The 55,861-nt window shown below is 69.8% G+C and carries 54 protein-coding genes (2 of these 54 running past the window's edge); 41 read left to right on the forward strand and 13 right to left on the reverse strand.

Annotated elements, in window-relative coordinates; all coding sequences use genetic code 11:
- From J8J14_RS03125 to J8J14_RS03165, 9 genes are all read left to right on the forward strand, one after another.
- Positions 1–706, forward strand: partial view of a hypothetical protein gene (locus tag J8J14_RS03125; RefSeq protein WP_209377975.1) — the final stretch only. 956 nt of this gene lie to the left of the window's left edge; only the last 706 of its 1,662 coding nucleotides appear in the window; its start codon lies off the left edge, out of view; its stop codon occupies positions 704–706.
- Positions 707–736: 30 nt separating this feature from the next.
- A complete protein-coding gene (locus J8J14_RS03130) occupies positions 737–2,374 on the forward strand; it encodes a Na+/H+ antiporter (protein ID WP_209377976.1) in 1,638 nt (545 codons plus the stop codon).
- 124 nt (positions 2,375–2,498) lie between these two features.
- On the forward strand, positions 2,499–3,326 hold the full coding sequence (locus J8J14_RS03135) for an FAS1-like dehydratase domain-containing protein (protein WP_245215310.1): 828 nt from the start codon (positions 2,499–2,501) through the stop codon (positions 3,324–3,326).
- A gap of 25 nt (positions 3,327–3,351) precedes the next feature.
- Complete coding sequence (locus J8J14_RS03140; RefSeq protein ID WP_209377978.1) at positions 3,352–4,287, forward strand: DMT family transporter; 936 nt, start codon at positions 3,352–3,354, stop codon at positions 4,285–4,287.
- The gene (locus tag J8J14_RS03145) at positions 4,287–5,171 is read left to right on the forward strand and encodes a DMT family transporter (protein WP_209377979.1); all 885 of its coding nucleotides are present in this window, start codon (positions 4,287–4,289) and stop codon (positions 5,169–5,171) included. Before J8J14_RS03140 ends, J8J14_RS03145 begins: the two co-directional genes overlap by 1 nt.
- A complete protein-coding gene (locus J8J14_RS03150; RefSeq protein WP_209377980.1) occupies positions 5,168–6,061 on the forward strand; it encodes an MBL fold metallo-hydrolase in 894 nt (297 codons plus the stop codon). Before J8J14_RS03145 ends, J8J14_RS03150 begins: the two co-directional genes overlap by 4 nt.
- Before the next feature lie 129 nt (positions 6,062–6,190).
- Positions 6,191–6,595, forward strand: a complete 405-nt coding sequence (locus J8J14_RS03155) for a hypothetical protein (protein WP_209377981.1) — start codon at positions 6,191–6,193, stop codon at positions 6,593–6,595.
- A 132-nt stretch (positions 6,596–6,727) separates the two neighbouring features.
- Positions 6,728–7,939: a DUF305 domain-containing protein gene (locus J8J14_RS03160; protein ID WP_209377982.1), complete on the forward strand. Its 1,212-nt coding sequence runs from the start codon at positions 6,728–6,730 to the stop codon at positions 7,937–7,939.
- Between the two features lie 362 nt (positions 7,940–8,301).
- Positions 8,302–9,186, forward strand: coding sequence for an oxygenase MpaB family protein (locus J8J14_RS03165; RefSeq protein ID WP_209377983.1), 885 nt, complete (start codon positions 8,302–8,304; stop codon positions 9,184–9,186).
- Here J8J14_RS03165 and J8J14_RS03170 read toward each other — a convergent pair.
- A complete protein-coding gene (locus J8J14_RS03170; RefSeq protein WP_245215311.1) occupies positions 9,175–9,894 on the reverse strand; it encodes an NUDIX hydrolase in 720 nt (239 codons plus the stop codon). The two genes, J8J14_RS03165 and J8J14_RS03170, sit on opposite strands and share 12 nt — an antisense overlap.
- A gap of 262 nt (positions 9,895–10,156) precedes the next feature.
- Between J8J14_RS03170 and J8J14_RS03175 the strand changes: the two genes are divergently transcribed.
- From J8J14_RS03175 to J8J14_RS03210, 8 genes are read left to right on the forward strand one after another with little or no spacing between them, the layout of a single operon-like run.
- Positions 10,157–10,630, forward strand: coding sequence for an SUF system Fe-S cluster assembly regulator (locus tag J8J14_RS03175; protein WP_209377984.1), 474 nt, complete (start codon positions 10,157–10,159; stop codon positions 10,628–10,630).
- An 11-nt stretch (positions 10,631–10,641) separates the two neighbouring features.
- The gene (gene sufB, locus J8J14_RS03180; RefSeq protein WP_209377985.1) at positions 10,642–12,141 is read left to right on the forward strand and encodes a Fe-S cluster assembly protein SufB; all 1,500 of its coding nucleotides are present in this window, start codon (positions 10,642–10,644) and stop codon (positions 12,139–12,141) included.
- Position 12,142: 1 nt separating this feature from the next.
- Positions 12,143–12,892: a Fe-S cluster assembly ATPase SufC gene (sufC, locus tag J8J14_RS03185; RefSeq protein ID WP_209377986.1), complete on the forward strand. Its 750-nt coding sequence runs from the start codon at positions 12,143–12,145 to the stop codon at positions 12,890–12,892.
- 10 nt (positions 12,893–12,902) lie between these two features.
- Positions 12,903–14,192 (forward strand): Fe-S cluster assembly protein SufD, encoded by a 1,290-nt coding sequence (sufD, locus tag J8J14_RS03190; protein WP_209377987.1) that lies wholly within the window; start codon positions 12,903–12,905, stop codon positions 14,190–14,192.
- The gene (locus J8J14_RS03195) at positions 14,192–15,445 is read left to right on the forward strand and encodes an aminotransferase class V-fold PLP-dependent enzyme (protein ID WP_209377988.1); all 1,254 of its coding nucleotides are present in this window, start codon (positions 14,192–14,194) and stop codon (positions 15,443–15,445) included. Before sufD ends, J8J14_RS03195 begins: the two co-directional genes overlap by 1 nt.
- The gene (gene sufU, locus J8J14_RS03200; RefSeq protein WP_209377989.1) at positions 15,445–15,906 is read left to right on the forward strand and encodes a Fe-S cluster assembly sulfur transfer protein SufU; all 462 of its coding nucleotides are present in this window, start codon (positions 15,445–15,447) and stop codon (positions 15,904–15,906) included. The genes J8J14_RS03195 and sufU overlap by 1 nt, the downstream gene beginning before the upstream one ends.
- Positions 15,878–16,279 carry an SUF system Fe-S cluster assembly protein gene (locus J8J14_RS03205; RefSeq protein WP_209377990.1) on the forward strand — a complete coding sequence of 134 codons (402 nt, stop codon included), beginning with the start codon at positions 15,878–15,880 and terminating at the stop codon, positions 16,277–16,279. The genes sufU and J8J14_RS03205 overlap by 29 nt, the downstream gene beginning before the upstream one ends.
- A gap of 11 nt (positions 16,280–16,290) precedes the next feature.
- Complete coding sequence (locus J8J14_RS03210) at positions 16,291–16,659, forward strand: HesB/IscA family protein (protein WP_209377991.1); 369 nt, start codon at positions 16,291–16,293, stop codon at positions 16,657–16,659.
- A gap of 42 nt (positions 16,660–16,701) precedes the next feature.
- Here the strand turns inward: J8J14_RS03210 and J8J14_RS03215 are convergent, their stop codons facing one another.
- From J8J14_RS03215 to J8J14_RS03230, 4 genes are all read right to left on the reverse strand, one after another.
- Positions 16,702–17,694, reverse strand: coding sequence for an MBL fold metallo-hydrolase (locus tag J8J14_RS03215; protein ID WP_209377992.1), 993 nt, complete (start codon positions 17,692–17,694; stop codon positions 16,702–16,704).
- Between the two features lie 51 nt (positions 17,695–17,745).
- Entirely contained in the window at positions 17,746–19,023 is a 1,278-nt protein-coding gene (locus J8J14_RS03220) for a class I SAM-dependent RNA methyltransferase (protein WP_209377993.1), read from the reverse strand.
- 67 nt (positions 19,024–19,090) lie between these two features.
- Positions 19,091–20,317, reverse strand: coding sequence for an acyl-CoA dehydrogenase (locus J8J14_RS03225; protein ID WP_456307502.1), 1,227 nt, complete (start codon positions 20,315–20,317; stop codon positions 19,091–19,093).
- A gap of 183 nt (positions 20,318–20,500) precedes the next feature.
- Positions 20,501–22,060: a DEAD/DEAH box helicase gene (locus J8J14_RS03230; protein WP_456307503.1), complete on the reverse strand. Its 1,560-nt coding sequence runs from the start codon at positions 22,058–22,060 to the stop codon at positions 20,501–20,503.
- Positions 22,061–22,859: 799 nt separating this feature from the next.
- Here J8J14_RS03230 and J8J14_RS03235 point away from each other — a divergent pair.
- The 3 genes from J8J14_RS03235 to J8J14_RS03245 all read left to right on the forward strand — a co-directional run bounded on the left by J8J14_RS03235 (position 22,860) and on the right by J8J14_RS03245 (position 25,197).
- A complete protein-coding gene (locus J8J14_RS03235) occupies positions 22,860–23,585 on the forward strand; it encodes an alpha/beta fold hydrolase (protein ID WP_209377995.1) in 726 nt (241 codons plus the stop codon).
- A 19-nt stretch (positions 23,586–23,604) separates the two neighbouring features.
- Entirely contained in the window at positions 23,605–23,940 is a 336-nt protein-coding gene (locus tag J8J14_RS03240) for a hypothetical protein (protein WP_209377996.1), read from the forward strand.
- Between the two features lie 63 nt (positions 23,941–24,003).
- Positions 24,004–25,197, forward strand: a complete 1,194-nt coding sequence (locus tag J8J14_RS03245) for a DNA topoisomerase IB (protein WP_209378002.1) — start codon at positions 24,004–24,006, stop codon at positions 25,195–25,197.
- A 19-nt stretch (positions 25,198–25,216) separates the two neighbouring features.
- Here the strand turns inward: J8J14_RS03245 and J8J14_RS03250 are convergent, their stop codons facing one another.
- Complete coding sequence (locus J8J14_RS03250; protein ID WP_209378004.1) at positions 25,217–26,218, reverse strand: aldo/keto reductase; 1,002 nt, start codon at positions 26,216–26,218, stop codon at positions 25,217–25,219.
- A 97-nt stretch (positions 26,219–26,315) separates the two neighbouring features.
- Here J8J14_RS03250 and J8J14_RS03255 point away from each other — a divergent pair, with 97 nt between their 5' ends.
- Positions 26,316–27,206: a LysR family transcriptional regulator gene (locus tag J8J14_RS03255; protein ID WP_209378006.1), complete on the forward strand. Its 891-nt coding sequence runs from the start codon at positions 26,316–26,318 to the stop codon at positions 27,204–27,206.
- 48 nt (positions 27,207–27,254) lie between these two features.
- Here J8J14_RS03255 and parE read toward each other — a convergent pair whose 3' ends face one another.
- The 3 genes from parE to J8J14_RS03270 all read right to left on the reverse strand — a co-directional run bounded on the left by parE (position 27,255) and on the right by J8J14_RS03270 (position 31,745).
- On the reverse strand, positions 27,255–29,228 hold the full coding sequence (gene parE / locus J8J14_RS03260; protein ID WP_209378007.1) for a DNA topoisomerase IV subunit B: 1,974 nt from the start codon (positions 29,226–29,228) through the stop codon (positions 27,255–27,257).
- Positions 29,229–29,349: 121 nt separating this feature from the next.
- Positions 29,350–29,859, reverse strand: a complete 510-nt coding sequence (gene dps / locus J8J14_RS03265) for a DNA starvation/stationary phase protection protein Dps (RefSeq protein WP_209378009.1) — start codon at positions 29,857–29,859, stop codon at positions 29,350–29,352.
- Positions 29,860–30,029: 170 nt separating this feature from the next.
- Entirely contained in the window at positions 30,030–31,745 is a 1,716-nt protein-coding gene (locus J8J14_RS03270) for an MFS transporter (RefSeq protein ID WP_245215313.1), read from the reverse strand.
- 57 nt (positions 31,746–31,802) lie between these two features.
- Between J8J14_RS03270 and J8J14_RS03275 the strand changes: the two genes are divergently transcribed.
- Together J8J14_RS03275 and J8J14_RS03280 are read left to right on the forward strand one after the other, a co-directional pair.
- Complete coding sequence (locus tag J8J14_RS03275) at positions 31,803–32,132, forward strand: DUF962 domain-containing protein (RefSeq protein ID WP_209378011.1); 330 nt, start codon at positions 31,803–31,805, stop codon at positions 32,130–32,132.
- Positions 32,133–32,208: 76 nt separating this feature from the next.
- Positions 32,209–32,406 (forward strand): hypothetical protein, encoded by a 198-nt coding sequence (locus J8J14_RS03280; protein ID WP_209378013.1) that lies wholly within the window; start codon positions 32,209–32,211, stop codon positions 32,404–32,406.
- Between the two features lie 48 nt (positions 32,407–32,454).
- Here J8J14_RS03280 and J8J14_RS03285 read toward each other — a convergent pair whose 3' ends face one another.
- A complete protein-coding gene (locus tag J8J14_RS03285; protein ID WP_209378015.1) occupies positions 32,455–33,741 on the reverse strand; it encodes an NCS2 family permease in 1,287 nt (428 codons plus the stop codon).
- Positions 33,742–33,885: 144 nt separating this feature from the next.
- Between J8J14_RS03285 and araD the strand changes: the two genes are divergently transcribed.
- The 3 genes from araD to J8J14_RS03300 all read left to right on the forward strand — a co-directional run bounded on the left by araD (position 33,886) and on the right by J8J14_RS03300 (position 37,096).
- Complete coding sequence (gene araD, locus J8J14_RS03290) at positions 33,886–35,676, forward strand: L-arabinonate dehydratase (protein ID WP_209378016.1); 1,791 nt, start codon at positions 33,886–33,888, stop codon at positions 35,674–35,676.
- A gap of 21 nt (positions 35,677–35,697) precedes the next feature.
- Positions 35,698–36,414 (forward strand): ribonuclease activity regulator RraA, encoded by a 717-nt coding sequence (locus J8J14_RS03295; protein WP_209378017.1) that lies wholly within the window; start codon positions 35,698–35,700, stop codon positions 36,412–36,414.
- Between the two features lie 70 nt (positions 36,415–36,484).
- On the forward strand, positions 36,485–37,096 hold the full coding sequence (locus J8J14_RS03300; RefSeq protein WP_209378018.1) for a cysteine hydrolase family protein: 612 nt from the start codon (positions 36,485–36,487) through the stop codon (positions 37,094–37,096).
- Between the two features lie 14 nt (positions 37,097–37,110).
- On the opposite strand, the gene J8J14_RS03305 is transcribed toward J8J14_RS03300, so the two are convergent.
- A complete protein-coding gene (locus tag J8J14_RS03305; RefSeq protein WP_209378019.1) occupies positions 37,111–38,343 on the reverse strand; it encodes an MFS transporter in 1,233 nt (410 codons plus the stop codon).
- Between the two features lie 84 nt (positions 38,344–38,427).
- Entirely contained in the window at positions 38,428–39,222 is a 795-nt protein-coding gene (locus J8J14_RS03310) for a helix-turn-helix domain-containing protein (RefSeq protein WP_209378020.1), read from the reverse strand.
- 237 nt (positions 39,223–39,459) lie between these two features.
- Here J8J14_RS03310 and J8J14_RS03315 point away from each other — a divergent pair, with 237 nt between their 5' ends.
- The 14 genes from J8J14_RS03315 to J8J14_RS03380 all read left to right on the forward strand — a co-directional run bounded on the left by J8J14_RS03315 (position 39,460) and on the right by J8J14_RS03380 (position 54,321).
- Positions 39,460–40,746: a CaiB/BaiF CoA transferase family protein gene (locus J8J14_RS03315; protein WP_209378086.1), complete on the forward strand. Its 1,287-nt coding sequence runs from the start codon at positions 39,460–39,462 to the stop codon at positions 40,744–40,746.
- Entirely contained in the window at positions 40,743–41,720 is a 978-nt protein-coding gene (locus J8J14_RS03320; RefSeq protein WP_209378021.1) for a Bug family tripartite tricarboxylate transporter substrate binding protein, read from the forward strand. Before J8J14_RS03315 ends, J8J14_RS03320 begins: the two co-directional genes overlap by 4 nt.
- Before the next feature lie 4 nt (positions 41,721–41,724).
- Positions 41,725–42,870: an acyl-CoA dehydrogenase family protein gene (locus tag J8J14_RS03325; RefSeq protein WP_209378023.1), complete on the forward strand. Its 1,146-nt coding sequence runs from the start codon at positions 41,725–41,727 to the stop codon at positions 42,868–42,870.
- Entirely contained in the window at positions 42,870–43,868 is a 999-nt protein-coding gene (locus tag J8J14_RS03330; RefSeq protein ID WP_209378025.1) for an acyl-CoA dehydrogenase family protein, read from the forward strand. The genes J8J14_RS03325 and J8J14_RS03330 overlap by 1 nt, the downstream gene beginning before the upstream one ends.
- Entirely contained in the window at positions 43,865–44,659 is a 795-nt protein-coding gene (locus J8J14_RS03335) for a crotonase/enoyl-CoA hydratase family protein (protein WP_209378026.1), read from the forward strand. Before J8J14_RS03330 ends, J8J14_RS03335 begins: the two co-directional genes overlap by 4 nt.
- Before the next feature lie 2 nt (positions 44,660–44,661).
- Entirely contained in the window at positions 44,662–45,429 is a 768-nt protein-coding gene (locus tag J8J14_RS03340; protein WP_209378027.1) for a tyrosine-protein phosphatase, read from the forward strand.
- Positions 45,430–45,475: 46 nt separating this feature from the next.
- Positions 45,476–46,447 carry a Bug family tripartite tricarboxylate transporter substrate binding protein gene (locus J8J14_RS03345; RefSeq protein ID WP_209378028.1) on the forward strand — a complete coding sequence of 324 codons (972 nt, stop codon included), beginning with the start codon at positions 45,476–45,478 and terminating at the stop codon, positions 46,445–46,447.
- 8 nt (positions 46,448–46,455) lie between these two features.
- Positions 46,456–47,523 (forward strand): SDR family oxidoreductase, encoded by a 1,068-nt coding sequence (locus tag J8J14_RS03350; RefSeq protein ID WP_209378029.1) that lies wholly within the window; start codon positions 46,456–46,458, stop codon positions 47,521–47,523.
- A gap of 92 nt (positions 47,524–47,615) precedes the next feature.
- Entirely contained in the window at positions 47,616–48,764 is a 1,149-nt protein-coding gene (locus J8J14_RS03355; RefSeq protein WP_209378030.1) for an ABC transporter substrate-binding protein, read from the forward strand.
- 2 nt (positions 48,765–48,766) lie between these two features.
- On the forward strand, positions 48,767–49,552 hold the full coding sequence (locus J8J14_RS03360; RefSeq protein WP_209378031.1) for an ABC transporter ATP-binding protein: 786 nt from the start codon (positions 48,767–48,769) through the stop codon (positions 49,550–49,552).
- The gene (locus J8J14_RS03365; RefSeq protein WP_209378032.1) at positions 49,549–50,280 is read left to right on the forward strand and encodes an ABC transporter ATP-binding protein; all 732 of its coding nucleotides are present in this window, start codon (positions 49,549–49,551) and stop codon (positions 50,278–50,280) included. Before J8J14_RS03360 ends, J8J14_RS03365 begins: the two co-directional genes overlap by 4 nt.
- On the forward strand, positions 50,277–51,149 hold the full coding sequence (locus J8J14_RS03370; protein ID WP_209378033.1) for a branched-chain amino acid ABC transporter permease: 873 nt from the start codon (positions 50,277–50,279) through the stop codon (positions 51,147–51,149). The genes J8J14_RS03365 and J8J14_RS03370 overlap by 4 nt, the downstream gene beginning before the upstream one ends.
- Positions 51,146–52,129 (forward strand): branched-chain amino acid ABC transporter permease, encoded by a 984-nt coding sequence (locus J8J14_RS03375; RefSeq protein WP_209378034.1) that lies wholly within the window; start codon positions 51,146–51,148, stop codon positions 52,127–52,129. Before J8J14_RS03370 ends, J8J14_RS03375 begins: the two co-directional genes overlap by 4 nt.
- Positions 52,126–54,321 carry an acetate--CoA ligase family protein gene (locus tag J8J14_RS03380; RefSeq protein ID WP_209378035.1) on the forward strand — a complete coding sequence of 732 codons (2,196 nt, stop codon included), beginning with the start codon at positions 52,126–52,128 and terminating at the stop codon, positions 54,319–54,321. The genes J8J14_RS03375 and J8J14_RS03380 overlap by 4 nt, the downstream gene beginning before the upstream one ends.
- On the opposite strand, the gene J8J14_RS03385 is transcribed toward J8J14_RS03380, so the two are convergent.
- On the reverse strand, positions 54,296–55,288 hold the full coding sequence (locus tag J8J14_RS03385) for an NADPH:quinone oxidoreductase family protein (RefSeq protein ID WP_209378036.1): 993 nt from the start codon (positions 55,286–55,288) through the stop codon (positions 54,296–54,298). The two genes, J8J14_RS03380 and J8J14_RS03385, sit on opposite strands and share 26 nt — an antisense overlap.
- A 91-nt stretch (positions 55,289–55,379) precedes the next feature.
- Between J8J14_RS03385 and J8J14_RS03390 the strand changes: the two genes are divergently transcribed.
- Positions 55,380–55,861, forward strand: the beginning of a protein-coding gene (locus J8J14_RS03390; RefSeq protein ID WP_209378037.1) for an acyl-CoA dehydrogenase family protein. It continues 760 nt past the right edge of the window; only the first 482 of its 1,242 coding nucleotides appear in the window; its start codon is at positions 55,380–55,382; its stop codon lies off the right edge, out of view.

A 55,861-nucleotide genomic window follows, 5' to 3' on the forward strand; every position in this document is an offset into this window, starting at 1 on the left:
CGGGCCGCTGGTCCTCGCGCTCTGGGCGGCGATGGGCGGGGCCTTCCTATCGGCCTGGGTGCAGCACAAGGGCTGGACCTATCATGTGGCACCGGTGCTGATGCTGGGCGGGCTGGCCGCGGGGGTGATGGCCGCGCGCTGGCTGGACGGCGCGCTGCCTGCCGGGCGGGCGCGGGCGGCGGCGCCGGCGCTTTCGGCGGCCATGGCGGCGCTGCTCTTCCTCGGCATGATCCGGGGCGGCGAGGCACCGCTGCGCGAGATCAATTTCGAGGATGGCAAGGGTGGGCGGCTGACAGCCTGGCTGCGCGAGCATGCCTGGAACGAGCGGCTGCTGATCCTCACCCCGGATATCTGGCCCATCTATCCGGCGCTGAACTACGCCCAGAGCCAGTCCACGCTGCGCTTCATGAATCTCTGGCTGCTCCAGGGCGTGAACCGCACATGCCCGGAGAATGGCGAGCGGTACCGCCAGCCCTGGGAGATGTCGCGGGCGGAGTTCTTCGTCTATCGCACGGTCGCGGAGGATTTCGCCGCGGCGCCGCCCTCCGCGGTGCTCGTCACCCGGCATGTCGGCATCCCCTGGTGCGGCAAGGAATTCGACTTCATCGAGTATTTCAGCCGCCACCCTCTCTTCGCCGAGGCATTCCGCAACTACCGTCAGATGGGTGAGATCGAGGGCTACAAGCTGTATATCCGCGCGGACTGAGGCGGCGGGCAGAGAGGGCGGGGCGGCGCATTGCAGACGGTTACGCTGGTCCTGATCCTGCTGCTCGTGGTGGTGGTGAGCGGCTGGGTGTCGCGGGCGCTTCCCTGGCCGGTGCCACGGCCGCTGGTGCAGATCGCGCTCGGCGCCATGGTGGGGCTGGCCGCGGATGTCCGGGTGGCCCTGGAGCCGGAGGTCTTCTTCCTTCTCTTCCTGCCGCCGCTGCTCTTCCTTGACGGGTGGCGCATTCCCAAGGAGGAGATGCTGCGGGACGCGCCGACGATCCTGGAGCTGGCCCTGGGGCTGGTCGTGTTCACCGTGCTCGGGATGGGCTATTTCATCCACTGGCTCATGCCGGCCATCCCCCTGCCGGTGGCCTTCGCCCTCGCTGCCATTCTCTCGCCCACCGATCCTATCGCGGTCTCCTCCATTGCCGCGCGCGTGCCGATCCCAAAGCGGCTGATGCATATCCTGGAGGGGGAGTCCCTCCTCAACGATGCCTCGGGCCTGGTCTGCTTCCGCTTCGCCGTGGCGGCGATGCTGACGGGCAGCTTCTCGCTGGGCGATGCGGCGCTGAGCTTCCTCTGGATTGCGCTGGGCGGCATCGCCATCGGGGTTCTCGTCTCCCTGGTGGTCACCCGGGGCAAGATCTGGCTCGCGCGCCGGATCGGGGAGGAGAGCGGGACGCAGATCCTGGTCAGCCTGCTGATCCCCTTCGGCTCCTATCTGCTGGCCGAGCATCTGCATTGCTCGGGCATCCTGGCCGCCGTCGCGGCCGGGATCACGATGAGCTTCGCCGAGGCGAGCGGCCCGTTGCTGGCGAACACCCGGCTTCAGCGGAGCACGGTCTGGGACACGATCCAGTTCGCGGCGAACGGCATCATCTTCGTCCTGCTGGGCGAGCAGCTGCCAGGGATCCTGGCCTGGGCATCGGAAACCGTGCGGATCACCGGGCATGACGATCCCTGGTGGCTGCTCGCCTATGTCGTGGCGATTAACCTGGCCCTGGCGGCGCTGCGCCTGCTCTGGGTCTGGGTTTCGCTGAACTTCACCCTGTTCCGGGCCAATCTGCGCGGCGAGGCCATGCGGCGACCGCATTGGCGGCTCGTGGTGGCCACCTCGGTGGCCGGTGTGCGCGGCGCCATCACCCTGGCCGGCATCCTTACCCTGCCCCTCGCCCTGGAGGACGGGACGCCCTTTCCGGCACGGGACCTCGCGATCCTGCTCGCCATGGGGGTGATCATCCTCTCCCTCGTCGTGGCGAATATCGGGCTGCCGCTGCTGCTGCGGGGCCTGGAGATGCCGGCGGAGGACTCTCACGTGGAGGAAGAGGATCGCGCCCGCATCGCCGCGGCGGAGGCGGCGATCGCGGCGGTGGAGCGGGCGCAGCACGCGCTCGCCGAGGGCCGGGGCGATGCCGATCTCTATGTTTCAGCGGCCGCGCGGATCATGGATTTCTACCGCTCCCGCATCGACCACCGGTCCGGCGACGGGGATGCCGTGGCGAATGCCCGGCGGACAGAGGCGGCGGAGAGGCTGATGCTGCTGGCGGCGCTGAAGGCGGAGCGCGGTGCGATCCTGGCCATGCGCCGCTCGCGCCGGATCCGCAGCGAAACCGCACATAGGCTGATGCGTGAGATCGACCTGCTCGAACTCCGCCATGATGGCTGAGGCGGAACCCGGCGCGGGTGTGGCGGATTGTGAGGGTGGCGCCCTGTCGTCCTCCCGCATTGCGGGTAAGCTGGCGGCAGGGGCGGCCCTTGGCGGGTAAGCCGCCGGGTCGATGGGGGAATGGATGGCGTTCGAGGAGTATGTCGGCCGCGAGGAGACGCGCGAGGACCGCGCCGATCCAAGGCTGGCCGAAGGCCTTGCGGCCACGCTGGGGCGCCCTCTCCAGGGCGAGGCCTGGCCCGCCCTGTGGCACTGGATGCTGTTCCAGGACTGGCGGATGCCGGACGGGCTGGGGCCGGACGGGCACCCGCGCCGGGGCGGCTTCCTGCCGCCTGTTTATGACCTGCCCCGCCGCATGTGGGCCGGCGGGCGCGTGGCCTTCCATGCGCCGGTCCGCACCGGGGATGCGGTGCGGCGGGTCAGCACCATCCGCTCCGTGAAGGAGAAGGCCGGCGGCTCCGGGCGGCTGGTCTTCGTGACCGTGGCCCATGTGCTGCATGGCCCGGGCGGCGTGCTGGTCGAGGAGGAGCAGGACATCGTCTACCGCGGTGCCGAGGGGGCGGCCGTGAAGGATGCGCCGCCTGCCCCGGCCTGGGAGGGGGCGCTGGAGGCCTCGCTGGTGCCGGACCCGGTGATGCTGTTCCGCTACTCCGCCCTGACCGGGAACGGGCACCGCATCCATTACGACCACCCCTATGTGACCGGGGAGGAGGGGTATCCCGGGCTGGTGGTGCACGGGCCGCTGCAGGCGACGCTGCTGGCGCGGCATGCGCTGGACCTCGCCGGGCCCGGCGCGGCGCTGGCGCGCTTCGCCTATCGCGGCAAGCGGCCCTGCTTTGACGGGCGGCGCCTCACCCTCTTGGGGCAACGGGACGCGGCGGGCGTGATCCGGCTGGAGACGCGGGACGAGACAGGCGCGACCTGCCAGGAAGCTGAGGCCATTCTTGTCTGACCACCAAACCAGGGGGTCGGCGGCGGTGTCGCCGGCCCCTGCTTCCGCTGCCTCAGCATCCACCACGGAACGGCCGGACGAGGCGCTCCGCGGCATCGGCCTGATCGCCCTGGGCTTCTGCATCGTCACCGTTTCGGACGCGGCGGTGAAATGGGTGCTGCCGGAGATCGGCGTCGCGATGGCGATGATCCTGCGCGGCACGATCGGCGCCTTCGTGGTGCTGGCCCTGGCGGGTGGGCTGCGCGCGCCGCCGCGGATCCGGCCGGTGAACGGGCGGCTGGTGGTGGCCCGCAGCCTGCTGCACTGCGCCGTGACCGTGACCTTCTACTTCGCCTGGTTCCGCGGCATGCCGCTGGCGGACAGCTACGCGGTGGCGGCGGTCTCGCCCCTGGCCATGACGATACTGGCCATTCCCCTCTTGGGCGAAACAGTGGGCTGGCGGCGCTGGCTCTCCACGCTGGTCGGGTTCCTCGGCGTAATGGTGATGGTGCGGCCGGGCGGGGATCTCTGGCGCTGGGAGGCGGCGGTGCTCCTGGGCGGCGTCATCGTCATGGCCGTGACGCGGATCTGGATGCGCCTGCTGGCCCGCACGGACCGGCCGGCGACGGTTACCTTCTGGCTCATGGTGGCGCATGTGCCCTTCGGCTTTGCCATGCTGCCCTTCTTCCCGCCGGTGGGCTGGCCCTCCTGGGGCGGGGTGGTCGCGATCATCCTGCTGGGGATGGGGAACGGGGCGGCGCATTTCCTCTTCGCGCGCGCCTTCGCGCTGGCGCCGGTGGGGCTGCTGGCGCCCTTCGAGTATTCCACCCTTGTCATGGGCACGGTGGTGGGGGTGCTCGTCTGGGGTGATGTGCCGGCCTGGACGACCCTGGCCGGCGCCGCGATCGTGGTGGCGGCGGGGCTGTACAACCTGCACCGGGCGCGGGTGCGGGCCCGTGAGTCCGCCGGGGAAGCGGGCTGATGCCGCTGCGCCACGATCTCCGGCGGGGGGCGCTGCTGATGCTGGGCGCCACGGCCTCCTTCGCGCTGATGGGCGTCTTCGTGAAGACGCTGAGCGCGCGCTACAACTTCCTGGAGCTGATGTTCTTTCGGAACCTGCTCTCCCTCCCCATCGTGCTTGCCGCCGGCATGCGGTCCGGGGCGCTGCTGCGCACGCGGCGCTTCGGCGGCCATGTGGTGCGCGCCACGTCGGGGCTGATGGGAATGGGCTGCGCCTTCTTCGCGCTGACCCTGCTGCCGCTCGCCGAGCAGACGGCGCTGAACTACACGCAGCCGCTCTTCGTCATCCTGCTGGCCATTCCCTGGCTGGGCGAGCGCCCGGGGCGGGCGCGCTGGGCGGCGGTGGTGACCGGCTTCCTCGGGGTGCTGGTGATCGCGGCGGGGCAGGGGGCGGGCGGCGCCGGCCTGTCCCAGTCCCTGCTGCTGGGCTGCGCGGTGGGGGTGATGGGCGGGTTCTTCGGCGCACTGTCCACCATGCTCGTGCGCCAGCTCTCCGCCACAGAGGCGAGCACCACCATCGTGCTCTGGCAGGCACTGCTGATGACGGCGATGATCGGGCTGTTCCTACCCTTTGTCTGGGTGACGCCGAGCTGGGGCGATCTGGGACTGCTGGTGGTGATGGGGCTGATCGGCGGCGTGGGCCAGGTGCTGAACACCGAGGCCTTCGCCAGCGCCCAGGTCTCCTCCCTCGGGCCCTATTCCTATACGGGGCTTCTCTGGGCGGCGCTGCTGGGCTGGCTGGTCTGGGGCGAGGCGCCGGGTGTGGCCATGCTGGCGGGCAGCTTGCTGATCGTCGGCGCGGGAATCATCGTGTTGCGAAGCGAGTTCCGGGGGAGGAAGGCATGAGCCCAGAGTTCCGGCGGGATGACGCGCTGGCGCCGGACGTGGTGGAATGGGTGGCGCCGGGCATCCGGCGCATCCTCTGCGCCAATCCCGGGCCTTTCACCTGGCGCGGCACCAACACCTATCTGATCGGGCGCGGCGACGTGGCGGTGCTGGATCCCGGACCGGCGGACGAGGCGCATCGCGCGGCCATCCTGGCGGCGGTGGCGGGGGAGCGGGTGAGGCACATCCTCGTCTCCCATACGCACCGGGACCATTCGCCCGGCGCGGCGCCGCTGGCCGCGGCGACCGGCGCGGAGATGCTGGGCTTCGGGCCGCATCTGACCCCTGCCGCGGAGGGCGAGGGCGGAGACCATGACTTCCTGCCGGACCGGCGCCTGTCCGATGGCGAGGCGGTGGAGGGAGATGGCTGGCGGCTCATCGCGCTGCACACGCCCGGCCATTGCGCCAATCATCTCTGCTTCGCGCTGGAAGCCGACCCGGCGCTGGCGCCGGCGGGCGTGCTGTTCAGCGCGGATCATGTGATGGCCTGGTCCACCAGCGTCGTCTCCCCGCCGGATGGCGACATGGCCGACTATATGCGGTCCCTGGAGCGTGTGGCGGCACGGGGGGATCGGCTGCTTCTGCCGGGGCATGGGCCGGCGCATGACGATCCCGCCCCCTTCATCGCGGCGCTGCTGGCGCATCGGCGGGAAAGGGAGGCGCGGGTGCTGGAGGCGCTTCGGGCGGCGGATCGGCCCGTTCATGCCGCCGAGCTGGTCCCGCCGGTGTACGGACCGGTGCTGGAGCAGCGGCTCGTGCCGGCCGCGGCGCGGAGCCTTCTGGCGCATCTTCTGAAGCTGACGGCGGACGGGAAGGCCACGCCCGAGGGGGATGGCTTTCGGGCGCTATAGCGGGCGGCAGGGAGCCTGACTGTTGCGTGGGGCCCGCGGATCGCTTTGCTGCCCGGGCCCATCAATCCTCTTGACCTTCCCATAGTGGAAGGCCCCAGCAATGGCGCCGGGCTGTTGAGGAAATCCGCCGTGGCGAGGAGCTTTGGCGTGGTCGGCAGGATGGTCGCGGGCTTGCTCGCGCTGGTCCTGCTCGCGCTACCCAATCCGATCGCCCGGCATGGCTGGGCGGCCACCGCGCCGCATCATGCCCATGCCGAGCTTTGCCCCGGGGCTGCGGCGACGCATGGCGGCCATCAGCATGCGATGCCGCAGACGCAGCATGAGCATGCCGAGTGCGGCGGCGCCGTTGCGGGCAGCAGCCTGGGCTGCTGCGTCCCTGGGGCGTGTCCTCTCGGCGTGCCGGCGCTTCCTTCGGTTGATCCTGGGCCGGAGCCCTCGGCGGGAGAGAGGATCCACGCCTCTGCCGAGCCGATGCGCCGCCAACTCGGGATCGAGGTTCTTCCATCCCTTCCGCCACCCCGATCCATGGCCTGACCGGGCCTCGGCCCGGTCCACGCCCGCGGGATCATCGCCCCGGCGCCACCATCGTTTTCAGGAATCAATGCCCCTTCCAGGGGCGCGGCAGCACCTTGGGCCATGGCACGGATGCTGGCCAGGCGTTGCGGCATGAGTGACGGGATCGGAAGAATGTCCTCCATCATCACCACTCCGGCGGTTCGCGGAAGCATGGCGGGAGCATGGCGGCTCCGGCTGGCCATCACCGCGGGTGTCGCGGCAGCCGCTGTTCTCACCGCCACTCCCTCCTGGGCCCTCGTCGGCGAGGGGGAGGGCGAAGGCGCCGCACCCGTGGTTTCCCGCTCCTACAGCGTCGTGCGGCCGGAGAAGCTGGCAGCAGCGGTGAAGGCCGACCAGGACTATGTGGCTGGCATGCGGGCGCATCACGCGGGCGCCCTGACCATGTCGCAGGAGTACCTGGCGGCCCCGGATGCCAGCAGCCCGGCGCTGAAGGAACTGGCGCGCGCCATCATGCACAACCAGCGCTACGAGATCGCCGTGCTGGACGAGGTGGGTCGCCGTGTCGGCCAGGAGGCCACGGTGGTGAATCTCGGCTTCGCCCGCTTTGCGCTGCAGCCCGCCGCTTCCGAGGGGCTGGCGCAGCAGCTCCGGTATTCCAGGTATCCCGTGCCAGGCTTCCTGACCCCGATCCAGCGGGCCGACGCACCCGTGACCGAGCGGGATGTCCAGTTCGCCAAGGCGATGACAATCCACCACCAGGGCGCGCTCGACATGGCCGCCGCCTATCAGGCGGACCCGAATGCGCGGAACAGCTTTCTCGGCCTCATGAACGTGGACATCGTCACGGACCAGGCCCAGGAGATTGCGCTGATGCGGCGCGTGATCGCGGCCTATCCGGGCAACCCGGACGCGGTGCATGTTCCCGCTTCCATGATCCACGGCATGGAGGGCATGTCCCATGGTGGGCATGGAGCGCATGGTGCGGCGCCCTTCGCCACGCCGCCGGCTGGCCATGCCGGGCATGAGCCGGCCCATCATGGGCATGGGGCGGGGCAGATGGGGCAGGCGCCTCATCACCCCACGGGCGGGGCGAGCCCGTCCGCCGACGGCCCGCGCCGCAGGCAGGGCGCCAGGCATGGCGATCATGGTGCCGGCCATTCCGGGCACCGCCGGAGCCAGGGGAGCCATGGTGCAAGCCATGCGGAACATGGTGCTGGGGGCAGGGAGCCTGGCGCGGGTCGCACAGCGCATGGGCCGCGCGGAGCAGGTCACGCAGGGCATGCCGGGCACCATGGCAGCCATGGTGCTGGCCATCAGGGCCATGGCATGGCAACGCCGGCCAGCGGGCAGCACCGGCACTGACGGAATGGCCCGGCGCTCCCGGCTGCCGGGCCTTCCCCGAAGCTCCCGGATGAAATCGCGCGCAGAGCTGCACCTTGCTGCCTGGAACCGGCTTCGGCTGACCCCGCCGCTATCGGCCTCTCGTCCCGGCGCCGGGGCCAGGTTGCGACGTTCCATCTTGCTGGAGGCGGTGATCGCCCTGCTCGTGCTTCTTGCGGCGGCGGAGATGGTTTCGTCCTCGCCGGACGAGGCGCTGCGCCCGGAGCGTTGACACGGAGGCGCTGAGATGGCGGCGCAACGCGGTCGCGGCATGGCCGTTTAAAGCGGATGATCTTCCCTTGCTGGTATCTCCGAGGCTGGCATCTCCGGGCAGCGCGCCGTTGATGGCGAAGCCCGGCCCAAGCGCCTCCCTCGCGCGGCCGATCAAGAACGCGATCACGTCCCGGGTGGTGGCGCTGTTCAATGACCGGGCGCGTGGCGAGAAGCCCGTCGCGCGGCGGCCGGACGGGCTTTTCGGTCCGGCTTCGGTCGCCTGGCGCGTGCACGGGGATGTCGCGACCATGATGGTCGGGGGCGTGGCCGGGCTGCTGCTGCAGATGCTGCACCCCGCCGTGCTGGCGGGGGTCTGGGACCATTCCAACTTCCGCGCGGACATGCATGGGCGGCTACGGCGCACCGCACGCTTCATCGCCCTGACGACCTATGGCGGCCGGGAGGAGGCGGAGGCCGTGATCGCGCGGGTGCGTGGCATCCATGACCGGGTGCGCGGCACCCTGCCGGAGGGAACGCCCTATTCCGCCAACGATCCGGCGCTGCTGGCCTGGGTGCATGTGACGGAGGCGGTCAGCTTCCTGGATGCCTGGATCCGCTATGCGGAACCGCGGATGAGCCGTGCCGACCAGGACCGGTATTTCGCGGAGATGGCACGGATGGGGGAGGCACTCGGCGCCGATCCGGTACCACGGAACCGCGCCGAGGCGGAGCGGCTGATCGCCGCGATGCGCCCGGCGCTCCGCTGCGATTCACGCACGCGAGAGGTGGCGCGGCTGGTGCTGGGACAGAAGGCGCTGAACGCGGCAACCGAGCCCCTGCAGGTTCTCACGCTGCAGGCTGGGGTGGAGTTGCTGCCGGATTGGGCGCGGCGGATGCACGGCCTTCCCGCGCCGGTGTTCAGCCGGCCCCTGATCCGCGCCGGCACGCTCGGCATCGCCCGGACCTTGCGCTGGGCCTTCGCGCGCGGGCCGGAGGCGGGCGCCTCAGGCGACTGATTCGCGCTCCGGTGCGGCCACCCGCCCTGGCTGGCTAACCCTTTCGAGACGGCGCGTGTCCCGCCCCTGGTACCAGATCAGCGGCCGGCGCTGCCGTTCTGCCTCTGGCAGGGCCATGAGATCCCGGAACTCGCCCAGCACCTTGGCGGTGATCGGGGCCAGCTCATGGGGCGGGGTTTCGGTGATGGGGTAGAAGTCCAGGTGCTCCAGCTCGCCTGAGCCGGCCAGGCTGCCGGTCGCCAGTTCCGCCGGGGCGAAGAGGAAGCGGGCGTTGAAGCGGACCGGGCTCATCGCCGGGGTAAGGGCGCGGCAGAGATAGCGGAGCGGCGCGAGGTCGGCCCGCAGGCGCCCCGCTTCCAACTGCCCGAGAACGAGGCCGGTCTCCTCCTCCAGTTCCCGGATGGCGGCGATCCCGATGGCGCGGGCCAGGCGCGGGGCGGCGCGCAGCTCAAGGCAGCGGCGTGTCTGCGGGTCCAGCTCGGAGGCGGCTGGGGCGGTGCGGTCCTCCCGGTCCACGCGGCCGCCGGGGAAGACCAGGCGGCTGGGCATGAAGCGGTGCTTCGCGCTGCGCACCCCCATCAGCACTTCCAGGCCCCTGGGTCCCTCGCGCCAGAGAAGGAGCGTGGCGGCATCCCGCGGGCGGGCGGGCTTCTCCGGGCGGGCTTCGCCGGTGGCTGTGAAATCCGTCGGGCGCATTGGTGTGGGCATGGCGCCTCCTCTCGGCCGGTGTTGCGGCGCTTATAGGGCAGCGGAACCCCTTGGGCCCCAGCCGGGCCCATTGTGCCCCCGGCCTTCGGCGGCGGCCAGAGAGGCGGGGCGCGGCCGTTGTCCTAACCGAGAATCGCTCTCAACACCTTGTTTTCCGTGGTCACGGGGCTGTGGGCGCCTTGACAGTCGGGGGGCGGAGACGCATTTCCCGGCCATACCGGACCGCTGTGGTCTGGTATCCCCCTCAGCGGTCGGAATTCCCGTGCTGCGATTGTCGAAACTGGCGGATTACGCCGTCGTCCTCCTCGCCCGGCTCGGGCGGGAGGGCGGGCTGCATACCGTCCCATCCCTCGCCGTGGCGACCGGCATCGCCGAGCCGACGGTCGCGAAGGTGCTCCGCGCCCTCTCTCAGGGTGGGCTGGTGGAAGCGCAGCGTGGCGCCCGGGGCGGGCACCGGCTTGCGCGGCCCGTTTCGGAGATCCCGCTTTCCGAGGTGATCGTGGTGATGGATGGCCCGATCGCGCTGACGGCCTGCGTCGATGGCGCGAGCGGCGGCTGTGAGTCCGAACACCACTGCGCCGTGCGCGGCCGGTGGGACCCGGTGAACGAGGCCGTCCGCACCGCGCTCTCCACCATCAGCATCGCCGACCTGGCGCGGCCTTCCTGCAGCGAACTGCACCGCGCACCCGTTCTTCCCCCTGCTGCCCATGGGGCGGCCTCCGTGGCCGCCGAATAAGGGACCCCGTCATGCCCGCCGTCGAAGAGACCATCGATACCGTCCGGGACGCCACACAGGGCGCCTATAAGTGGGGTTTCGAGACCGATATCGAGATGGAGTTCGCCCCCAAGGGGCTGAACGAGGACATCGTCCGCTTCATCTCCGCCAAGAAGAACGAGCCGCAATGGCTGCTCGACTGGCGCCTGCGTGCCTTCGAGGCGTGGAAGGGCATGGAGGAGCCGCGCTGGCCCGCCGTGACCTATCCGCCGATCGACTACCAGGATGCCTATTACTACGCCGCGCCGAAGAAGAAGGTCGGTCCGAAGTCGCTGGACGAGGTCGATCCGGAGCTGCTGAAGACCTATGCCAAGCTTGGTATCCCGCTGAAGGAGCAGGCGATCCTGGCCGGCGTCGAGGGCGCGGGCGAGGTGCCGGCCGATGGCGCGCGCATGCCCGTGGCCGTGGACGCGGTGTTCGACAGCGTTTCCGTCGCGACCACCTACAAGGAGCGGCTGGAGAAGGAAGGCATCATCTTCTGCGCCATCTCCGAGGCGGTGCAGAACCATCCGGAGCTGGTGAAGAAGTATCTGGGCACGGTGGTGCCGCACACGGACAACTTCTTCGCGGCGCTGAACAGCGCGGTCTTCACGGATGGCAGCTTCGTCTACATCCCCAAGGGCGTGCGCTGCCCGATGGAGCTGTCCACCTATTTCCGCATCAACGCGAAGAGCACGGGCCAGTTCGAGCGGACGCTGATCATCGCCGATGAGGGCGCGACCGTGTCCTACCTCGAGGGCTGCACGGCACCGCAGCGCGACGAGAACCAGCTGCACGCGGCGGTGGTGGAGCTGGTCGCGCTCGATGACGCCTCGATCAAGTACAGCACGGTGCAGAACTGGTACCCGGGCGACGAGAACGGGAAGGGCGGCATCTACAACTTCGTCACGAAGCGTGCCGCCTGCCGCGGCAAGCGGAGCAAGGTGAGCTGGACGCAGGTGGAGACGGGTTCCGCCATCACCTGGAAGTACCCGTCCTGCATCCTGCAGGGCGAGGACTCGGTGGGCGAGTTCTACTCTGTTGCCATCACCAACAACCATCAGCAGGCCGATACCGGCACCAAGATGATCCATCTTGGGAAGGGCACGCGCAGCACCATCGTCTCGAAGGGCATTTCGGCCGGCAAGGGCCAGAACACCTATCGCGGCCTGGTGCGGATCAGCCCGAAGGCTTCGGGGGCGCGCAACTTCACCCAGTGCGACAGCCTGCTGATCGGCGATCTCTGCGGCGCGCATACCGTGCCCTATATCGAGAATCGCTGCATGACGGCGAAGGTGGAGCACGAGGCGACCACGAGCCGCATCGCGGAGGACCAGCTCTTCTACTGCCGGCAGCGCGGGCTGTCGCAGGAGGATGCGGTGGGCCTGATCGTGAACGGCTTCTGCCGCGAGGTGCTGAAGGAACTTCCTATGGAATTCGCGGTCGAAGCACAGAAGCTGCTTCAGATCAGCCTTGAAGGGAGCGTCGGCTGATATGCTGCGCATCGAGAATCTGACCGCCGAGGTCGAGGGCAAGCCGATCCTCAAGGGCGTGACCCTGGAGATCCCGGATGGCGAGGTGCATGCCATCATGGGGCCGAACGGCGCCGGCAAGTCCACGCTTTCCTACGCGCTTTCCGGGCGCGAGGGCTATGAGATCACCGGCGGCTCCGTGCTGCTGAACGGCCAGGACCTGCTGGAGATGGAGCCCGAGGAGCGTGCGGCCGCCGGCCTGTTTCTCGCCTTCCAGTATCCGGTAGAGCTGCCGGGCGTCGGCAACGCGAACTTCCTGCGCACCGCGCTGAACGCCATCCGCCGCACGCGCGGCGAGGCGGAGGTGGATGCGATGCAGTTCCTGAAGCTGGCGCGCGCCCGCATGAAGGAGCTCTCCATGCCCGAGGACATGCTGAAGCGCGGCGTGAATGTCGGCTTCTCCGGTGGCGAGAAGAAGCGGAACGAGATCCTCCAGATGGCGCTGCTCCAGCCGAAGATCGCCATTCTGGACGAGACGGATAGCGGCCTGGACATCGACGCGCTGAAGATCGTGGCCGATGGCGTGAATGCCATGCGCGGCCCGGCCTTCTCCGCCCTGGTGATCACCCACTACCAGCGCCTGCTGAACCACATCGTGCCGGACCGGGTGCATGTGCTGGCCGATGGCCGCATCGTGGCTTCGGGCGGGCCGGAGCTGGCGCAGCGGCTTGAGGCCGAGGGCTATGCCGGCGTGCTGGAAGAAGCCGCCTGAGGGATATGAGATGAACAGCGTGACCCCTTCCGGCAACGCGGCGGCCTTCGTGCACCGCTATGCCGGGCTGGCCGGGCGCCTGCCGGGGGCTTCCATCCCCGAGATCCGCAAGCTGCGCGAAGCCGCGGCCGAGACGCTGGTGGCGGGCGGCCTGCCCAGCCGCCGCGTGGAGGCCTGGCGCTACACCGACCTCACCCCGATGCTGCGCGCCGAGTTCCGCGAGGCGCTGACGGCGGTGGACGAGGCCGTGGAGCTGCCGGCCAAGCGGGCGGAGCGCCGCGCCGTCTTCGTCGATGGTCGCTTCCGCGCCGATCTCTCGGATCTGGATGGCCTCGTCGCGGGCTCGCTGGCCGAGGTGATCGAGACGGTGGCGGGACGCCTCAACAGCATCGCCTCCGCTTCCCAGCCCATGGTCACCCTGAACACCCTTCTCTTCGAGGACGGGCTGGTGCTGGAGGTGCCGGAGGGCACGGATGCCGGGCGGCTGGAACTGCTCTCCGTGGCATCCGGCGAAACCGCGAGCACCCTCCATCCGCGGCACCTGATCCGGCTGGGCCGCGGCGCGCAGCTGGTGCTGCTCGAGACGGCGCTTTCGGCGACCGGCGCACGGCACCTGCACAACCCGGTCTTCGAGATCGAGGTGGCCGAGGAGGCCAGGATCACCCATGTCCGCGTGCAGCGCGAGGCGGAGAGTGCCTATCACCTGGCGCATCTCGGCGTGCGCGTGGCCGAGGGCGGCGTCTATGACGGGTTCGTCCTGAATGCGGGCGGGCGGATCAGCCGCAGCGAAACGCATCTGGCGCTCAACGGCCCGAACGCGACCGCGCATCTGAACGGCGCGCAGCTCGTGGCCGAGGGACAGCTGGCCGACACCACGACGGCGCTGGACCATGCGGCGCCGAACTGCGCTTCGCGCCAGACTGTGAAGACGGTGCTGGCCGGACGTTCCCGCGGCGTGTTCCAGGGCAAGATCCTGGTGCGGCGCGAGGCGCAGAAGACCGATGGCTACCAGATGAACCAGGCGCTGCTGCTTTCGGAGGAAGCCGAGATCGACAGCAAGCCGCAGCTGGAGATCTACGCCGACGACGTGAAGTGCAGCCACGGCGCGACCGCCGGTGCGCTGGACGAGAACAGCCTGTTCTATCTCCGCTCCCGCGGCATTCCGGCGGGCGAGGCCCGCGCCATGCTGGTGCGCGCCTTCCTCCAGGAGGCGGTGGAGATCGTCGAGGACGAGCCGGCGCGCGAGGCGCTGGAGGAGGCGGTTTCCGCCTGGTGGGCCCAGCACGGGGAAGCTGCGTGATGGACGGCACCGTGCGCCCCTCTTCTGCCCTGGCCTTCGACGTGCGGCGCGTGCGGCAGGATTTCCCGATCCTGTCTACCACGGTGCATGGCAAGCCACTGGTCTTCCTGGATTCCGGGGCCTCGGCGCAGAAGCCGCGCGCGGTGCTGGATGCGATGCTCCGGATGATGGAGACGAGCTATGCCAATGTGCATCGCGGTGCCTATCACCTGAGCGAGGCCTCCACCGCAGCCTATGAGGCGGCGCGGGAGGCGGTGGCGCGTTTCCTGAACGCGCGCGACGTGCGGGAGGTGGTGTTCACCACCAACTCCACCGCGGCCATCAACCTCGTTGCCCATTCCTATGGGCGCGGGGTGCTGAAGCCGGGCCAAGCTGTCGTGGTGACCGAGATGGAGCACCACGCCAATTTCGTGCCCTGGCAGATGCTGGCCCAGGCGCATGGGATCGAGCTGCGCATCGCCGACGTGACGGATGCGGGCGAGCTGGACATGGCGGACCTGGAGGCCAAGCTGGCCGATGGGAAGGTCGGGCTGGTTGCGGTCACCCATATGTCCAATGTTCTGGGCACCGTGACGCCGGCGGCCCGGATCGCGGCGCTGGCGCATGCCAATGGCGCGAAGGTGCTGTTTGACGGATCCCAGGCCGTGGTGCACCGGCGGGTGGATGTGCAGGCGCTGGAGGCGGATTTTTACGTCTTCACCGGGCACAAGCTCTACGGCCCCACCGGCATCGGCGTGCTCTGGGGCCGGATGGAGCTGCTGGACGCGATGCCGCCATTCCTGGGCGGCGGCGACATGATTTCCGAGGTGACGCGCGAGGGCTTCCGGCCCGCGCCGGTGCCAGCCAAGTTCGAGGCCGGCACACCGCCTATCGTGGAGGCGGTCGGGCTGCATGCGGCGATCGACTATGTGAGCGCCATCGGGATGGATGCCATCGAGGCGCATGAGCGCGCGCTGGTGGACCAGGCCATGGCGAAGCTCTCGGCCATCGAGGATCTCACGCTGATCGGGCGTGCGCAGGACCGGGGCGGGGTGTTCTCCTTCGCCCTCGGCAATGCCCATGCCCATGATCTTTCCACCCTGCTGGACCGGGTGGGCATCGCTGTCCGGGCCGGGCGGCATTGCGCCGAGCCGCTGCATGTCCGGATCGGGCATGACAGCACCTGCCGCGCCTCCTTCGGCCTCTACACGACGCATGAGGAAGTCGATTTCCTGGCGGAGGCACTGGCCTCGGCGCGGAGGTTCTTCACCTGATGTTCGATGATCTGCGCGATCTCTACCAGGAGGTGATCCTGGATCACGGGCGCAAGCCGCGGAACTTCCGGCGGCTGGAAGCGCCCGACCTGAACGCACGCGGGGACAACCCGATGTGCGGCGATCGGATGGAACTGTTCCTGGGGATGGAGGGCGATCGCATTGCCGACGCGGCCTTCCAGGGCCGGGGCTGCGCGATTTCCATGGCCAGTGCTTCGCTCATGACCGAGACGGTCAAGGGCAAGACGACCGCGGAAGCGCGGGAGATGGCCGCCAGGTTCCGCGAGATGGCCATGACGGGCACCTGCCCCGAATGCGGCGGCGCGCTGGAGGAGGACATGGACCGTCTCCAGGCCCTTTCCGGCGTGCATGAGTTTCCCAGCCGCGTGAAATGCGCGACGCTGGCCTGGCACACCCTCAACACCGCCCTTGATGGCGGGAAGGAGGCTTCAAGTGAATGAGCCCGTTGCGCAGGCCCAGGAGGGCGCGACGCATGAGGCCTGGTCCCCGGACGGGCCGATCGCGCCCTCGCGGGTGAGCGAGGTCGCGGTGCTCGATGCGCTGAAGACCGTGTTCGACCCGGAGATCCCGGTCGATATTTACGAGCTCGGGCTGATCTATGCCGTCGAGGTCGAGGATGATGGCGCGGTGAGGGTGGACATGACCCTGACCACTCCGTCCTGCCCCTCGGCCCAGGAGCTGCCGGCCCAGGTGGAGCAGGCGGTGAAGGGGGTGCAGAACGTCACCTCGGTGAAGGTCGAGGTGGTGTGGGATCCGCCCTGGGATCCGTCCCGCATGAGCGAGGACGCCAAGCTCGCTCTCAACATGTACTGATGGAGGGCGTCATGAGCACGACCACCACGGATACTCCGAAGCCGCGCCGGGCGCTGCCACCGCTGATGTCGCTGTCCGACACGGCGGCGGAGAGGCTGCGCGCGCTCTACGCGAAGGGAGACGGGAAGCTGCTGCGCATCTCCGTCTCCACCAAGGGCTGCTCCGGCATGTCCTACCAGATGGACTGGGTGGATGCGGCCGGGCCAGGCGACGAGGTCGTGAACGACAAGGGCCTGATCGTGCTGGTGGACCGCAAGGCCACGCTGTTCCTGATCGGGACGGTGATGGATTACGAGCGGAAGGCGATGTCCGCCGGCTTCACCTTCACCAACCCGAACGAGAAGGGCCGCTGCGGCTGCGGCGAGAGCTTCCACATCTGACATGGGTTCCCGCGGCGCCAGGGCGCCGCGGGATGCCCGCGCTCAGATGACGCTCGACCACTCCGCCGGAACCAGGCGGTAGCCGTTCCCTTCCTTCACCACCGTGCCATTCGCGGGGAAGGGCCAGTGATAGGCCACGCAGCGGATGCGGTCCGCCGCCACCCGGTCGAAGATGCGGCGGCGTGAGGCTTCGGCCTGCGCCGGATCCATGTCGAAGATCACGTGCCAGCCGGGATTGGTGAGGTTGATTTCCGGGCGGCTGGTCAGGTCGCCCAGGATCATGGCCTGCGCGTCGCCATCGGACAGGTGGTAGGAGCTGTGGCCGGGCGTGTGGCCCGTCGTTTCCGTGAGGCGCAGGCCGGGCAGGATCTCGGCATTGTCCGCCACGCGCTCCACGCGGCTCTCATAGGGGGCGAAGCGGCGCCTCACATTGGCGAAGGCGGGGCGCATGGCTTCCGGCGCGCGGCTGGCCTGGCCCTCATCCATCCAGAAAGCCCATTCCTTCTCCGGCACCACGATGCGGGCCCGCGGGAAGGCGGCGTTGCCCGAGCCGTCCAGCAACCCACCGATATGGTCGCCATGGAAGTGGGTAAAGGCGACGATATCGATGGAGGCCGGGTCGATCCCGGCGGCCGACAGATTGGCCGGCATCTGCCCCACGCGGCTGTCCGCGGCGGTCTGCGGGCCATTGCCGGTGTCGAACATCACCGTGCCCCGGGGCGTGCGGACCACGGGGACGGTGAAGGGATTCACCAGCTGCGCCGGGTTCAGCCCCTGCGCGCGCATGGAGGCCGCCACCTCCTCCGCCGAGGCGTTGCGGACGAAGCCCTGGGTGGGGTTCGGCCGGACGGCCTGGCCATCATGCACCATGGTGACGAGGTGCTGGCCGACGCGGAAGCGGTAGTAGCCGGGCACCTGTTGCTGGGCAGGCTGCCCGGCGGCAGCAGGGGCGGGGGCCTGCTGCGCCCTGGCCTCGCTGGCGGCGAGGAGGGCAGGGGCTGCCAGGCCGGCAGCCAGCATCTCACGTCGTTGCATTGGTCCGTTCCCTTCGGGATCGGAGAAGAGTTCTGAACTTCCCGCCAGAGTTCAAGAGCCGCGTGAAAGTGTCACGACGGCTTCAACCTGGGAGGACCAGAGGAACTGGTCCACGGCCACGGCCCGCTCGATCCGCCAGCCCGGCGCGCGGGCGAAGACGCCGAGGTCCCGGGCCAGGGCGGCCGGGTTGCAGGAGACATAGATCACCCGTGGAATGGTGGAGCGGGCGAGAATGGCGGCCTGTTCCGCCGCGCCGGCGAAGGGGGGGTCCAGCACCAGGGCGGCGGCGCCGTTCAGTTCCGGCGGGAGAAGCGGCTGGCGCACCAGGTCCCGGCGCGTCGCCTTCACGCGGGCGCCGGCCCGCCCGGCAGCGCTGGCCAGGGCCGCGGCCGCATCGGGGGCGCCCTCATACGCCTCCACGCGCCCGCGGACGGCCAGGGGAAAGGTGAGGGTGCCGAGCCCGGCATGCAGCTCGATGATGCGGGGCTTGCCCGGCATGCGCCGGGGCAGTCCTTCGAGGACGGCGGCAACAATCGCGGCCTCGCCCTGCGGCGTGGCCTGGAGGAAGGCGCCGGGGGCAGGCACCACCGGCACGCCGGAAAGGGTAACAGCGACAGGGCCGAGCTGGGCGGCCATTTCCGGCGTTTCGCGCGTGCCCTCCCGGGACCAGGCGATGCGCGGGATACCCTGGGCCTCGGCGAAGGCCGCGAGAAGGCTGCGGTCCCTGGGCGAGAGCGGGCCATCGGTGCGGAGCCAGAGATCGGGGCCCGTATCCAGCAGGTTCACCATCGCCGAACCGGCACGGTGAAGCGCGGGCAGGCTGGCCAGCATCGCCCGCAAGGGCTCGACCAGCGCCAGGATGCGGGGCTGCACGACGAAGCAGACCTCCATGTCGAAAGGCTCGGCGGAGCCGCGCGCATGGAAGCCGATGGTGATACCCCCGGGCCGGCGCCGGATGGCGAAATCGGCACGGCGCCGGCTATTGGGCGGGCTGGGCTTCGCCGCCTCGACCGGCACGTCGCGGAAGCCGGCGCGGGAGAGGGCTTCCGCTACGCGCGCGGCCTTCCAGGCTGCCACGGAGGCATCGGCCAAGTGCTGCACCGCGCAGCCGCCGCAGGTGCCGAAATGCGGGCAGGGCGGGGCAATGCGGTCCGGGGAAGGGGATTCCACGGCGATGAGGGCGGCGGCGCGGCCATCGCCACGGGCTGGGCCGGGATCGGCCTCCACCACCTCGCCCGGCAGGGCGAAGGGAACGAAGAGGGGGCGCCCTGCCTCGTCGCGGGCGATGCCGTCCCCGGCAGCGCCGAGGGCCTCGATGGTCACGCGCATCCTGGATTCCAAAACAAGAAGGGCGGCCCCGCAGGGCCGCCCCTTGTGAACGCGATACCGGTCCGGATCAGCCGAAGGCGTTCAGCCCGGTCTGGGCGCGGCCGAGAATAAGGGCATGCACGTCATGCGTACCCTCATAGGTGTTCACCGTCTCCAGGTTCATGACGTGGCGGATCACGTGGTACTCGTCCACGATCCCGTTGCCGCCATGCATGTCGCGGGACACGCGGGCGATATCGAGCGCCTTGCCGCAGTTGTTCCGCTTCATCATGGAGATCATCTCCGGCGCGGCCTTGTGCTCATCGAACAGGCGGCCCAGCCGCAGCACGCCCTGCAGGCCGAGCGTGATCTCGGTCTGCATATCGGCCAGCTTCTTCTGGATGAGCTGGGTCTGGGCCAGCGGCTTGCCGAACATCTTGCGGCCCAGCGTGTACTCGCGGGAGCGGTGCCAGCAATCCTCGGCGGCGCCCATCACGCCCCAGGCGATGCCGTAGCGGGCGCGGTTGAGGCAGGAGAAGGGACCGGCGAGGGACTTCACGCCGGGCAGGCGGTTCTCCTCCGGCACGAAGACCTCATCCATCATGATCATGCCGGTGACGGAGGCGCGGAGCGAGAGCTTGCCCTCGATCTTCGGCGCGGTCAGGCCCTTCATGCCCTTCTCAAGGATGAAGCCGCGCAGCACGCCCTCGTCGTCCTTCGCCCAGACCACGAAAACATCGGCGATCGGGGAGTTGGAAATCCAGGTCTTGGAGCCGGAGACGAGATAGCCGCCATCCACCTTCTTCGCCCGCGTCCGCATGGAGTTCGGGTCGGAGCCGGCATCGGGCTCGGTCAGGCCGAAGCAGCCGACATATTCGCCGGTGCGGAGCTTCGGCAGGTACTTGTCCTTCTGCTCCTCGGAGCCGAAGGCCCAGATCGGGTACATGACAAGGGAGGACTGGACGGAGAAGGCGGAGCGGTAGCCGCTGTCCACCCGCTCCACCTCACGCGAGATCAGGCCGTAGGAGACATAACCGACGCCGGCGCAGCCATGGCTGTCGAGGGTCGCGCCCAGGAAGCCCATCTCGCCGAACTCGTTCATGATCTCCCGGTCGAAGTGCTCGCGCCGGGTCGCCTCGATCACGCGGGGCAGCAGCTTGGACTGGCAGAACTCGCGCGCCGCGTCGCGGATCATGCGCTCGTCTTCGGTCAGCTGCTCCTCGAGCAGCAGAGGGTCGTCCCACACGAAGGTGCCCATCTTCTGCGGAACGCGGGCCTGGGGGGCCTCCGGCATGACCTGGGTGACGACGTTCATCTCTGCGTTCCTCTCATGGGCAGTCCAGAAGGCGGCGCATCCTGCCCCAGCAGGGCCGCGGCTGCCATGCCGGGCAGGCCCGGCGCGGCGCTTTGTGCCCTGTTTTAGCGCGGGAGCGGCGGGCACGCACCGCTCCGTCTTCGGCGGGGAGACGGGACTCGTCCCCCCGGCCAGTCCCGAGGCTCAGGCCGCCTCGGCCTCGTCGTCCCGCACCCGCTTCGGGCGGGGCACCGGGATCAGCATGAAGGCGGGAATGGCATCGCCGAAGCCGACCACGGAGGGGCCGAGATCGTCCTGGCGGTAGCGGCGCTCATCGCGGTCGCGCCTGGGGCGCTCCTCGCGGTCACGGCGCGGGCGCTCATCGCGGCTCCACTCGCGCGCAGCGTCGCGGTTCACCTCCTCAAGCACCCGATCGGCGGAGCGGCTCTCGCGCCGCGGGGCCTCGCGCTCCTCGCGGGCGGCATGGATCGGGCGTTCCTCGCGCGGAGCACGCTCCTCACGGGGGGCACGCTCCTCACGCGGGGCACGTTCTTCACGCGGGGAACGCTCGTCGCGGCGCCCGCGGCCACCCTCGCGGCGGCCGGCCTCCCGGGACTCGCCGCCGCGCTCGCGCCGGCCCTCGCCGCGTCCGGACTTCGCGGCGTCGCGGCCACGGTCGTTTCCGCGCCCCCGGCCGCGCCCACGGCCCGTGGCCTTCAGCGCCGCCTGGATCTCCTCGGGGTCCACGGGGTCCAGGCCCTCGATGGTCATGGGCGGGATCGGGCGCCCGGTCAGGGCCTCCACCGCCGCCACGGCCTTGGCCTCGTCCGCGGTGGAAAGGGTATAGGCATGGCCCTCCCGCCCGGCACGGCCCGTGCGCCCGATGCGGTGGACATAATCCTCCGCATGATAGGGCACGTCGAAGTTGAAGACGTGGGAGAGGCCGCCGATGTCGATCCCACGGGCCGCGACATCGGAGCAGACCAGGAGCTGCAGCTCACCCGCCTTGAACTTCTCAAGCGTGGCGAAGCGCACGGACTGGGCCAGGTCGCCATGCAGGGCGCCCACGCTGAAGCCGTGCTTCTTCAGGCTCTTGTAGAGGATGTCCACATCGACCTTGCGGTTGCAGAAGATCAGCGCGTTCTGCACCTTCTCCCGCTTGATCAGGCGGCGCAGGGCCTCGCGCTTGTCGCGCTCCTGCACCCAGACCAGCCCGGCGGTGATGGTGGTGGCCACCGAGGCGGGCGCGGAGACGCTGATCTCGCGCGGGTTCTGCAGGAAGGCGTCCGCCAGGCGGCGGATCTCCGGCGCCATGGTCGCGGAGAAGAACAGGGTCTGGCGCAGCTTCGGCAGCATCGAGACGATGCGCTCGACATCGGGGATGAAGCCCATGTCCAGCATGCGGTCGGCCTCGTCGATGACGAGAACCTTGCAATCCGCCAGCAGGATGCGCCCGCGATCGAACAGGTCCAGCAGGCGGCCCGGGGTGGCGATCAGGACGTCCACGCCCTTCTCAAGCACCTGCTTCTGCTCATCCATGCTCTCGCCACCAATCAGCAGCGCATGGGTCAGGCTCAGATACTTGCCGTACCTGACGAAGTTCTCGGCGACCTGGAGGGCCAGCTCGCGCGTCGGCTCCAGGATCAGGCTGCGCGGCATGCGGGCCTTGGCGCGGGAACCGGCCAGGATGTCCAGCATGGGCAGGGTGAAGCCGGCGGTCTTGCCCGTGCCGGTCTGGGCACAGCCCAGCACGTCCCGGCCCATCAGCACCACGGGGATCGCGGCTTCCTGGATCGGGGTGGGGTGGACATAGCCGGTCTCGACGACGGCACGGAGGATCGGGTCGGAAAGGCCGAGATCGGCGAAGGTGGCGCGGGGGGCGGCTGCCGCCTCGTCCTCCTCCTCCTCCTCGTCTTCGTCGTCCTCGTCCGACTCGTCCTCGCCATCCTCCGTCTCCTCGCCGGAGAGGGGAGGCAGGTCGGAGCCGGTCTCGCCGGCATCATCGGCATCCGCGCCGGTCTGCCCGGCATCCTCCGTGCCGGAGGCCATCAGGGCCTCGATGGGCTGGGCCGTCTCGAAGACAGCCGGGGCCTCGGCGAAGCGGGGCGATTCGCCCTCGCCCACGGGGTCGCCATCGGCGGCGCCTTCCGTGCTGCCGGTGGCGCCTGCCTCGGGCAGGGCCTCGCGCGCGGCCGTGGGCAGGGTCTCCGGAACGGTCTCCGGGGCCTGGCCCTCCTGGGCGTCGCTATCGGCGGGGCGGGGCTGGTCGTTTTCGGTCAAGCGTGTGTTCCTGTGCCGCCGCCCGGCCATACATGGCGGGGGCGGCGAAAGTCGGCTGCTTCATCAATGGTGTCGGGCGCCATGCGGCATGGCCGGAAGCGCCCGGCCGATGGTCCGGCGTGGCGCGGCCATTCTCACCCCGGCGGCGACGCCGGCAGGATTGACAGCCGCGCGGCACGCAGCCGCGTGCGCGCGATATGCGCCCGGAACGGCCGCGATGCAAGGTTGAACGGGGTGATTCGGCCCGGTTGCCCCCGGTTTCCCGCCATGTTTCACCAGGGCGATGACCCGCACGCCGCTCCTTTTCCTCCCCGGCCTTCTCTGCGACGAGCGGCTCTGGCGCGACCAGGTGGCCGGGCTGGCAGGCCTCGCCCGGCCGGTGGTGGCGGACCTTACCAGGGATGATGCGGTGGTGGCCATGGCGGCGCGGGCCGTGCGCGCCATGGACGAGGCGGGCGCTGGACGCTTCGCCATGGCCGGCCTTTCCATGGGCGGCTACGTGGCGCTGGAGGTGATGCGCCAGGTGCCCGGGCGCGTGGAGCGGCTGGCCCTGTTCGACACCTCCGCCCGACCGGACACGCCCGAGCAGTCGCGGCAGCGGCGCGGCCTGATGTCGCTCACCCGGTCCGGCCAGTTCCGCGGCGTCACGCCCCGCCTGCTGCCGCGCCTGCTGCATGCCACGAACCAGGACGGGCCGCTGGCCCGGGAGGTGATGGACATGGCCGAGCGCGTGGGGCGCGACGCCTTCCTGCGCCAGCAGGCCGCCATCCTGGGCAGGCCGGATTCGCGCGGGGACCTTTCTGGCATCGCGGTGCCAAGCCTCGTCGCGGTAGGGGAAGCGGATATCCTCACCCCGCCTGAACTGGCGCGGGAGATCGCGGAGGGAATCCCCGGGGCGGTGCTCCGCATCATCCCGGGCTGTGCGCACCTGCCCAGCATGGAGGCGCCGGAGGTCGTGAACGCCATCCTGCGCGACTGGCTGGGCGGCGCATCTTCAACGGGCAGCTAGCGCATCCCATCTCGCGGGCATGAGACAGGCCAGACGCCCCTTCCTGGCGGTGGCGCTGATGGCGCTTCCGCTGCTTTCCGCCGGTACGGCCGCGGCCCAGGTGAGCTTCGGCATCGGGATCGGCCCAGCCTATCCTGTCTATCCCTACCCGTATGCCTACCCACCGCCGCCGGCCTGGTACGTGCCGCCCTTTCCCGCCTATGCGCCGCCACCGGCCTATGTGGCACCGCGCGCGGCGGGGCAGGCCTGCTATGCCGGGGCTTATATCTGCCCGCTGGAGCGGCCGGTGCCGGCAGGCGATGCCTGCGCCTGCCCGGCGCGCAATGGCGGGCGGGCCTGGGGCCGGGTGGGCTAGTAGTAGCAGCTCTGAAACCGGGGGCGAGCCGGGCCGCTTCCTTCCCCAGGAAGGAACGACGTCATGCCACGCGACACGACAAGCACCCCGGATGGGGATGAGATCATCGTTGACCCGCGCGAGGCGGCGCGGGCGGCCGGCCTGCGCTATGTGAGCGATACGAAGCCGGGCATCACGCGCCATGCGAAGGGCGACGCCTTCTTCTACCGCGCCCCCTCGGGCGAGCCGGTGCGCGACGAGGCGGTGCTGGAGCGTATCCGCAGCCTCGCCATTCCGCCGGCCTATACCGATGTGTGGATCTGCCCTTTCGAGAACGGCCATATCCAGGCCACGGGGCGGGATGCGCGCGGGCGCAAGCAGTACCGTTACCATCCGCGCTGGCGCGAGACGCGGGACGCGACGAAATACGAGCACATGGCGGAATTCGCGGCCGCGCTGCCCGCCATCCGCGCGCGGGTGGCGGAGGATATGCAGAAGAAGGGCCTGCCACGGGAAAAAGTGCTGGCCACGGTCGTGCGGCTGCTGGAGACGACGCTGATCCGTGTGGGCAATGACGACTACGCCAAGGAGAACGGCTCCTTCGGCCTGACCACGCTGCGCAACCGCCATGTGAAGGTGGAGGGCGGGACGATGCGCTTCGCCTTCAAGGGCAAGAGCGGCAAGAGCTGGAAGCTGGGCGTGCAGGACCGGCGCGTGGCGAAGGTCGTGCGGGAATGCCAGGACCTGCCGGGGCAGGAGCTCTTCGCCTACACCGATGAGGACGGCTCGGTGCATGATGTCAGCTCCGGCGACGTGAACGAGTATCTCCGCGAGATCACGGGGCGGGACATCACCGCGAAGGATTTCCGCACCTGGGCCGGCACGGTCATGGCGGCCCTCGCGCTGCGGGAGTTCGAGACCTTCGACAGCCAGGCCGCCGCCAAGCGCAACATCCGTGCAGCCATCGAGCAGGTGTCCTCGCGCCTGGGCAACACGCCGACGGTCTGCCGAAAATGCTACGTCCATCCGGACCTGCTGGATGGCTACATGGCCGGGCAGCTCGCGCTGGAGATCGCCGAGGCGGCCGAGGAGGAGCTACGTGAGGAGATCGCCCATCTCCGGCCGGAGGAGGCGGCCGTGCTGGCGCTGCTGGCGAAGCTGAAGACGCAGAAGGCAGCGCCGGCCCCAAAGCGCGCGCGCAAGCCGGCAGGCGGGCCCGGGCAGAAGCCACGGGCCCGGGCGAAGGGAAAGGCGGGCGCGGAGGCGACCGCCGCCTGACCCGGCAGCGGCCTGTCGCTCAGCGATGCGGGGCTTCGCTGTCCATATGGGCAAGCTGCGCCTCGGGGTAGCGGGCGCCGGCCGCGGAATTCCGGGGAATGGCCGCCTCGATTGCCTCGAGGCTCCTCTCGTCCAGCTGGACGGAGAGGGCGCCGAGCGCCTCGTCCAGCCTTTCCCGCCGGCGCGCGCCGATCAGGGGCACGATATCGGCACCGCGGGAGGCCACCCAGGCGATGGCGAGTTGCGCGGCTGTGGCGCCGCGCGCCTCGGCGGCCCGGCCCAGTGCTTCGGCCAGCGACAGGTTCCGGTCCAGGTTCGCACCCTGGAAGCGGGGTGACATGGCGCGGAAGTCTCCGTGCGCGCCGCGGTCCTTCGACCAGTGCCCGCTGATCAGCCCGCGGGAGAGCACGCCATAGGCAGTGATACCGATGCCCAGTTCCCGGCAGGTGGGAAGGATCTCATCCTCGATGCCGCGGGAGAGAAGGGAATACTCGATCTGCAGGTCGGCGATCGGGTGCACGGCATGGGCGCGCCGGATGGTCTCGGCCCCCACTTCGGACAGTCCGATATGGCGGATATGACCCTGCCGCACGAGCTCCGCCATGGCGCCGATCGTCTCCTCGATCGGCACAGCCGGGTCGAGGCGGGCAGGGCGGTAGAGGTCGATGTGGTCGGTCCCGAGGCGGCGGAGGGAATAGGCAAGGAAGTTGCGGATGGCGGCGGGGCGGGAATCATAGCCGTTCCATTCGCCATCCGGCCCGCGCAGGGCGCCGAACTTCACGCTGATCGCCAGCTTTTCGCGGGGAAGGCTTCGCAGCGCCTCGCCGATCAGCATCTCGTTGTGGCCCATGCCGTAGAAGTCGCCGGTGTCGAGCAGGGTGATCCCCCGTTCCACGGCCATGGCGATGGTGGCGAGGCCCTCCGCGCGGTCGGCGGGGCCGTAGAGGTCGGACATGCCCATGCAGCCGAGGCCGAGGGTGGACACATGCGGGCCGGTGCGGCCGAGTTGGCGCTGTTCCATGGGGTGCTCCATCGGTTGAGGTGACGGAGCCGATATGCGCCCAGGCGGTCTCCCGCTTAATCCCGTATGATCCGCACGGGCTGTTCGGGAATCGCGAATGATCAGGCCGTCGCTGGAGGACCTTGAGCTTCTTGCCGCGGTGGTGCGCCATGGCAGCTTCCGCCGGGCTGCGCAGGCGGCTGGGCTGTCTCCGTCCAGCGCCACGGAGCGGATCCGGGCGCTGGAGGACCGCGTTGGCGTGCGCCTGCTGAACCGCACCACGCGCAGCGTGGCGCCGACCGAGGCTGGCGCGGCGCTTCTGGGCCGGCTGGCGCCCGCGCTGGACGAGATCACGGCGGCGCTGGCGGCGGCGGGCCAGGCCGGAGCGGGGGTTTCGGGCACGCTGCGCCTCAATGCGCCGCCGCCCGTCACACAGCTGGTCCTGGCGCCCTTGCTGCCGCGCTTCCTGGCGCGCCATCCGCGCGTGGTGGTGGATGTCACCTCCGAGAGCGGCTTCGTGGACATCGTGCGCGGAGGCTTCGATGCCGGCGTGCGCTACGGGGAAAGCCTGGCGCTGGACATGATCGCCGTGCGGCTGGGCGGGCCGCAGCGCTATGTCGTCGTCGCCTCGCCGGCGCTGATTGCCGCCACCGGCCGCCCCGCCACGCCGCATGACCTGCTGGGGCTGCCCTGCATCCGGACGCGCTTCAGCAGCGGCACGATGCTGCCCTGGGAATTCGAGCGGGAGGGGCAGGTGGTGGCCATCCGCCCGGAGGGGCCGCTGATCACCAGCGATGCCCATCTGGGCATCTCTGCCGCCCTGCAGGGGCTGGGCTTCTACGCCACCTTCGAGGGCTGGGCAGAGCCCTTCATCCGGTCCGGGCAGCTCATCCCGGTGCTGGAGGAGTGGCTGCCGCCCTTTGAGGGCCCGTTCCTCTACTATCCTTCGCGGCGCCACATGCCGGCGGCGCTGCGGGCCTTCGTGGATTTCCTGAAGGAGGTTGCCTGAGGGGCAGGAGCGGCCCGCCGCCCCCAGGTCGCCCGCCCCTATGCCCCGTCAGACATCCACCTCGGCCTCGTCCAGCTTCGATGCGTTCTCCTGGATGAACCTGAAGCGGAGCTCCGGCTTGCGGCCCATCAGCGCCTCGATCAGCTCTGCCGTTTCCGCCCGCGCCTCGGCGGGCAGGACGACGCGGAGAAGGGTGCGCTTCTTCGGGTCCATGGTCGTCTCCTTCAGGGAGGCCGGGGGCATTTCGCCCAGGCCCTTGAAGCGGCTGACCTCGACCTTCTGGTTCGCCTTGAATTCGCGCTTCAGGATGCGCTCGCGGTCGGCATCGTCGCGCGCATAGATCGACTTCGCGCCGTGCTGGAGGCGATAGAGGGGCGGCTGGGCCAGGAAGACGCGGCCGTCCCGCACCAGGGCAGGAAGTTCCTTGTAGAAGAAGGTCATCAGCAGCGCGGCGATATGGGCGCCGTCCACATCCGCGTCCGTCATGATGATGATGCGGCCATAGCGCAGCCGGGCCAGGTCGAAGCGCTCGCCCACGCCGCAGCCCAGCGCCTCCACCAGATCGCGCAGCTCCTGGTTGGCGCGCAGCTTCTCGGTGCTGGCGGAGGCCACATTCAGGATCTTGCCGCGCAGCGGCAGCACGGCCTGGGTCATGCGGTCCCGCGCCTGCTTGGCGGAACCGCCGGCGGAGTCACCCTCCACCAGGAAGAGTTCCGTGGCTTCCGCATTCTCGCTGGAGCAGTCGGCAAGCTTGCCGGGCAGGCGCAGCTTGCGCGTGGCGGTCTTGCGGGGAACCTCCTTCTGCTCGCGGCGGCGGATGCGCTCCTCGGCGCGCTCAATCGCCCAGGACAGGAGGTTGTCGGCGTTGCGCGTGTCGCCGGTCAGCCAGTGGTCGAAGTGGTCGCGCAACCCGTTCTCCACGAGGCGCGCGGCCTCGGGGGAGGTAAGCCTGTCCTTGGTCTGGCCCTGGAACTGCGGCTCGCGCACGAAGACCGAAACCATGCCGGCGAGCCCGCCGAACAGGTCCTCGGCCGTGACGCTGGCGGCGCGCTTCTCCTTGCGCAGCTCGCCATAGGCGCGCAGGCCCTTCACCAGGGCATTGCGGAACCCGGCCTCATGCGTGCCGCCCTGGGGCGTGGGAATGGTGTTCGCATAGGTCGAGAGGAAGCCCTCGCCCTGCTCCAGCCAGGTGGCCGCCCATTCGGCGCGGCCGGCGCCGTTCGGGAAAGTGGCCTCGCCGGCCCAGGGGGTGGGGGTGACGGTGACCTTCCCCTCAATGGCGGCGCCCAGGTAGTCCGAGAGGCCGCCGGGGAAGTGAAGCGTGGCCTGGGCGGGGGTTTCGTCCTTGATGAGCGACGGATCGGCGGACCAGCGGATCTCCACGCCCTTGTAGAGATAGGCCTTGGAACGGCAGAACCGGTACAGGCGCGCGGCCAGGAAGGGCAGCTTGCCGAAGATCTCGGGGTCCGGCCGGAAGCGGATGGTGGTGCCGCGGCGGTTATGGACCGGCCCGGCATTCTTCAGCTTGCCCAGCGGCTTGCCGCGCGAATAGGCCTGGGTGAACAGGGTGCGGTCGCGCGCGACCTCCACCTCCATCCGCTCGGAGAGGGCATTCACCACCGAGGAGCCGACGCCGTGCAGGCCGCCCGAGGTGTCATAGGCCTTGCCCGAGAACTTGCCGCCGGAATGGAGGGTGGTGAGGATCACCTCCAGCGCGGAAAGCTTCGGGAACTTGGGATGCGGGTCCACGGGGATGCCGCGGCCATTGTCCCGCACCGTCAGCCAGTTGTCCGGCTCCAGCGTGACCTCGATCCGGTCCGCATGGCCAGCCACGGCCTCGTCCATCGCGTTGTCGATGATCTCGGAAGCCAGGTGGTGAAGGGCGTTCTCGTCCGTGCCGCCGATATACATGCCCGGGCGCCGGCGGACGGGCTCGAGCCCCTCCAGCACCTCGATGTCAGCCGCGGAATAGCTTTGCTGGGCCGGGCCCTTCGGAGGGCGGCCGCCGAATAGATCGTTCATGTCTTGTTCTGGGTCCCCGGCCCAAATTAGCCATCCGGGGAGCCAGATGCAACCGCCGCCTGCCCTGGGGGAGCAGGCGGGCGGCCATCAGCGCCGGGCCGTGGCCCGGATGCCCGTCAGGTCAGTTCTTGCCCTGCAGATGGGCCTCGATCATCCACAGCGCCTTGTCCACCTCGCGCGAGACCTGCGTCAGCAGGTCGGAGGTGTCGGCGTCGCCCGCCTCGTCGGTGGCGTCGATGCCCTCGCGCAAGGCCTGGGCCATCTGGGCGTAGCGGTCGGCCAGGGCGGCGCAGTGGTCCATGCCGTCCAGGAGCTTGGCGTCATAGGGCTTGATGCGGGTCTGGGCGCCGACGGCCTGGGTGGTGCCATCCGGGATGCCGCCGAGCTGGACGGCGCGCTCGGCCAGCTCGTCCGACTGCTCGTTGAGGATGGTGTAGAACTCCTCGAACATCTTGTGCAGCCCGTAGAAATGGCTGCCCTTCACGTTCCAATGCGCCTGCCGCGTGGCATTGGTCAGGTCGATGATGTCGGCCAGGGCGCCCTGGAGCACGTTGACGCTGACGGCTTTGCCGTTGCTCGGCGTGTCGTTGCGGGTCTTGTTGGGCACCTTGGCGGTTTCGGCCTTGGCCATGATGGCTCCTTCGCGTTCGAGTCCGATGGACGGGCTTCATCATGGGGTGAAGCACGCCCTCGGCAACCGCAATGCCCCGGGGCGGAGAAGGTTTCTGGAAAGAAGGTGCCCCGCCTGCCGCGCATGGCCCGCACGGCGGAACGCCCCAGGGCGCCTCCCTATACTGCTCCCTATACGGGCAGCTGCACGAAGCGCTCGGCCTCGGGCGCCGTGCCGGGCTGCTGGAAGGCGGCGGCCCTGGCAAGAAGGGCATGGTCCTGCTCGGACAGCCGGGATTGCTCCCGCAGATGGTCGGTCCAGGAGCGGACGGCCCAGAGCTCGATGTAGCGCTCGGGATGCGCCACGTCCTCATAAAGGCGCCAAATAATGGCGCCGGCACGCAGGCGCACGCCGCGAACCTCGGCCATGGCCTTCAGGAAGGCATCCCTGGAATGGGGCGGGACCGAATACCGGACGGATTCGAGAAGCCGCGCATCAAGGGTGCGGAGGGTGGGCATGATCTCCGGCGCCGGGGCCTCGGGCATGGGCTCCACCAGGCGCGCTGGAACCGGCTCCGGCGGTGCTGCCTCCAGCGGCAGGCGGCGGGAGAGGACGGAGAGAAGGATGCTTGCCACGCCGAAGATGACGAGTGTCTGCGGCACGCCGATGAGCGAGCCGCCGATGCCGCCCAGGGTGGAGCCGAGCACCATGGCGCCGAAGGTGGCGACCTGGAACAGCCCGATGGCCCTGGCCCGGACCCAGGGGCGGGCGGCGAACTGCGAGGCTGCGCTGAGGGTCGATGTCATCCCGAGCCAGGAGGCACCGTAGAGCAGCATGGCCATGCCCGCGGGCAGCCAGTGCGGCGAAAGGCCCAGCAGGACGATGGAGATGCCCATCATGCAGGAGCAGGCCACGACGATGTTCGAGCGGGAGAGGCGGTTCCGCAGCGCCGGCAGGCCGAAGCTGGCGGCCACGGCGCCCACGCCCATGGCGCCGAGCATGAGGCCGAAGGCCGACGGGCCAAGGCCGAGGCGGAAGCGCACGATGATGGGCAGCAGGCCCCAGACCGCCGAGCCCGCGAAGAAGCTGAAAGTGGCGCGGATGATGATGCCGCGCATCACCGGGCTGGCGAGGACGTAGCGCACGCCGCTGCCCATCGCATCCACCAGGCCCTCGCGCGGGGCAAGGTCCGTCTGCGGCTGGCGTTTCCAGAGGAAGAGCGCGCCGGTGAGATAGAGGAAGCAGGCGGCGTTGAGCGCGAAGGCGACCTCGGCGCCCGCCCAGCCCAGCACGATGCCGCCGAGCGCCGGGCCGATGGCGCGCGAAAGGTTGAAGCCCATGGCGTTGAGGACGATCGCCTGGACCAGGTCCTCCCGCACCACCAGTTCCGGCGTCGTGGCGCCGAAGGCGGGGAAGTTCGCCGCCGCGCCGATGCCGATGCAGAAGGTGAGGGCGAGCAGCCCCCAGGGCCCGAGGGCGCCCGCGGCGGTGAGGACGCAGAGCAGCAGCGCCATGGCGCAGATCCAGATCTGCGTGCCGATCAGGAAACGGCGCCGGTCCATGATGTCGGCCAGCGCGCCAGCTGGCAGGGCCAGCAGGAAGACCGGCAGCATGGAGGCCACCTGGACCAGGCTGACCATGACAGGGGAGGGGGAGAGGGAGGTCATCAGCCAGGCGGCGCCGGTGCTTTGCACCCAGCCGCCGATATTGCTGATGAGGGTGGCGACCCAGAGCATCCGGAAGGCGGGGTTCCGGAACGGGACGAAAGCGGTGGGGGCGGGCATCGGCGGGGGAAAGGACCGGAGGGGGCTGAGGGTTTCGGACCGGCCATGGCCGGCGGCCCGCTCGGGCTGCCCTCCTGGATGCGGTGCGGTGCCCAGGGTGGTGGAGCGGGGCGGGATGCTCAAGGGCATGTTTGCATCGCGGGCTCGCGATTCACGATGCCGATCGTCTAGGCTCCGTCCATGGCCCGGCGGATCACGACCTACACGGAATTCTGGCCCTATTACCTGCGGGAGCATGCGGACCCGCGGACAAGGGCCGTCCATGTCGCGGGAACGCTGATCGGCGTCACGCTCTTCGTGGCCGGAGTCGTGCTGGGGCGCTGGTGGCTGATGCTGGCGGGCCTGGTGAGCGGCTATGTCTTTGCCTGGGTGAGCCACATGACAATCGAGCGGAACCGGCCGGCCACCTTCACCTATCCGCTCTGGTCGCTTGGCTCCGACCTGCGGATGGCTTGGCTGTTCGTCACGGGGAGGCTGGGCGAGGAGCTCCGGCGGGCCGGGATTGGCTGAACCCTCCTTCGGCAACGCCGGCCGGACGCGATGCTTTCATCCCGTTGCGGTTCAATCCGGAGAAGGAGGACAAGGAATGGATGAGCCGAGGATGGTGACGGTGGAGGTGGCCGGGAAGCGCCATGTCGGCGAGTACCGGGTGGAGGGCGACCTCGTCACGGTGCGCTCCGAGGATTTCGGGGGCGAGGAGAGCGGCCATGCCGGGGATGACGACCCGCATGACATCGCCCGCCTGCTGCTGACCGAAATGATCCGGCGCAAGGAAGACCTCTAGCCGCCCCTCCGTTGCCCGGGGCGCAGGAATGCAGGGTGCCCTGTCGGATCAGGACAGGGCGAGCTGGGCCGCGGAGAGAAGGGCGAGCACCCAAACCGCCCCATGCACCTCCCCAGGCCGTCCCGCCGCGAGCTTGATCAGGGCATAGGCCGTGAAGGCGATGCCGATGCCTGTTCCGATGGAGAAGGTGAAGGGCATGGTGATCGCGCCGAGGATAGCCGGCAGGTATTCCGTGATGTCGCCCCAATCCAGGTGCTTCAGCGGTTCCGCCATGAGGCAGGCCACGAAGACGAGGGCCGGTGCGGTGGCGAAGGCCGGGATGGCCGTTGCGATCGGCGAGAGGAACAGGGCGAGGATGAAGAGGATGCCGACGGTGAGAGCGGTCAGCCCCGTTCGTCCGCCGGCCTGGATGCCGGCCGCGCTCTCGATATAGCTGACGGTGGGCGAGGTGCCGAGGGCGGCGCCGATCATGGCGCCGCCGCTATCCGCCACCAGCGCCTGGCCGAGGCGCGGCACGGAGCCATCCGGCCGCATCAGCCCGGCACGATGGGTGGTGGCGATGAGGGTGCCCGCATTGTTCAGCAGGTCGGCCACGAAGAAGGTGAAGACCACCGGCGCCACGGCCAGGGTGAAGGCACCGGCGAGGTCCATCTGGAGCAGGGTGGGGGCGATGGAGGGCGGTGCGGAGACAAGGCCACCGAAGCGGGTGAGGCCAAGCGGGATGCCCGCCAGGGCCGTGGCCAGCACGCCGATGATGATGGCGCCCGGCACGCGCCGCGCCGTGAGGGCGGCGATGAGGATGAACCCGGCCGAGCCGAGCAGCACGGGGGCGGAGCCGAGCTTTCCCTGGGTGACCAGCGTCGCCGGATGGTCCACCACCAGCCCCAGGTTCTGCAGCCCGATCAGCCCGAGCAGGAGGCCAATGCCCGCGGCGATGCCCAGCTTCAGCGACAGCGGGATGCCGTTGATGAGCCATTCCCGGAAGCCCGAGAGGGAAACGATGAGGAAGATGATGCCGGACAGGAAGACCGCCCCGAGCGCCACCTGCCAGGACAGGCCCATCTCGCCCACCACCGCATAGGCGAAATAGGCGTTCACGCCCATTCCCGGGGCGAGAGCGATGGGGAAGTTCGCCAGCAGCGCCATCAGCGCGCAGCCGATGGCGGCCGCGACGCAGGTGGCGACGAAGGCGGCGCCGGGATCGATCCCCGCCGCGGCCATGACCTGCGGGTTCACCACGATGATGTATGCCATGGCGAGGAAGGTGGTCAGGCCGGCCATCATCTCCCGCCGGGGCGTGGTGCCGTTCTCGGCGAGCCGGAAAAGCCTTTCCATCGGTCGTCCTATCCATGGGAATGCTGCGGCGCAGGGAAACAGGCCTTGTGCGTCGCCGCAACGGCCCGCCGAGCCGCGCGGAGCCCCTGGCGCCATTCTGCAAATCTGCTATGTCAGTCCCAAGATCACTCCGGAGGATGCGTGATGGCCGATCCGAACCTGCCGCCCGAGTCCCTCGAGCCTGGCCCCACCGAGCCCGGCCCGAAGCGCAAGACCGCCGCCGAGCTGCGCTCGGCCCGCTGGTTCGGCCCCGCCGACCTCCGCAGCTTCGGCCACCGTTCCCGCGCCATGCAGATGGGCTACGCGCCCGAGGAATGGACGGGCAAGCCGGTGATCGCCATCGTCAACACCTGGTCCGACCTCAACCCGTGCCATGTGCATTTTAAGCAGCGCGTGGATGACGTGAAGCGCGGCATCCTGATGGCGGGCGGCTTTCCCGTGGAGCTTCCGGCGATCTCGGTGTCGGAGAGCTACGTCAAGCCGACGACCATGATGTACCGCAACTTCCTGGCCATGGAGACGGAGGAGCTGCTGCGCTCCCACCCCGTGGATGGCGCGGTGCTGATGGGCGGCTGCGACAAGACCACCCCGGGCCTGCTGCTGGGCGCGACCAGCATGAACATCCCGGCCATCTTCCTGCCGGCCGGCCCGATGCTGCGCGGCAACTGGCAGGGCAAGGTGCTCGGCTCGGGCTCCGACAGCTGGAAGTACTGGGACGAGCTGCGCGCCGGGAAGATCACGGACCAGGACTGGTTGGGCGTGGAGGGCGGCATCGCCCGATCCTACGGCACCTGCATGACCATGGGCACGGCCTCCACCATGACCGCCATCGCGGAATCGGTGGGCATGGTGCTGCCGGGCGGTTCGTCCATCCCCGCCGCCGATGCCGGGCATATCCGCCTGGCCAGTGAAAGCGGGCGCCGGATCGTGGAGATGGTCTGGGAAGACCTGACCCCCCAGAAGATCCAGACCAGGGCCGCATTCGAGAACGCCATCGCGGTGGCCATGGCGATGGGCTGCTCCACCAACGCCATCATCCACCTGATCGCGATGGCCCGCCGCGCGGGCCAGGATATCGGGCTGGAGGATTTCGAGCGCTTTTCCCGCCGCGTGCCGGTCATCGGCAATGTCCGCCCCTCCGGCTCCACCTACCTGATGGAGGACTTCTTCTACGCGGGCGGGATCAGGGCGCTGATGAACAACATCCGCGAGCATCTCGATCTCACCTGCGTCACCTGCACGGGCAAGACGCTGGGCGAGAACATCGAGGGCATGCGGGTCTATAACGAGGACGTCATCCGCCCGACCTCCAACCCCATCTATGGCGAGGGGTCGCTGGCGGTGCTGAAGGGCAACCTGGCCCCCGATGGCTGCGTCATCAAGCCGGCCGCGATGGACCAGAAGTTCCTCAAGCATTCCGGCCCGGCCGTGGTCTTCGACGACTATCCCTCCATGAAGAAGGCCGTCGAGGACGAGAACTATCCCTTCACCCCGGATACGGTGATGGTGCTGCGCAATGCCGGGCCCCAGGGCGGCCCGGGCATGCCGGAATGGGGCATGCTGCCCATGCCGAAGAAGCTGCTGAAGATGGGGCTGCGGGACATGATGCGGATGTCCGATGCCCGCATGTCCGGCACCTCCTACGGCGCCTGCGTGCTTCATGTTTCCCCGGAATCCTATATCGGCGGCCCGCTGGCCCTGCTACGGAACGGCGACATCGTGACGGTGGATGTGGATGCCCGCACCATCAACATGGAGGTCTCCGAGGAGGAGCTGGCGCAGCGCCGCGCGGAGTGGAAGGCGCCCGAGCCGCGCTTTGAGCGGGGCTATGGCTACATGTTCACCAAGCATATCCAGCAGGCGAACGAAGGCTGCGACTTCGACTTCCTGCGCACCGAGTTCGGCGCCCCTGTGCCCGAGCCGGTGATCTACTGATCCAAGGGGGAGTATCGATTCATGGCCCTGTCCAATGAGACGCGGGAGAAGCTCAAGGGCGTCTCCACCGCGACGCTCGCCACGGCTCTCTACAAGCGCGGGTTCCGCCAGCAGTTCATCCAGGATGTGAAGCCGCTGCGCCTCCGTTCCGAGAGCATGGTGGGCGAGGCCTTCACCCTCCGCTACATCCCGGCGCGGGAGGACCTGAACAAGCTCGAGGTTTTCCGCGACCCCGAGCATCCGCAGCGCAAGGGCGTGGAAATGTGCCCGCCCGGCGCCGTGATGGTGATGGACAGCCGTAAGGATGCGCGCGCGGCTTCCGCCGGCTCGATCCTCATCACGCGGCTGATGGTGCGCGGCGTGGCAGGGGTGGTGACCGATGGCGGCTTCCGCGACGCGGCCGAGATCGCCGAGATGGACATCCCTGCCTATCACAGCCGCCCCTCCGCCCCGACCAACCTGACGCTGAACCAGGCGATCGAGCTGAACGTGCCGATCGGCTGCGGGGACGCGCCGGTGTTCCCGGGCGACGTGATCGTGGGCGACGGCGACGGGGTGATCGTGATCCCGGCGCATCTGGCCGATGAGATTGCGAATGAGGCGGTGGAGATGACCGCCTATGAGGATTTCGTCACCGAGCGCGTGCGTGGCGGCCAGCCCATCATCGGCCTCTATCCCGCGACCGATCCCGCCAATCTTGAGGCTTTTGCGGCCTGGCGTAAGGAGAAGGGGCGCTAGGCGCCCTTTCCCGGGAAATCCCGGCGGCATCCGGCGCGTTTCCTCCGGGCCAATCTGGAGGAACGGCTGGATGTCGGACGAAAAGGGCCTTCGCTTCGGGCCTCCGGGCGCGGGTTGCGCCCATCTCTGCGTGGATATGCAGAACCTCTTCGCCGAGGGCACCAAGTGGCACACGCCCTGGATGAAGCGCGTGCTGCCCGTGGTGGAGCGGATCGCCGCCGCCCATCCGGAGCGGACGGTCTTCACCCGCTTCATCCCCGCCGCCCGTCCCGGGGAAGGGCAGGGGACCTGGCGCCCATACTGGGAGCACTGGAGCGAAATGACCCAGGAGGCGCTGCCTCCTGAGATGATCGAACTGCTGCCGCCGCTGGCCCGGCTGGTGCCGCCCGCGCGGGTGGTGGACAAGAAGGTCTATTCCCCCTGGGGGGAGCCGGAGCTGCAGGCCCTGCTGAAGGAATGGGGGACGGATACGCTCGTCGTCACCGGGGCGGAGACGGATGTCTGCGTGCTCGGGGCGGTGCTGGGCGCGGTGGATCTGGGCTACCGCGTGATCATCCCCACCGACGCGCTCTGCTCATCCTCCGACCGCACGCATGACGCGCTGCTCACCCTTTACCGGGAACGCTATGGGCGCCAGGTGGAGACGGTGACGACGGATGAGCTGCTGGAAGCCTGGCGCTAGGGCAGCGCTGGGCATCAGCCCCGGGGCCTGCTGCGCCGGTTCAGGACAAGAATGGCGGCCAAGGCGGTGAGCCCGGCCGTGGCGCAGATGATCACCGCGCCCGAGGGGCTGAATCCCTCCGCCAGCCCACCGATCAGCAGCTGGCCCAGAGGGCCGAGGCCAATGCAGACCGTGACCAGCCCCAGCTGTCGGGAGCGCAGATGCTCCGGCACATCGGACAGGATGAGGGTGGTCTGCATGTTGCTGAACAGGGCGAGCCCGAGCCCGCCCAGCACGAGGATGGCGCAGGCCAGGGCGTAGCTCGGCATCAGCGGCATGGCGAGCACCGTGACGAGGAAGCCGATGGATCCGGCCATCATGAGGTGGCGAGGGTTGGCGCGGGGCGTTCGCCGCGCCAGGAGGAAGCCGCCGATGAGCCCTCCCAGCGGCTCGCCGGCCGCCAGGAGGCCGACCAGCGCGTCGGAGACCCCGTAGACGCTGCGCGCCATGGGCGCGACCAGCGCGACATAGGAGAAGGCGAAGACATTCATCGTGGCCGTCACGGCCAGCACCATCAGCACCGTGGGCTGGCGCAGGGCGAAGGCGAAGCTTTCCAGCAACTCGCTGGGGATGCGGGCCAGGATGAGGTCGCGGGTTCGCTGGCTGTACTGAAGCCCCGGCACCAGCAGCGCGGCGCCCAGGTAGCATAGGGCGGCCGTGGCGAAGGCTCCGTCCAGCCCGGACCAGGCATAGAGCACGCTGCCCAGCAGCGGACCCGCCATGCGGGAGAATGCACCGGTGAGGCTGTCCAGCGCGACCGCCCGCTGGATCATGGAAGGGCCGGCGGATTCGCTTACCATGCGGCGGCGCACGGCCATCTCCGTGGCCCAGACGCAGCCGCTCAGGAAGGCTGCCATCCCGATATGCCAGGGCCGGGCAAGGCCTGCCGCGTCCAGCAGCACGATGCAGAGCGAGGCGGTGCCGCTGAGAAGAAGACCACCCCAGAGAATGCGCTTGCGGCTCACCGCCTCGCACACCACCCCCATGATCGCGCCGAAGCAGAGAAGGGGCAGGGTGCGGAGGGCCGAGACGACGGCCACGGCCATGCCGGATTGCGTCGTCTCGAAGGTGAAGAGAGCCGCGGCCAGCATCTCCACCCAGCGCATCGCGTTGGTGGCCGCGCCGATGGCCCAGAGGCGCCGGAACTCGCGTGATCTGAACAGGCCACGTGGCGAGCCCGCCGCGTTTCCGACTGGTGAAGTTTCCATCCCCCGCCAGAATGCGCATGCGCGCGCGTCCTGACCAGACACCCAAAGGGCGGAACAGGGTGGCTGGGATGCAGTGTACGGCGTTTAGCCGGTGGGCTGGGCGATGCCGGTGATCAGGCCACCCAGCTCCGAGGCGGCTTCCCGTAGCAGCGGCATCATGCGCTCCACCACGCCCTCCAGCCCGATGGCATCGCGCAGATACATCAGGTTGAGGGAGGCCACGGCCAGTCCGCCCGCCAGGACCGGCACGGCGATGGCGCTGGCCAGCCCGCCATACTCGCGGGAGGCATAGGCGTCATCCATGGTGGCATAGCCAGCGGCACGAATGCCGGCGAGGCATGCCGCCACCTCGGCAGGGCGGGCGGCCAGGGCGTTCCAGGGCTCGGGCGAGCGGGCGGCGAGGGTGAGGGCGCGCTCCCGCTCCGCCTCGGCGCAGAAAGCCAGGTAGGCGCGGCCGAGGGAAGTGGCGAGGATCGGTGCGCGAAAGCCGGTGCGGCGCTCGAATAGGAAGCGGCCTTCGCCGCGGCTGGTATGGGCGACAACCATCGCGTCGCCGTCGAAGACACCAACATCGGAAGGCCAGCCGACCGCCTGCCGGAGGCGGCTCATGACCGGGATGGCGGCCACCCCGATCTGTCGGTGCAGCGCATAGCCCCCGCTGAGTTCCAGGGTCTTTCCCGTGGGCATGTAGAGGGGCTGGTGCGGGTGGCGGATGACGTAGCCCGCATGGATCAGCGTTTCCAGCATCCGGACGATGGTGGGCTGGTTCAGCCCGGTCAGGCGGTGGATGTCCCGGACCCCGGCGGTGTTGAGCCGGTTCACGGCGCGCAGCACGTCCAGCCCGCGCAGCAGCGCCGTGACCGGTTCATAGGAGGGCATGGACTCGTTCCCCGACGGCACGTCCTTTTCCGCTTTCCAGCGGCCTGGGAGCATGCCATAGTCTTATTGAAATACGATTTCAAAAGATGAAATCGCGTCCAGGGAAGAAAAAGGGGCGGGGCGGGAGCGCAATCGGCGACCAGCTTGCGTTGCCCTGTCCGGCAGGGAGGAATGCGTGGTTCCAACGCACCATCGGGCGCCGCCTTGCGCCCGTACCGCTTGAGCGGCCCAGCCTTGATGGACGATGCGGCAGCCCCAGCGCTTGGGCCCCTGGCCGGGATGAAGGTGCTGGACCTGTCGCGCGTGCTCGCGGCACCCTGGGCCACGCAGATCCTCGGTGATCTCGGCGCCGAGGTGCTGAAGGTGGAGCAGCCCGGAAAGGGCGACGATACGCGCGGCTGGGGCCCGCCCTTCCTGGAGGATGGCTCGGACCGCCCGGATGCCGCCTATTACCTTTGCGCGAACCGCAACAAGCGCTCCATCGCCATCGACTTCTCGCGCCCGGAAGGCGCGGCGCTGGTGCGGCGCCTAGCGGCTGAGGCGGACATCCTTGTCGAGAACTTCCGCACGGGCGGGCTGGCCAAATACGGGCTGGACGCGCCGGCGCTTCTCGCGGCCAATCCGCGGCTGATCTACTGCTCGATCACGGGTTTCGGTCAGAGCGGGCCCTATGCGTCACGCGGCGGCTACGACTTCCTGATCCAGGGCATGAGCGGGCTGATGAGCGTCACCGGCCGCCCGGAGGGCGAAGCCGGGGAGGGGCCGCTCAAGGTCGGCCTGCCCGTCAGCGATCTCTTCACCGGGCTCTATGCCGCGATCAGCATCCTGGCGGCGCTGAACCACCGCACCCGCAGCGGGGAAGGGCAGCATATCGACTGCGCCCTGCTGGACAGCCAGGTGGCGCTGCTGGTGAACCAGGCGATGAACTACCTGGTGGGCGGCGAGGTGCCGCGGCGGCTGGGCAATGCGCATCCAAACGTCGTGCCCTATCGCGATTTCGCGGCGGCGGACGACTACATCCTCGTCGCCTGCGGCAGCGACGGGCAGTTCCGTGCGCTTTGCACGCTCCTTGGCCGCGAGGACCTGGCCAACGATCCGCGCTACGCCACCAATGCCGGGCGCCTGCGGGATCGCAGGAGGCTTGAGCTGGAGATCGCCCATGCCATCGCGCCCTGGCGTGCTGCGGAGCTGCTGGCCGCGATGGCGGAGGCCGGCGTGCCGGGCGGCCCGATTAACACCATCGACCAGGTTCTTTCGGACCCGCAGATCATCGCGCGGGAGATGCTGCAGGTGATGCGCAGGGACGACGGGACGGAGGTGACGGTGATCGGCTTCCCCGGCCGCCTGTCCCGCAGCCCGGCCAGCTACCGCCTCGCGCCGCCTCGGCTGGGGCAGGACACGCGGGCCGTGCTGGCCACGGAACTCGGGCTGAGCGAGGCGGAGATCGAGGCGCTGCGGGCTGCGGGCGTGGTCGCCATGGGCGGGCCCATGCGCCAGGACAGCGAGGCGGAGAGGACAGCATGAGGCAGATGGGTCGTCGCTTCCTCCTTGGCGCCCTGGCGGGACTGGCCGCCGCGCCGGCCGCGCTGGCGCAATCCGCGCCATGGCCGACCCGGCCGATCCGGCTCGTCGTGCCCTTCCCCCCGGGTGGGCCGACGGACATCGTCGCCCGTGTGCTGGCGGAGCGCATGGCGCGCAGCCTGGGCCAGCCGGTGGTGGTGGAGAACCGGCCCGGCGCCAACGGCAATATCGGCAATGACGCCGTCGCCAAGGCAGAGCCGGATGGCCATACCGTTCTCTACAATACCTCCTCCATCACGCTGAGCCCTGCGCTCTACACCCGGCTCTCCTATGATGCGCAACGGGACCTTGCCCCGGTGCTGCAGACGGCGACCATCCCGCTGGTGCTCGCGGTGAACCCCTCGCTGCCCGTTCGCGATGTGAAGGGCTTCGTGGAGCATCTCCGCGCCCGGCCCGGCGCGCTGTCCTATGGCTCGGCCGGGAGCGGCAATGTCACGCATCTCGCGGCCTTCCTCCTGCTGCGCTCGCAGGGGCTGGAAGCGGTGCATGTGCCCTATCGCGGCAGCGCGCCGGCGCTGGTGGATGCCGCGGGCGGGCAGGTGCAGTTCCTGACGGATACGGTGAACTCCGCCCTGCCGCTGATCCGGGAGGGAAGGCTGCGCGCCCTTGCCGTGACCAGTCCGCGGCGCCTTGCGCCCCTGCCGGATGTGCCGACCATCGCCGAAACGCTGATCCCCGGCTTCGATGTGGGCGCCTGGCAGGGGATGATGGTGCCCGCGCGCACCCCGCCTGCCATCATCGAGCGGCTGAACGCTGCCGCGATGCAGGCATTGGCCGATCCGGAGGTGCGGGAGAAGCTGGCGCAGCAGGGCACGGAGCCACTGGGCTCCACCCCCGAGGAATATGGCCGCATCCTGCGCGCGGAGACGGAGCGCTGGGGCCGGGTGATCGCCGAGAGCGGCGTGAGGCTCGAGTAGCGCCATGATCGGTGCCCTTCCCCTTGCCGCCATTCCGCCCGAGGACGAGGCGCTGCGGCCCGAGATCCGTGCCTTCCTGCAGGAGGCGGTGGGCGAGATCCCGCCCGAGCGGCGCGCACGCTCCTGGATGGGTTTCGACCCCGGCTTCAGCCGAAAGCTGGCGGGCCGCGGATGGCTCGGGCTGACATTCCCGAAGGAGTATGGCGGCGCCGGGCGCGGTGCCTTCGCGCGCTACGTGCTGGTGGAGGAGTTGCTGGCTGCGGGTGCGCCGGTTTCCGCCCATTGGATCGCCGACCGGCAGAGCGGCCCGCTGATCCAGCGTTTCGGGACGGAGGAGCAGCGCCGGTTCTACCTGCCGCGCATCTGCCGGGCGGAAGCCTTCTTCTGCATCGGGATGAGCGAGCCGAACACCGGATCGGACCTCGCCAGCGTCACCACCCGTGCGGTGCGCGAGGGTGATGGATGGCGGCTGAACGGGGCGAAGATCTGGACCACCAACGCGCAGCATTCCCATTACATGATCGCCCTGGTGCGGACGAGCGGGGCGCCGGGTGACCGGCACAAGGGCCTGTCGCAGATCATCGTGGACCTGCACGCACCGGGCGTGAGGATCAGCCCCATCCGGGACCTGGCGGGGGATGCGCATTTCTCCGAGGTGGTCTTCGAGGATGTGCTGCTGCCCGGGGACGCCCTGATCGGCGAGGAGGGCTCTGGCTGGATGCAGGTGAATGCCGAGCTCGCCTTCGAGCGCAGCGGGCCGGAACGGGTGCTCTCCTCCGCCGTGCTGCTGGACGAGTGGGCGAACTGGCTCCGAGAGGTTGGTGCGGGCGAGGCGGCGGAGGCGCTGCTGGGGCGGCTGATCGCGCATCTGGCGGTGCTGCGTGCCATGTCCATCGCCGTGACGGGGCGGCTGGTGGAGGGCGAAAGCCCGATCGTGGAGGCGGCGCTGGTGAAGGATCTTGGCACCGAGTTCGAGCAGATGATCCCCACCGTCATCGCCGAGACGCTGGCGCGGCCGGGCCTGGTGGCGCCCGGATCGCTGATGCGGACCCTGGCCTACACCGCCGCCATCGCGCCATCCTTCTCCTTGCGCGGCGGCACGCGGGAAATCCTGCGCGGCATGATCGCGCGCGGGATGGGGCTGCGGTGATGGACAGCCTTCTCGTCCGCTCCGCCCAGGAATTGTTCTCGCGCCACGCCTCGTCAGAGGCGGTGCGTGCCATCCGCGCGGGGGGCTCGCCCGGATCGCTCTGGGGGGAGCTGGAGAATTCGGGCTTCCTCGACGCGCTGGTGCCGGAAGAGGCCGGCGGGATCGGGCTCGGGCCGGCCGAGGCGCTGCCGGTGCTGATCGCGGCGGGGCGCTTCGCGGTGCCGCTGCCGCTGGGAGAAACCATGCTGGCGCGGGCCGTGCTGGGCGGTGCCGGGGAAGCGGTGCCGCAGGGCGCGATCCTGCTCGGCGAGGCTTATGGCGACGCGGCGCGCGTTCCAGCCTTCGCGCGGGCTGACTGGGTGCTGCTCCCCCGGGACGAGGCGGCCCTGCTGCTTCCTGCCGGGGCCGCGGTGGAGGACGAGGCGGCGGGCTCTCCCCTGGGCCGGGTGCTGCGCTGGCCGGAAGGGGCCGGGCGGCGCGTGCCGGCGGGCGACCTCCTGGTTGCCGGGGCCTGGGCGGAGATCGCCGTCATGGCCGGTGCCATGGAGCGCATCCTTGAGGACACCGTGCGCCACGCGCAGGACCGGCAGCAATTCGGCCGCCCCGTGGCGTCCTTCCAGGCCGTGCAGCAGCAGATCAGCGTGATGACCGAGGATGTCTTCGCCAGCCGGATGGCGGCGCAGCTCGCGTCGGTGGCCGATGGCGATGGGGTGGCCCGGCTGAACCCGGTGCGGATCGCGGCGGCGAAGCTACGGGTCGGGGAAGCGGCGGTGCGCGTGGCGGCCATCGGCCATGCGGTGCATGGCGCCATGGGCATCACGGAGGAGGTGGACCTTCACCTTCTGACCGGCCACCTGCAAGCTGGACGGATGCGCTTCGGTGGAGAGGCGCATTGGGGCGCCTGGCTGGGTCGGCGCTTCCTGGCGGACAACACGGGTGAAACCCTGGCCTTCGTGCGCGCGCAGCTGGGGCCGGCAGCACCGGAGGCGAGTGCATGAGCGATTTCCTTCTCCTTGAGCGCGAAGGGCCGGTTATCACCCTGACGATGAATGCGCCGGAGCGCCGCAACGCGCTGGGCATCGAGGGGGAGACGACCGAAGCCTTCACCGAGGCCTGCCGGCGCATTGCGGCCGAGGCGGATGTGCGGGCCGTGATCCTGACCGGCGCGGGCACGGCGTTTTCCGCCGGCGGCGACCTGAAATCCATGCGCGACCGCTTCGGCATGAAGCCGGCCGATATTCGCGAGAGCTACCGGCGCGGCATCCAGCGCATCCCGCTTGCCCTTTACGAACTGGACGTGCCCACCATCGCGGCGGTGAACGGGCCGGCCATCGGCGCGGGGCTCGACCTGGCCTGCATGTGCGACATCCGCATCGGCGCGGAAAGTTCCCTCTATGCGGAAAGCTTCGTCAGCGTCGGCATCGTACCCGGCGATGGAGGGGCTTGGTTGTTGCCGCGCGCGGTCGGACAGTCCAAGGCGGCCGAAATGGCTTTCACCGGGGACCGGCTGGATGCACGCGCCGCGCTGGACTGCGGGCTGATCTCGCGCGTGGTGCCGGATGGGGAACTGATGAACGCGGCGCGGGAGCTGGCCGGGCGCATCGCGCGCAATCCGCCGCAGGTGCTGCGCATGACCAAGCGGCTGCTGCGCGAGGGGCAGCATATGCGTCTTTCCTCCCTGCTGGAGATGTCGGCCGCCTTCCAGGCGCTGGCGCATACCACGCGGGACCATGAGGAAGCGGTGAACGCCTGGTTCGACAAGCGCAAGCCGGTGTTCGAGGGCCGGTGAGCATGGAGGCATCCGCCCCTTTCGCCGGAACGCTGCCGCGCCGGGTGGAGCTGGCGGGCTGCACCAATCTCCGCGACATCGGCGGCTATCGTGGTGATGGCGGGCGGCGGGTGCGGTTCGGCCAGGTGTTTCGCGCGGCCTCGCTCGGCTCCCTCACCGATGACGATCTGCCATGCATCGGGGCGCTGGGATTGCGCACCATCGTCGATCTGCGCGGGGTGGAGGAGAGCGGGCGCGCACCGTCCCGCCTGCCGCAGCCGGCGCCCGAGATCGTGGCCCTGCCGGTGGAGCCGACGGTTGGCGCCTCGCTGCGGGACATCCTGGCGACGGGCCAGGCGACCGGCGAGGATGTGCTCACCCTGCTCGGCCGGGCTTATGCCGCCTATGCCACGGAGAAGCTGCCGCGCTTCCGGGCCCTGCTGGAATTGGTGGCGGAACCGGCGCGGCGGCCCGTCCTTTTCCATTGCTCCGCCGGGAAGGACCGCACCGGGTTCGGCACCGCCATCCTGCTCCTCGCCCTTGGTGTGGAGCGGGAGGAGGTGATGGAGGACTACCTTGCCACGAACCGCTTCTGGCGCCGCGAGCATGCCCTGCCTGAGGGCACCCCGCCCGAGGTGGCAGAGGCGCTGAACCGCGCGCACCGGCACCTGCTGGAGGCAGCGCTGGAACGCGCAATGGCCGGATATCCGACACCCCAGGCATTCTTCGCCGGGGCCATGGGCTTCGGCCGGGACCGGCTGGCGGCACTGCGGGACAGCCTGCTGGAATGACGACAGACCGGCCACGAAAGGCCGGCGCAACACGGGAGGAAAAACGATGCAGAGAAGAGCGCTTTTTGGCCTGGCATCCGCCGCGATGATTCCGGCCGGGCTTGGCCTGCCGGCGGCACGCGCGCAGGAGGCCTTTCCCTCCCGGCCCGTGACGATGGTGGTGCCCTTCCCGCCGGGCGGCGCCACCGACGTGGCGGCCCGTACCCTGGCCGAGCGGATGGCCCCTCTTCTGGGGCAGCCCGTGATCATCGACAACAAACCCGGCGCGCAGACCGCGATCGGCGCCGATGCCGTGGCGCGCGCGGCGCCGGATGGCCACACCATCCTGATGGCCTCCGGCACCACGATGACGCTGAACCCGCTGCTGCCGGAGAAGCTGGCCTACAAGGCCGAGGACCTGACGCCGATCGTCCTGGTGACGACGCTGCCCTTCGCGGTGGTGGTGAAGAAGGGGCTGGCGACGGATGTGCAGAGCTTCGTCGCCCTTGCCAAGTCCCGCAACGGGCAGCTGAACTACGGATCCAACGGCCCGACCAGCTTCAACAACATCGCGGCGATCGCCGTGATGGAGGGGCTGGGAATCCGGATGCAGGAGGTGGGATACCGTGGCGATGCGCAGCAGCTGACCGACCTGATGTCGGGCACGCTGGACGTGATCGTGGTGGGCGGCAGCTCGGCATTGGCCGCCATGCGCTCGGGCCGCGGCACGATCATCGGCTGGACCGGGGAGAAAGAGCGGCTGGCAGTGACGCCGGACGTGCCGAACTTCTCTGAACTGGGCCCCAACATGGTGTGCCAGACGCATTTCGGCCTGCTGGCGCCCGCGCGCACGCCGGCCTCCGCCATCCAGCGCCTGAACCAGGCAGCAATCAAGGCCATGGAGGCACCGGAGCTGCGGCAACGGCTGTTGAGCGAGGGGCAGTATGTCGCGGGGGGAACCCCGGACGACTATGCGGCCTATCTCAAGCGTGACGCGGATCGCTGGCGCGAGCTGGTCGGCCGGCTGGCGCGGGCCTGAGCCGGGCGATGCCGGGCCGGGTCGTCATCGCGGGTGCGCTGGGGCTGGTCGGGCGCGCGGCGCTCGACCGCTACCTGGCCGATGGCTGGGAGGTGGTGGGGCTCTCCCGCCGCCGCCCGCCTGAGGATCTGGGCGCACGGTTCATCTCCGTCGATCTGACGGATGCGGCCGCCTGCCGCGAGGCCCTGTCCGGGCTGGGGGCGACGCATCTCGTCTACAGCGCGCTGTACGAGAAGCCCGAGCTGCGCGCGGGCTGGCTCGACACGGAGCAGATGGAGACCAACCGCGCGATGCTGTCGCATTGCGTGGAGGCGCTGGACGGAGAGGACGGCGCGCTGCGGCACATCACGCTGCTGCAGGGCACCAAGGCCTATGGCGTCCATCTCGGGCAGATGCCGATCCCGGGCAAGGAGAATGCGCCCCGGCACATCCACCCCAATTTCTACTGGTTGCAGGAGGACTATCTGCGCGAACGGCAGCGCGGCCGTTCCTGGCACTGGACGGTGCTGCGGCCCCAGGCGGTGATCGGCTTCGCCATGGGCAGCGCGATGAACCTGCTGGCGGCCATGGGCGCCTATGCCGCGATCAGCCGCGCCATGGGCCTGCCGCTGGTCTTTCCCGGACGCGGGGACCGGGTGACCGAGGTGACGGATGCGCGGTTGCTGGCCTCCGCCATCGCCTGGGCCGGCAGCGCGCCGGCGGCGCAGGACCAGATCTTCAACGTGACGAATGGCGACGTGCTGACCTGGCGGAGCATGTTCCCGGTTCTCGCACGGGCCTTCGGCATGGAGCAGGGGGCGGACCATCCGATGTCGCTCCCCGCCATCATGGCGGACAAGGAGGCTGCCTGGCAGCGGATCGTGCAGCAGCACGGGCTCAGGCCCAGCAGCCTGCGGGCGCTGGTGGGGGATTCCTGGCAGTTCGCCGACTTCGCCTTCAGCCGCGACGACCAGGCGGCGTCGCTGCTCAGCACGATCAAGATCCGCCAGGCCGGATTTGGCGAATGCATCGACAGCGCCGCCATGCTGGACTGGTGGCTGCGTGAACTGCAGCGGCAGCGCGTGCTGCCGCCCTGAACAGGCGGAACCCGCCAGCCGCGGGCCCGGCGCGGACTGCCACCGGGCAAGGATCCGACCATGAACACATGGCGGACAGGGAGGACGGAAGAATGACGATCTCGCGCAAGGATTTCCTGAAGCTCGGCGCGGCCGGCACGCTGGCGCTGGGCCTGCCACGGCTGGCCCGGGCCGCCGACCCCATTAAGGTCGGGGCGCTGTTCCCGCTCAGCGGTGGGGCGGCGGTGCAGGGCCAGCATGTCTGCGAGGCGATCGAGATCGCCGCGGCCATGGTGAATGATGCGGGCGGTGTGCTCGGCCGCCCGGTGCAGATCCTGCGGCGTGATGACGAATCCACCCCGGCCGTTGGCGTCAGCCGTGCCAATGAGCTGATCGGGGAGGGTGTGGCGGTGGTGATCGAGGGCTGGAATAGCCCCGTGACCCTTGCCATCCAGACGGTGCTCGCCCGCGCGGGTGTGCTGGACATCACCGCCATTTCCAAGGCGGACCAGATCCTGACCGGCGGCGGCAACCCGCTGGCGGTCCGGCTGAACTCATCCAATGCCCAGGATGGCCGGGTGATCGCCGAGCACCTGAAGGCGACGGGGGCGAAGCGTATCGCCTTCCTGACGCAGAATGACGCCTATGGGAACGGTGCCCAGGCCTCGATCGAGAACGAGCTGAAGGCGATCGGGCATGACTACACCAAGGTGGCGGAGGAGAAGTTCCCCTTTGCCCAGGCGGATTTCCGCGTGGCACTGACGAATGTGCGCGGCAGCAACGCCGATGCGGTGGTGGCCATCAACGCCAATGAGGGCTCCGGCCTGCCCGCCCTGATCCGCCAGGCCCGGCAGATGCGGCTGCGCGGGGATTTTGTCACCGCCGTCGGCACCGTCGCCCCCAGCGTGATCCAGGTGGCCGGGGAGGCGGCGAACGGGATCATCGGCGCGGATATCTACTTCCCGAAGGAGGAGCCCTTCGCCTCCAACCCCGTGAACCAGGATTTCGTTCGCCGCGCGGAGGAGAAGATCCGCTACACGCCGGACAAGTTCATGGCGCTGGGCGCGGGGGCGCTGCAGGTCTGGGCCATGGCCGCCAATGAGCTGAAGACGCTGGAGCGCGAGAAGATCGGCGCGCGCATCCGGGGAGGCTCCTTCCAGGGCACCGTCCTGGGTGATGCGCGGTTCAGCCCGGAGGGGCAGCTGGCCTCCAGCCACCGGCTCTTCACGGTGAAGGATGGCAAGATCGAGGTCCGGGCGTGAATGTGCCCGGGCGCGGAGCCCAGCCCCCACCCGTGCTGCGGGTGGAGGGCCTGGGCGTTCGCTACGGTGCCCTCGTCGCGCTGGATGATGTGAGCTGGGAGGTCTCGGCGGGCGAGATCCTTGGGATCATCGGGCCGAATGGCGCGGGCAAGAGCTCCTGCTATGACGCCACGACCAACATGGCCACGCGTAGCGGCCGGGTATGGCTGGATGGGCAGGAGGTGACGGCGGTGCCGCCCCACCGGCTCGCCGCCCTCGGCCTCAAGCGCGCCTTCCAGCAGAATGCCTTCTTCACGACGCTGACCGTGCTGGACAACATGGTGGCCGTTCTCGCGCGGGAGGCCGGGACGGGCCTCCTGCCCAGCCTGTTCATGCCCTGGCGCGAGGCGTCGCGCCGCGCGGCGCTGGAAGACGAGGCCGCGGAGATCCTGGAGCGCTTCGGGGTTCCGCGCGCCATGCATGGGCTGCGCCCCGGCAACATTCCCTATGGCAGCCAGCGCATGCTCTCCATCGCGCTCGCCTTCGGGCGCGGCGCACGGGTGCTGATGCTGGACGAGCCCGCGGCCGGGCTGGGCGGCGCCGATATGGCGCGGCTCGCGGAGCTGCTGCGCGGGCTGCGCGAGGCGGGTGTGGCCCTGGTGGTGATCGAGCATCACATGGACCTCATCATGTCGGTGGCCGATCGCATCTTCGTGCTGGAGCAGGGCAGGGCACTGGCAACCGGAAGGCCGCAGGAGATCCAGAGCGACCCGCGCGTGCTGGAAGCCTATCTGGGGCATGCGGCATGACGGCGCCGGTCCTGGAGGCACGGGACCTGCGTGTCGCCTATGGCGGGCATGTCGCGCTTGAGATCCCGCACATCGCCCTGGCACCGGGGGAACTGGTCGGGGTGGTGGGCGCGAATGGCGCGGGTAAGTCCACCCTGGTGAACGCGCTGCTCGGCTGGTCCCGCGGCGCGCCCTCCGTCAGCGGCAGCGTTCGGCTGGACGGGGAGGAGATCGGCGCGATGGCCCCGCACCAGCGCGTGGCGCGCGGGCTGACCCTGGTGCCGGAAGGAGGCGCGGTGTTCATGCGCCTGACCGTGGCCGAGAACCTGGCGGCGGCCCGCCCGCCCCGTTCGGCCGGGCGGCGGGGCCATGACGAGGCGGAGATCTACGCGCTGTTCCCCCGGCTGCGGGAAAGGCTGGACCACGCCGCCTCGGCGCTGTCGGGCGGGGAGCGGCAGATGCTGGCGATCGCGCGGGCGCTGCGCCTGGGGCCGCGCGCGCTGCTGCTGGACGAACCCTCCATCGGGCTGGCGCCGCGCCTTGTCGCGGACGTGCTGCGCGCCGTGCGCGGCCTGGTGGACGAGAACCTTTCCGTGCTGCTGGTGGAGCAGAACGTCCGGGCCGCGATCGAGGTTGTGGACCGTCTGGTCCTGCTGGAGCGGGGGCGGATCATCGCCCAGGGGCCGGTGGCGGAGATGCGGGACGACCCGCGGATCCTGGAAGCCTATCTGGGGGAGGCCGCCGCATGAACCTGGTGCAACAGCTGATCAACGGCATCGTCCTCGGCCATGCCTATGCCTTGATCGCGGTGGGCTGGACCGTGCTGCTCGGCGTCGCGCGGCTGGTGAATTTCGGCCATGGCCAGATCTACATGCTGGCGGCCTTCGTGACATGGTGGGCGGTGGCTGGGCTTGGCCTGCCCTATCCTGTGGCCATCCTCGTCGCCATGGCGGCGGGCGTGGTGATCGGGCTCATCATGCAGGCGGCGATGCTGCGGCTGACCTTCACCCAGGACCTCGTCTCCATCATGATCGTGACCCTGGGCTTCGGACACATGATGCGCGGGATCGCCGGCCTGGTCTTCGGCGGGCAGCCGCAGGTGCTGGAGACGCCGCTGAGCTACATCGATTTCGAGGTGGCGGGCGCCTGGGTCACGGCGCAGGACATGGCGGTGATCATCGTCAGCATCATCGCCTTCGCCCTGCTGCACTTCGTGCTCGAACGCGGTTCGCTCGGCCGCACCGCGCGGATGGTGGCGGAGGACCCGAAGCTCGCGCAGCTCGCCGGCATCGATGTGCGGAAGGTGTATTTCTCGGTTTTCGCCTTCGAAGGGGCGGCGGTGGCGCTGGCCTCGGCACTGGTTGCGCCCCGCACGCCCATTCTCACCAGCATCGGCTTCGAGGAGGTGATCGTCACCTTCGTCGTCGTCGTGCTCGGCGGGATCGGCTCGGTGGCGGGAAGCTACGTGGCCGGCCTGGGGCTCGGTATTTTCACGGCGCTGTTCGGCGGCTTCGTCTCGCCAGCCTATGCGACGACCGCGGCCTTCGGCGTGCTGATCGTGGTGCTGGTGCTGCGCCCGAGCGGGCTGGCGCTGGGTGCCGGCGGAGGACGGCGATGAACAGGGTTCTCAAGCCGGCGGCGGTGCTGCTGGCCGCCATACTGGTCTTCCTGCTGCCGGGCTGGCTCGGCGGTGTCCATGGCGCCTTCGCCGTGATCGCCATCATGGCGGTGGCCGCTTATGGGCTGGATATCGTGGTTTCGGATCTGGGGGAGGTGAGCCTCGCCCATACCGTGTTCTTCGCGGCGGGCGCCTATGCGACCGGGCTTCTCGCCACGCGGCTGGGCTTCGGTTCCTGGGCCACGCTGTTCGGCGCGATCGCGGTCGGCACGCTCATCGCGCTGGCCCTTGGGCTCGTCACGCTGTCGCTGCGGGAATTCGTCTTCTCGCTGGTGACCTATGCGGCCACCGTCGTGGCGGCGGCGATCGCGCATAACTGGAACGTGCTCGGCGGCTCGGACGGGGTTTCCGGAATTCCCACGCTGGATCTCTCCCTGGGCCCCGTGCGGCTGGCCGCGACGAATGACGCGGAACTCTGGCCTTATGCCTTCGCGCTCCTTCTGATCGCTCTCTACGCGATCCGCCAATTCCGGCGTTCGCGCCTGGGGGCGATGGCGATGATGGTGCATCTCAACCCCAGGCTTGCCACCATGTCCGGGATCGATGTCCGGCGCGTGCGCCTGGCGGTGTTCGTGCTCTCGGCGCCGTTCAGCGCGGCGGCGGGATGGCTCTATGCCTACCAGCGCGCCTATATCGGGCCGGACCTGTTCGAGACGTATTTCCTCGTCCTCATGCTCACCGCGGTTGTGCTGGTCGGGCGCCGCCGGCTCTTCGGGCCGCTCATCGGCACCGCGCTGGTGGTCGGGCAGGAGCGCTTCCTGTCCTTCGGCGGCGACGTGAACGCCATCATCCTGGGAGGAGCGCTGGTGACGGCGCTGGCCCTTCTGCCGGGCGGGCTGGACGGGCTGTTCCGCCGCCTGGTGACCCGTCCCACCACCCCTGCACCTGTTCCCGAGGCGAGGCCGCTGGCGCAACCATGAGTCCGGACACATTGCATTCCCCTTCTTCCGACGCGCTGCCGCAGGGGCGCCGCCCCGTCTATCGCCGGGCCGACCTGCTGAAGCTGCTGGAGCCGCAGAGCATCGCCGTTGTCGGTGCCTCGGCACGGGCAGGCTCCTTCGGGGAGAGGACGGCGCGCAACCTCGCGCAGTTCTCCGGGCGCCTGCATCTGGTGAACCCGCGCTATGACCGCATCGGGGACGCGCCCTGCCATGCCTCGGTCGCGGCCCTGCCGGAAGTTCCGGACCTCGTGGTCGCCGCCACTCCCATGGAGGCCTGCGAGGACGTGGTGCGCGATTGCGTCGCGGCCGGCGTCGGCGCGCTGGTGCTCTACGCGGCCGGCTTCGCCGAGACGGGGCGGCCGGAGCGCGTGGCGCTGCAGCAGCGGATCGTGGGCATGGCGCGGCAGGGTGGACTGCGACTCCTCGGCCCGAACTGCATCGGGCTGACCGACTATGTGCGGCGGGCCGAGATCAGCTTCGTGGCCATCCCGCGCCCCCAGGCCCCGCCCACGCGGCCCGCGCTCTGCATTGTCAGCCAGTCCGGGAATCTCGGCTTCGCCCTCGCGCAGTCCGTGGAGGCGGGCGCGCAGGTTTCGCGCGTGCTGACCTGCGGCAATTCAGGCGATATCGATGTGGCCGACCTCGTCGCGGCCCTTGGGGAGGATCCGGGCTGCTCCGCCATCGCGCTGCTCTTCGAGGGCATGGCCGATCCCTCGCGCCTGATTGAGGCGGCGGCCATCGCGCGTCGGAAAGGCAAGCCGGTGGTGGTGCACAAGCTTGGCACAGGTGAGCAGGGCGCGCAGGCCGCCATGTCCCATACCGGTTCGCTCGCCGGATCCAACGAGGTCTATCGCGCGGCCTTCGAGCGGGCAGGCATGGTCCTGTCGGAAAGCTTCGAGGGGCTGCTGGAACTCGCCAGCTTCCTTGCCAAGGCGGGCAGGCCGCGCGCCCCCGGCGTGGCCGTGGTTTCCACCTCCGGCGGCGCGGCGATCATGGCCGCGGACCGGGCGGAGGCGCATGGCGTCTCGCTGCCGCAGCCCGGGCCGGATGCGCAGGCCGTGCTGTCCGCCCGCATTCCCGAATTCGGATCCGCCCGCAATCCCTGCGACGTGACGGCGCAGGTGCTGAACGACCCGGGCTCCCTGCAGGACTGCATGGAGGCGTTGCTGGCCGACCCGGCCTATGGGGCGCTGCTTCTGCCCAATGGCTTCGCCTATGACGTTTCGACACCGCGCTTCCACCTGCTGGACGAGCTGGCCGCGCGCCATGGCAAGGTGGGCTGCGTGGTCTGGACGACGCAGTGGCTGGAGGGCCCTGGCGCACGGGAGGTGGAGAATACGGAGCGGGTGGCGATGTTCCGCTCGATGGACCGCTGCATGGCGGCGATTGCCGCGTGGCATCGGCAGGGTGCCAGGGGCGAGGTGGAGGCGCGGGCTCCGGCGCGGCTCTCCCCACCCGGGGCCAGGGACGCGGCGGCGAGGCTGCTGGACCAGGCTTCCGGCCCGGTCCTGACGGAGCGCGAGGCGAAGGCGGTGCTGGCGGCCTACGGCATTCCGGTCGTCCAGGAAATCCTGTCGGAGAATGCCGAAGCCGCGGTTTCCGCCGCCGAGGCGGTGGGATATCCGGTGGTCCTGAAGGTCGAAAGCCCGGCCCTGCCGCATAAGACCGAGGCCGGGGTGATCCGCCTGAACCTGCCTGACGCGGCATCGGTGCGCGATGCCTTCGCAGAGGTGATGCGCAATGCGCATCGCGCCGCGCCGGGCGAGCCGATCAACGGCGTGCTGGTCCAGCCCATGGTGCCGCCAGGGATCGAGATGGTCGTGGGCGCGCGGCGGGATCCGCTCTTCGGCGCCACGGTGCTGGTCGGGCTCGGCGGCATTCTGGTCGAGCTGATGCGGGACAGCGTCGTGGCCCTGGCGCCGGTGGGTGCCGGGGAGGCGCGCGGCATGCTCGGGCGCCTGAAGGGCGAGCGCCTGCTCTCCGGCTTCCGCAACCTGCCGGAGGTGGACCGGGACATGCTCGCCGGGATCATCCAGCGCGTTTCCGAGCTGGCTGCCGACCATGCGGACCGGATCGCCGAGATCGACGTGAATCCGGTCATCTGCGCGGGCAGCCGCCAGATCGCGGTGGATGCGCTGATCGCCCTCAGCCCGGCCGCGCCGCATGGGTGAGGAGGACGAGCTTCCCGGTCGCGCGGCGGCCGGCGAGTGCCTCCAGCGCCTCGGCCGCCCCTTCCAGCGGGTAGCACTGCGACACCGCCGGGCGGAGCCGCCCCTCGGCAACCCAGCCGAAGAGGCGGGAGAGCAGGGCGCGGTTCGCGGCCGGCTCGCGCCGCGTGAACTCGCCGTAGAACACGCCGGTCACGGCGCAGTTCTTCAGCAGCACCAGGTTGAGGGGGAGGCGCGGGATCTCCCCGGCCGCGAAGCCGACCACGAGGTAGCGCCCGCGCCAGGCGATGGAGCGCAGGGCCGGCTCCGTATAGGGGCTGCCGACGGGATCGAAGATGACATCGGGGCCGCGCCCCTCGGTCAGGCTGCGCAGCTGCTCACGCCAGCCCTCGGCCGAGTAGTCCACCAACCCATCCGCCCCGGCACCCCGGCAGGCTTCGAGCTTCTCGGCCGAGGAGGCCGCGGCGATGACCCGCGCGCCGAGAATCTTGCCCAGCTGGATGGCGGCCATGCCCACGCCACCCGAGGCGCCGAGCACCAGCAGGGTTTCGCCGGCCACCAGGGCACCCCGATCCTCCAGCGCGTGCAGCACGGTGCCGTAGGCGAGGCCCAGCGCCGCCGCGGCTTCCGGCGATACGCCGGGCGGGACAGGGACGGCTTTCGCTGCGTCCACCGCCACCGCCTCGGCGAAGCCGCCATAGGTGATGACGGCCGCAACGCGCGCGCCGATGGCGGGCTCGCTCACTCCTTCACCCTGGGCCGTCACGACGCCGCAGACCTCGCCGCCCGGCACGAAGGGCATGGGCGGCTTCTGCTGGTAGCGGCCCTCGATGATGAGCGTGTCCGGAAAATTCACGCCGCAGGCTTCCACGCGGAGCAGGACCTGTCCCGGCCCGGGCCGCGGATCGGGAACGGTCTCAACCCGAAGTGTGGAAGCCGGCCCGTATTCGCGGCACAACACGGCTTTCATCCCTGGCGTCCTCCCTTCATGTTCATGCGCAGCAGACTGTGCGTGGGACGACCCAGGGCACAAGCCAATATCGGCGGGATGGAGCGTTAAGATGGATTTCGGCTATTCGGCAAAGGTCCAGGAACTGCGGACCAGGCTGCAGGCCTTCATGGATGAGCACGTCATCCCGAACAACCACCTGCATCACGCGCAGCATGCGGCGATGACGAATCGCTGGCAGCCCGTGCCCATCGTGGAGGAGTTGAAGCCGAAGGCCCGCGAGGCCGGGCTCTGGAACCTGTTCCTGCCTGCCTCCTCCCACGGCGCGGGGCTGACGAACCTGGAATACGCGCCGCTGGCCGAGATCATGGGACGCATCCCCTGGTCCAGCGAGGTGTTCAACTGCTCCGCGCCCGATACGGGCAACATGGAGACGATCGAGCGCTACGGAACGGAGGAGCACAAGCAGCGCTGGCTCGTGCCGCTGCTGAACGGCGAGATCCGGTCCTGCTTCGCCATGACGGAGCCGGAGGTCGCCTCTTCCGACGCGACGAACATCCAGACTCGCATCGAGCGCCACGGCGATGATTACGT

This window comes from Pararoseomonas baculiformis (assembly GCF_017813395.1).
Classification (GTDB): Bacteria; Pseudomonadota; Alphaproteobacteria; order Acetobacterales; family Acetobacteraceae; genus Roseomonas; species Roseomonas baculiformis.

Coding starts and splice junctions, on each gene's coding strand:
- J8J14_RS03345 (WP_209378028.1), top strand. CDS start 45,476: ATGCAGAGAAGAGCGCTTTTTGGCCTGGCATCCGCCGCGATGATTCCG.
- J8J14_RS03150 (WP_209377980.1), top strand. CDS start 5,168: ATGAGCCCAGAGTTCCGGCGGGATGACGCGCTGGCGCCGGACGTGGTG.
- J8J14_RS03315 (WP_209378086.1), top strand. CDS start 39,460: ATGGACGATGCGGCAGCCCCAGCGCTTGGGCCCCTGGCCGGGATGAAG.
- J8J14_RS03305 (WP_209378019.1), bottom strand. CDS start 38,343: ATGGAAACTTCACCAGTCGGAAACGCGGCGGGCTCGCCACGTGGCCTG.
- J8J14_RS03210 (WP_209377991.1), top strand. CDS start 16,291: ATGAGCACGACCACCACGGATACTCCGAAGCCGCGCCGGGCGCTGCCA.
- J8J14_RS03375 (WP_209378034.1), top strand. CDS start 51,146: ATGAACAGGGTTCTCAAGCCGGCGGCGGTGCTGCTGGCCGCCATACTG.
- sufC (WP_209377986.1), top strand. CDS start 12,143: ATGCTGCGCATCGAGAATCTGACCGCCGAGGTCGAGGGCAAGCCGATC.
- J8J14_RS03285 (WP_209378015.1), bottom strand. CDS start 33,741: ATGGAAAGGCTTTTCCGGCTCGCCGAGAACGGCACCACGCCCCGGCGG.
- J8J14_RS03340 (WP_209378027.1), top strand. CDS start 44,662: ATGGAGGCATCCGCCCCTTTCGCCGGAACGCTGCCGCGCCGGGTGGAG.
- J8J14_RS03280 (WP_209378013.1), top strand. CDS start 32,209: ATGGATGAGCCGAGGATGGTGACGGTGGAGGTGGCCGGGAAGCGCCAT.
- J8J14_RS03350 (WP_209378029.1), top strand. CDS start 46,456: ATGCCGGGCCGGGTCGTCATCGCGGGTGCGCTGGGGCTGGTCGGGCGC.
- J8J14_RS03385 (WP_209378036.1), bottom strand. CDS start 55,288: ATGAAAGCCGTGTTGTGCCGCGAATACGGGCCGGCTTCCACACTTCGG.
- J8J14_RS03170 (WP_245215311.1), bottom strand. CDS start 9,894: ATGCCCACACCAATGCGCCCGACGGATTTCACAGCCACCGGCGAAGCC.
- dps (WP_209378009.1), bottom strand. CDS start 29,859: ATGGCCAAGGCCGAAACCGCCAAGGTGCCCAACAAGACCCGCAACGAC.
- J8J14_RS03135 (WP_245215310.1), top strand. CDS start 2,499: ATGGCGTTCGAGGAGTATGTCGGCCGCGAGGAGACGCGCGAGGACCGC.
- J8J14_RS03165 (WP_209377983.1), top strand. CDS start 8,302: ATGGCGAAGCCCGGCCCAAGCGCCTCCCTCGCGCGGCCGATCAAGAAC.
- J8J14_RS03225 (WP_456307502.1), bottom strand. CDS start 20,317: ATGAACGTCGTCACCCAGGTCATGCCGGAGGCCCCCCAGGCCCGCGTT.
- sufD (WP_209377987.1), top strand. CDS start 12,903: ATGAACAGCGTGACCCCTTCCGGCAACGCGGCGGCCTTCGTGCACCGC.
- sufB (WP_209377985.1), top strand. CDS start 10,642: ATGCCCGCCGTCGAAGAGACCATCGATACCGTCCGGGACGCCACACAG.
- J8J14_RS03380 (WP_209378035.1), top strand. CDS start 52,126: ATGAGTCCGGACACATTGCATTCCCCTTCTTCCGACGCGCTGCCGCAG.
- J8J14_RS03330 (WP_209378025.1), top strand. CDS start 42,870: ATGGACAGCCTTCTCGTCCGCTCCGCCCAGGAATTGTTCTCGCGCCAC.
- parE (WP_209378007.1), bottom strand. CDS start 29,228: ATGAACGATCTATTCGGCGGCCGCCCTCCGAAGGGCCCGGCCCAGCAA.
- J8J14_RS03325 (WP_209378023.1), top strand. CDS start 41,725: ATGATCGGTGCCCTTCCCCTTGCCGCCATTCCGCCCGAGGACGAGGCG.
- J8J14_RS03295 (WP_209378017.1), top strand. CDS start 35,698: ATGGCCCTGTCCAATGAGACGCGGGAGAAGCTCAAGGGCGTCTCCACC.
- J8J14_RS03355 (WP_209378030.1), top strand. CDS start 47,616: ATGACGATCTCGCGCAAGGATTTCCTGAAGCTCGGCGCGGCCGGCACG.
- J8J14_RS03310 (WP_209378020.1), bottom strand. CDS start 39,222: ATGCCCTCCTATGAACCGGTCACGGCGCTGCTGCGCGGGCTGGACGTG.
- sufU (WP_209377989.1), top strand. CDS start 15,445: ATGTTCGATGATCTGCGCGATCTCTACCAGGAGGTGATCCTGGATCAC.
- J8J14_RS03230 (WP_456307503.1), bottom strand. CDS start 22,060: ATGGGCCGGGACGTGCTGGGCTGTGCCCAGACCGGCACGGGCAAGACC.
- J8J14_RS03145 (WP_209377979.1), top strand. CDS start 4,287: ATGCCGCTGCGCCACGATCTCCGGCGGGGGGCGCTGCTGATGCTGGGC.
- J8J14_RS03235 (WP_209377995.1), top strand. CDS start 22,860: ATGACCCGCACGCCGCTCCTTTTCCTCCCCGGCCTTCTCTGCGACGAG.
- J8J14_RS03275 (WP_209378011.1), top strand. CDS start 31,803: ATGGCCCGGCGGATCACGACCTACACGGAATTCTGGCCCTATTACCTG.
- J8J14_RS03250 (WP_209378004.1), bottom strand. CDS start 26,218: ATGGAACAGCGCCAACTCGGCCGCACCGGCCCGCATGTGTCCACCCTC.
- J8J14_RS03320 (WP_209378021.1), top strand. CDS start 40,743: ATGAGGCAGATGGGTCGTCGCTTCCTCCTTGGCGCCCTGGCGGGACTG.
- J8J14_RS03220 (WP_209377993.1), bottom strand. CDS start 19,023: ATGCGCGTGACCATCGAGGCCCTCGGCGCTGCCGGGGACGGCATCGCC.
- J8J14_RS03255 (WP_209378006.1), top strand. CDS start 26,316: ATGATCAGGCCGTCGCTGGAGGACCTTGAGCTTCTTGCCGCGGTGGTG.
- J8J14_RS03215 (WP_209377992.1), bottom strand. CDS start 17,694: ATGCAACGACGTGAGATGCTGGCTGCCGGCCTGGCAGCCCCTGCCCTC.
- araD (WP_209378016.1), top strand. CDS start 33,886: ATGGCCGATCCGAACCTGCCGCCCGAGTCCCTCGAGCCTGGCCCCACC.
- J8J14_RS03160 (WP_209377982.1), top strand. CDS start 6,728: ATGAGTGACGGGATCGGAAGAATGTCCTCCATCATCACCACTCCGGCG.
- J8J14_RS03365 (WP_209378032.1), top strand. CDS start 49,549: ATGACGGCGCCGGTCCTGGAGGCACGGGACCTGCGTGTCGCCTATGGC.
- J8J14_RS03195 (WP_209377988.1), top strand. CDS start 14,192: ATGGACGGCACCGTGCGCCCCTCTTCTGCCCTGGCCTTCGACGTGCGG.
- J8J14_RS03370 (WP_209378033.1), top strand. CDS start 50,277: ATGAACCTGGTGCAACAGCTGATCAACGGCATCGTCCTCGGCCATGCC.
- J8J14_RS03300 (WP_209378018.1), top strand. CDS start 36,485: ATGTCGGACGAAAAGGGCCTTCGCTTCGGGCCTCCGGGCGCGGGTTGC.
- J8J14_RS03205 (WP_209377990.1), top strand. CDS start 15,878: ATGGCGGGAAGGAGGCTTCAAGTGAATGAGCCCGTTGCGCAGGCCCAG.
- J8J14_RS03240 (WP_209377996.1), top strand. CDS start 23,605: ATGAGACAGGCCAGACGCCCCTTCCTGGCGGTGGCGCTGATGGCGCTT.
- J8J14_RS03335 (WP_209378026.1), top strand. CDS start 43,865: ATGAGCGATTTCCTTCTCCTTGAGCGCGAAGGGCCGGTTATCACCCTG.
- J8J14_RS03245 (WP_209378002.1), top strand. CDS start 24,004: ATGCCACGCGACACGACAAGCACCCCGGATGGGGATGAGATCATCGTT.